The organism is Glutamicibacter sp. NPDC087344 (assembly GCF_044744225.1).
In the GTDB taxonomy this organism is placed as follows: domain Bacteria; phylum Actinomycetota; class Actinomycetes; order Actinomycetales; family Micrococcaceae; genus Glutamicibacter.
The window spans coordinates 1-57,671 of record NZ_JBIUXY010000002.1 but is presented as its reverse complement, the minus strand read 5'-3'; the positions used below and the strand labels follow the sequence as shown (position 1 = coordinate 57,671).

Below are 57,671 nucleotides of genomic sequence, written 5' to 3'. Positions count from 1 at the left end.
CCCAGATCCAGGGCCACCCCGATGGACAAATCGATCCCTCCGGCGCGCACCACAATACTCAGGCCCACGGCCACCAGGGCCAGCAGGGACACCTGCCCGAGCACCCCCAGCAGGTTGCCGGCACTGAGGAAGGCGGGGCTGAGCACCGAAAACACCAGCAGGATCAGGCCCAGGGCCACCGGCGCGATGGCGCGGGACAGCTGGGGCAAACGCACCGTCCGTGCAAGCTGCAAAGTGGTCATCGGTTATTCCTTCCGCGCAGGGTAATACTTGCCAGTACCGCCAGGATCAGCACACCCTTGGCGGCGCCAACCCATTGGCTGGCCACCCCCAGCAGGGTCAGCCCGTTATCCAGCGCGGCCACAAAAACCGCGGCCAGCACGGTGCCCGGCACACTGACCAGCTGGCGGCTGGAGAAGATCATCGACATGTAGGCAACCAGCACAATATCGAGCAGGATCTGCGTGCCGATGCCCGGCACCGCGGCCGACAGCCGGGAGGCCAGCAGCACCCCGGCCACCCCGGCGAGGATCGAACTGGCCAGATAGCTGGTGAAACGGTAGCCGGAGACTCGCAGCCCCGCCACCTTGGCGGCGGTGGCGTTTTGCCCCACCGCGTAGGAGTTCACACCCCAGCTGGTTTTGGCGAAAACCCACCAGCCCAGCGCGCCGATCAGCAGCATCAGCCAGACACTCACCGGCAGGCCCGCCAAGCTTCCGGTCCGCAGGGTGGTGAAAAACTGGTTGTCGATCCCGATTTTCAGGTTCTGGCTGAATACCAGTTCCAGGGAGGCGGCCACACCCATGGTCGCCAGCGTCGCCAGCAGCGGGCGCAGCCCCGCACTCACCGCGGCGCCGTTGATCAGGCCGATCAGCGCGGCCAGCCCCACCCCCAACAGGATGCTCAACCCCGCAGGGGTGCCGTGGGAGAGCGCCAGCGCGGTGACGGTACCGGATAAGCCGGCCACCGCCCCGGTGGACAGGTCGATCCCGCCGTTGAGCACGTCGTCGCCGCCGTTGATGATCACCACCGCCAGGCCCACCCCGGCGATCGCGAACACGGAGGCCTGGGTCAAGATGGTGCTCAGGTTCGCGCCGGTGAGAAAGTGCTCGGAACCCAGGGCGAAGATCAGCAGCACCGCGAGCAGCACCGCGAGCAGCACCGCGTATCCCAGCCAACCGCGGAGCCTCAGGCCCGGACCGGTGGCTTCACTGGTCTCGGGACGGCTGATGGTACTCATGCGTTCACCTCAGTAGTTGGGTCGTTGATTCCGGCGGAGGCCAGCTGGAGGATGGTGTCGCTGCTCGGGTGGTTAAGTTCGGCGATCACTTCGCCGCGGAACAGCACCAGCACGCGGTCCGCTAGCCCCGCCACTTCTTCCAGGTCGACGCTGATCAGCAGGATTCCGGTCCCTTGTTCGACCAGCTCCTGCAGCTGCGTGTAGATGTGCGCCCGGCTGCCGATGTCCACCCCGGAGGTTGGCGAGTCAAGCACCAGCACGTTGGATTCCTTCGCCAGCCAGCGTGCCAGCACGGTTTTCTGCTGGTTGCCGCCGGAGAGCCCGGAGGCCACCGCATCCGGCGACGCCGGGCGGATGTCCAATTTCTCCACCAGGGCCTGCGCCGCCCGCGCTTCGGTCCGTTTGGAGGTGAATCCCAGTGCGCCGCCGAGTTTGCGCAGGCTGGCGGCGGCGATGTTCTCGCTCACGGTGTTGCGCAGGAAGATTCCCTCGCCCCTCCGGTCGGCCGGCACATACCCGCCGCCGTGCGCCACAAACTGCGCGGCCGACTCGATCCGCTGGTTATTCAGTGTCACGCTTCCGGTGTGCTTGCCGGTGATCGCCTGGGCCAGCACCTCGATGCCGGAACCCAGCAACCCGGTCACCGCGAGGATTTCCCCGGGGTGCACGTCGAGGTTGATCGCCGACAGCTGCTGGGGAACCCCCAGGTTTTTCAGGCTCAACACCGCCTCGCCCTGGCGGCGCGCGCCGCGCTGGTGGGTGAACTCGTTCACCTCGTTGCCGATCATCAAGGACACCACATCCGAGATGCTGTCCCCCGCGCTGAAACTTGCCTCGCCCGCGTTGCGCCCGTTGCGCAGCACCGTAATTCGATCGGTGATCTGGCGCAGCTCCTGCAGGTAGTGGGAGATGAAGATGATGCCGACTCCGCGATCGCGCAGGTGGCGCACGGTGTCGAACAGCTGGTGGACCTCGTCGGTGGCCAACGGGGCGGTGGGTTCGTCCAGGATCAGCACCTTCGGCTCGGCCAGCACCGCCCTGGCGATCTGGATCAGCTGCTGTTGGGCGACACTGAGCTCGTCGACAAAGGCGCGGGGGTCAAGCTGTTGCCCGGTGGCTTCCAAGATGTCGGCCCGCGCCTTGGCCGCGGTGGCGGCCGCCGAGCGCCACAGGCTGCGGCCGGTTCCCAGGTACAGCTGTTCGCCAACCGTCAGGCGTCCGGCAAGGTGCCGGTCCTGGTGGATGACGCGGATGCCCAGGGCCTCGGCGTCGGCCGGCCGTCGAATCTGCACCTGGCGCCCGGCGAGCTGGATGCTCCCCGCATCCAGCGAGTACAGGCCGGTGAGGATCTTGATCAGGGTGGATTTGCCCGCGCCGTTCTCCCCGACCAGCCCGAGCACCTCGCCGCGGTGCAGCTCAAGATCCACGTCGTTGAGCACCGGGACCTCGCCGAATGACTTGCCGATGCCGCTCATGCGCAGCAGGGTATTAGATTCCATTGTCGCTGCGCACCTGCTCGACGTTTTCCTTGGTCACAAAAATCGGCTCGGCGTAGCTGGTGCTCGGCACCAGTTCTGCTTGCCCGGCAAGATACCGTGCGATGTTGCTGGCCGAGGTGGCGGCAATCGACTTGGTCGGTTGCGCCACGGTGAACTGGTAGGCGCTGTCCGGGTCCTGGATCAGATCCAGCGCGCCGGGCTCCGCGTCGACCCCGTACAGGCCGATGCCCTCGATATCCAGCGGGTCGATTGCCTGGGCCGCGCCGATCAGCGGCATGTCCCAGCAAGACCAGATGGCGTCCACTTCACCCTCGGGAAGCCGGCGCAGCTGGTCCTGGATCTGGTTTTTGGCATCCTCGATGGTGCCCTCGTACTTGTCCTGCAGCTCCGGGGTGATTTTTTCGATGTTCGGGTAGTCCTTGAGCACCAGGTTCAGGCTCTCGTAACGGATCCGGCACGGGGTCACCCCGGGGAAACCGTTGAAAACCAGGATTTTGCCTTCACCGCCGATGTCCTCCGCCATGGTGCGTGCCAAGGTGGTGCCGATGTTCCAGTTGTCGCTCGTGACGTTGTTTGTGGAGTATTCGGACTGGAAGTCGATGGTGAACAGCGGGATGCCGGCCTCATCGACCTTGGCCAGGGCCGGGGTCAGGGTTTGCGCGTCGCCCAGGATCACCACAATCGCGTCGGGTGCCTGGGTGATCAGGTTTTCGACGTTTGCCAGGTGTTTTTCATCCTTCGCCTCGGCCTGCGTGGCGATGGCCTTTCCACCGAGCTCTTCGATCCGTTGCTGGATCTGCTCGTAAACCACCCGCGAGTAGTCGTGCAGGATGTCCTTGGCGGCGATGCCGATGGTTTTGCCTTCCAGCGAGGGCACGTCGCTCAGTTCCTGCACGGCGACCGGTTCGCCGCGATCCACCGCTGCGACCTGGCGTGGGGGTTCTTTCAGTGAGCAGCCGGTGAGCAGTGTTGCCGTGCTCAAAGCCAAGGCCAGAATTTTGGTGGTCGCCCCCGCGCGCATAAATGATCCCTCTCTACGTTCCGAAAAATCCCGAGGGCGGCATCAATTGCACGGCCTGGGGCTGAATCGGTCCTGGTGATACCCGGCATAACGCTGTCTTCGCCTCGCCAGATGGTGCGTTTTTGATTCAAGCACGCCCGCCGCGAGCCTCGAAGCGGTACGTCACTTGGCGGAACGCACCGCAAGATGACGAAACATTCGGGCGTTCATGACGCAATGCACCGGTGAATGTGACCGTGCGGGGCGTGCGGGCGCGTCGCAAAACGACATGCAGGTTGTGCGGGCACTGCGGCCCTTTAACAGGTTGTGCGTGAAGGCGGCGAAAAGTTCCGGATACAAAAATCACCCGTCCAAGAATCCTCAGACGGGTGATCCGGCAGACCGCCGGGCAAGGTTGGCGTGTCAGCTGCGTTTTTTGGAGAGCAGCAGCAAGATCCAGACCAGGAACGGCGCCCCGGCGATGGAGGTGACCAGGCCCACGGGAAGCAGCACCGGGAAAACGTTCTGCCCCAGCAGATCCGCCAGCAACATCAGCACCGCACCGGTCAGCGCCGCCCGCCCCGGGGTGGGATGAGTGGTGCCGAACATCCGTTGGGCCAGTTGGGGTGCGACGAAGGCGATAAATCCGACCGGGCCGGCCACCGCCACGGTGGCCCCGGCCAGCACCACCGAGGTGCCCAGCAAGATCAGGCTGACCGCTTTCACGTTCAGGCCCAGGGCGGCGGCCACGTCGTCGCCGAGTTCCAGGATATCCAGCCAGCGGGCGGCCAGGATGATCAGGATGGCACCCAGGAGCAGCACCAGCAGGGCCACCGGTTTCAGCAGGTCCCAGGTGGCCAGCGAGAGGCTGCCGGTCAACCACACCATGGCGCTGTTCAGGTCCGGCAGCTCCGCCCGCAAGAGCATCCAGCTCACTCCTGCCCCCAGGCCGGCGTTAACACCCAGGCCCACCAGGACCAGGCGGAAGGAACTGATGCCGCCGCGGTAGGACAAGGAAATCACCAGCGCCCCGGCCAGCACCGCGCCGAGCATGGCGGATAAGGGCAAACGCCAGGGGCCGAGCAGCAAAATGGCGGGGAACAGGCTGGTCCCCACGATGGAGGTGACCGCGCCCAGGCTGGCGCCGGAGGTGACGCCGATGATGTCCGGGCTGGCCAGCACGTTGCGCAGCACCGACTGGGTGATGGCCCCGGCAATCCCGAAGCCGACGCCCACCACCACGGCGCCCAGGGCGCGCGGCCCGCGCAGTTCGCGGACCAGGAACATGGTCCCGGAATCAGCCTGCCCGGTGGCAACCAGCCACCATTGGCGCACATCGGCGCCCAGGCCCAGCGCGTTGAGAAGCAGCAGCAGGCAGGCCGCGGCCAGCAGCACCCAGCACAGCGGCGCCCGCCAGGATATGCGCGGCGGCGCGCTGCGGGTCAGCTCAGAGACTGTCATTGGCCCTCCTCATCCGCGAGCTGCGGGCGATCAGGATAAATAGGGGTGCGCCGATGATCGCCAGCATGATGCCGACACTCAGCTCGCTGGTTTCAAGCACCAGGCGTCCCACGGTGTCGGCAAGCAGCATGATGGCCCCGCCCAGCACCCCGGAGAGCACTACCACCCCGGGCAGGCCGCCGGGGGCGATCCGTTTGGCCAGGTGCGGGGCGGCCAGGCCGAGGAAGGCGATGGCGCCCATGGAGGCGGTGGCCGCGGAGGCGAGCACCACCACGGCGAGCAGGCCGATCAGCCGGTCGCGGATGACGTTGCGGCCAAGGCCGGCGGCCACATCGTCGCCCAAGGCCAGCGCATCCAGGGAGGGGGCGTTCAGCACGGTCAGGATCAATCCGAGCGCCAGCCAGGGGGCCACGTCCCAGAGCACCGAGGCGTCCCGGCCGGACAAGGATCCGACGGTCCAGTAGCGGAAGCGGTCCATGGTGACCTTGTCCAGCAGCACCACGGTGCTGGAGATCGCGTTGAGCACCCCGGTGATGATGGTGCCGGCCAGCACCAGGCTGGTGGCGGCGTTGGCCACCCGGATCCGCGAGGCCAGGCCCAGCACCACCGCACCGGCCAGCAGCCCGCCCAGCAGGCCGAACACGGTGTATTGCGCGGGCAGGGTGAAGTGGAAAACGCTGATCGCGAAGACCACCCCGGTGGCGGCCCCGGCGCTGACCCCCAACAGTCCCGGGTCGGCCAGCGGGTTGCGGGTGTGCGCCTGGCACAGCGCCCCGGCGATCCCCAGCGCGATCCCGCAGACCAGGCCCAGCACGGTGCGCGGCACCCGCAGGTCCATCACCGCGGCGTTGGCCTCTGCGATGTTCTCGCCACGCAGGTAGGCCAGCACCTCGGCGGCCGGCAGCGGTTGCGAACCGTAAAACAAGCTGGCCACGATGGCCCCCAAGAGCACGCAGACGGCAAGAACCGGCAGGCCCTTGCGGGCCCGCCGGTTCACCGCTGGCTCACGCGCAGCGACGGTCATGCTAGTCCTCGTCGTGGTGGTGGTCGTGGTCTGCCTGGCCGCGGCGCCAGTACCCGTCGACGTCCCAGTTGTCGCGGTCAAGACCCAGGTCGTTTTTCAGGTAGCGGCGCAGCGGCTTGATGGACATCGACTCGCCGGCCACCCAGATGAACCCTTCGCCGTCGGGCAGCTGCTGGTTTTTCACCGCTTGCTCCAGCAGGTTGGTGCTTCCGGCCGGCGCGGTGCCGCGGTGCAGCCAGTTCAGTTCCAGTTGCGCCGGGCTGTCGACGGGGATTTCATCGGCCGCGCCGTTGACCTCGATGAAGGCGAAGACCTTCACCTCGGGGCGCAGGCCCGAGACCCAGCGGGCCAGGGCCGGCAGCGCGGTTTCATCCGCGGCCAGCACATACCAGTCGAACACGTCCTTGACCCGGAAGGAGCCGCGCGGGCCAAGCAGGGCCAGCTGTTCGCCGGGCTGCGCGGTGCCCGCCCAACGCCCGGCCACACCGTGTTCGTGCAACACGAAGTCAAGATCCATCCAGCCTTCGGCCGGGTTGGCGTCGCGGATGGTGTAGTCGCGGCTGGTCATCGAGCGGCCGTCGATCCACCGGTCGCCTTCAACCCGCGGAAGCACCGGGTTGCCGTCGGCGTCGCGGTCGAAAAACACCTTCACATGGTCTTCCGCCGCGACGCTGCGCAGCGAGGTGAGGTCCTGGCCGGTCACCCGGATCCGCACCATGCTCGCGCCCAGGGGCGTCACCGATTCAACGGTGACCAATCTGGGAACCAGCGGGTGGGTGTAGGTGGCGTTTTTGCTGTTTTCTTCGTCCGGGGCGATCAGTTCGCCGGAAGCCGGATCGTGTGTGGTGATGATCATGGGATTACAGGCCCTTCAGGGCTTCTTCGATCTGTTCGACAACACGCAGGGCTGCACCGTAGTTGTCCGGGAAGAAGTGGGTCAGGCCGAAGGCGTGCTTGTCCTTGACCGCCGGCAGGGCGCTCCAGGTTGCCTGGCCCTCCAGGGTGTCCAGGGCGTCGGAGGCGCCGTCGGTGTATTCCGGGTAGAAGATCACGGTGGCGTCATCGAGCTGGGAGAGCTGCTCGAAGGAGAGGAACACGCCGTTTTCCGCGGCCTCGTCCTTCACCACGCTTGCCGCCGGGGCGCCGAGGTCGTCAAGCACCTTGCCGATCCAGGAAATCTTGGAGTAGACGGTCACGTCCTCGTAGGCGTCGATTGCCGCGAAGGTGTTGCCCGAGAGCTGATCCGCGTAGTCGGCCTTGACCTGCGCGACCTTGTCTTCATAGGCCTTCTTCTCCGCGAGGGCTTCCTCCCCGTTGCCAAGGACCTCGGCCATGGTCACCGAGGCGTCGCGGGTTCCGGCGGAGCCGTTGGTGCGGATCAGCACGGTCGGGGCGATGGCGTCGAGCTTCTCGAACTCGGCCTTCTTCTCGGAGCTGAGTTCTTCCGACGCGTCGTTGCCGCCGCGGACGAAACCGATCAGCAAATCCGGCTTCAGCTCGACAAGCTGCTCGTAATCCCAGCCGTCCGGGGTCAGGATTGAGGGCAGGTCTGCAACGGCGTCGTAGTCCTTGACGTCGCCGAATGAATCGTCGAATGCGTCCCCGGCGGTAGCCAGCGGGGTCAGGCCGGCCTCAACGGCTGGCACGGTGCCGCCTTCCAGGGCCACCACACGCTGCGGGTCGGCCGGGATGCTGACCTGGCCGAAGGCGGTGTCAACGGTGATGGTGCCGTCGGCGTTCTGCGAGGCCTCGGCGGCGGCGGCGGTTTCGCTGCTGGCGTTGGTGCCGGAAGCGCAACCTGTGGCGAGCAGGGACAGGGACAATGCCGCGGCGGCAAAACGGGCGCGTGCAGTGATTTTCATGTGCGAGTGCTTTCGGATTTGTCGGATGTAGCGAAAACTGTGGTGAGCAAATCACCCCGGTTCACGCTACCATAGGCAAACCTTACCCAAAAACGTAAAGCGTCTCGTTCGTAATCATTGGCATGTATTACGCCGAGCTGCGCTTCATCAGCCCTCGCGCAACGCCTGATACAGGGGGCGCAACACGGTTTCCAGTTTTTTGCCGCCAACCTTGATGCCGGTCTCCGGCAGTTGGTCGAGCAGCAGCGCGGTGCCCAGCGCTTCGGGGCGCGGCGCAGGAGCCGGAACACTGCGATAGAAGTCCTCCAGCGACTCTTCCAGGGGCCGGCCCGCCAAAGCGGCATCGGAACGATCCTCGGATTCCGGTTCGGCCAGCGGGGTTTCCAAGGAACCCAGCAGCCTCTCGCGGCCCCTCCCCCGCCAAGCCAGGATGCCGAAAGGATCCTCGTCGAAGCGTTCGGCCAGCAGGTAAAAGGTCGCGGCCAGGTGTTTGCAGGGCACCGCAGAATCCGGGCAGGAGCAGGACATCGACAGCTGGCGTGGTCCGGCCGGGAAGAGCGAAAGGCCGCAGGCGGAGAACACCTGCTCGATATCTTCCGGCATCTGCCCGTCAAGCAGGCTTGCCACAAACCAGGCATCCTGGTTCAGCGCATCCTGGACCAGCTGCCACTGGGCCTCGGAGAGGACCGCCAGATCGATACGCACCCGGTAGGGATGCGCGCCGGAACCTTGGACCTTGGCGTGGACCGTCCCGGGGGAAATCGCCAAGGAGATCACCTGCCCCTTGCGTGCATAACTGCGCCCGCGTTGCAGCCGGGACCCCATCCCAAACCCGTCGAGGATCGTGATGAACCGCTTGGACCACCAGGTGGCGCCGATGGCGCCGCGCTGGCTGCGGGCCTTCAGCCCATTGGCTACCGCACGCGGGGTGGAGGGAGGGTAGAACCCGCCAAAATTCCTAGGCATCGATGGCCTCCGTGGACAGGGCGAACAGGTCGCGCAGCGAGTCGGTGGACAATTCGGTCAGCCATCCTTCCCCGTCGCCAACCACCAGGTCGGCCAGGGCTTGTTTATCCCGGATCATCTCATCAATCCGTTCCTCCAGGGTGCCGCGGCAGATGAACTTGCGCACCTGCACGGTGCGCTTCTGGCCGATGCGGAAGGCGCGGTCCGTCGCCTGGTTTTCCACCGCCGGGTTCCACCAGCGGTCAAGGTGCATCACGTGGTTCGCCGCGGTGAGGTTCAGCCCGGTCCCGCCGGCCTTCAACGACAGCAGGAAAATCGCCGGGCGCGAGGATTCCTGGAACTGCTGCACCATCTGGGTGCGTTTGGCGCGGCTGGTTCCGCCGTGCAGGTAAAAAATGTCCGCATCAAAACGGGTGGCCAGGTGCGGCAGCAGCATCTGGGCGAATTCGGTGTACTGGGTGAAACACAACACCTTGTCCCCCTCGGCGATAATCTGCTCCAGCAGTTCTTCCAGGCGCGCCACCTTGCCGCTGCGCCCGGCCACGGCGGAGCCGTCATGCAGCAGCTGCGCCGGATGGTTGCACACCTGTTTCAGCTTGGCCATGGCGGCAAGCACCAGACCCCGCCGTTCGATCCCCTCCGCGGCGGCGATCTTGTCCATCATCTCGGTGAGCACCGATTGATACAAGGTGGCCTGCTCCTGGCTGAGGGTGTAGTACTGGTCGATCTCGATCTTCTCGGGCAGGTCGTTGATGACCGTGGGATCGGTTTTCACCCGGCGCAACAGGTAGGGCTCGGTGATCCGGCGCAGCCGCTCGGCGGCCGGCGCCTGCTGGTGCCTCTCGATGGGGATGGAATAGCGGGTGCGGAATTCCTGCGGGCTGCCCAGCAATCCCGGGTTGAGGATATCCATCAGCGAGTACAGTTCGCCGAGCCGGTTTTCCACCGGGGTGCCGGTCAGCGCGACGCGGTGCCGTGCAGGCAAGGATTTCAGCGCCTTCCGCACCAGCGAGGTGCGGTTTTTGACCGCCTGGGCCTCATCAAAAACGATCCGGTTCCAGGTGTGGGCAGCAAACAGCTCGGTGTCCCGGGCCAACGTGGAGTAAGTGGTGATGATCAGGTCGTGACTTGCCAGAACCTGCTCCCAGTCATGGGTGTGGCGGGTGGACCCGTGATGCACATGCAGGCTCAGGTAGGGGGCGAACTTTTTGGCCTCGGCCTCCCAGTTGCCAATCAAGGACATGGGGCAGACCAAAAGCGTCGGCGAATTTTCCCCGTGCATTTCACGACGCACCGATTCAAAGGCGAGCAGCTGCACGGTTTTTCCCAGACCCATGTCATCGGCCAAACAGGCGCCCAGGCCGAGGTCTGCCAGGAAGTTCAGCCAGGACAAGCCACGGCGCTGATAGCCGCGCAGGTTGGCTTGGAAGCGCCGCGGCGGGTCCACCTGGCGGATCTGGCTGGCGGCGCTGCCGTTGAGCAGGGAACCGAGCCAGCCGTCGGCAACCACGGACTCCAGTTCCAGCGGCAGCCCCTGGCCATGCCCGGCGGCCAGTTGCAACAGGTCCCCGGCGGTGCCGCGCTGGCCGCGCTGCCCGGTGAGGAAATCCAAACCACCGCGCAGCTGCTCGGCGTCCAAGGCGATCCACTGCCCGCGCAGGCGCACCAGCGAAGACTTCGCCTTGGCCAGGGACTGCAGCTCGTCAGCGGTAAGCTCCATCTCCCCGATGGCGAGTTTCCATTCGAAGTCGCACAGCTGGTCCAAGCCGAAACGGGCCTGCGTCACGGCGTCGTTGCCGCCGCTGGATTCCGAGGAGCCGGCAAGTTTCAGCTTCATGCTGGCCTGGCGCTGCAACCAGTTGGGCAGCAATACCTCAAAACCTGCGGCGCTCAGCTCCGGGGCCACCGCGGAAAGGAATTCGACCGTCTGGTTCGCATCCAGCCGGATCCCCAGCGGCCGGGCCGCGCGCAGGCCAGCACGGATTGCGGGATAGATACGGGCGGCCTTGCCCAGCGCTGAGAGCAGCACCTCGCGCGGGCGGCCAAGCCAACGCGACAAACCTGAATCATCCGCCCATACCTGCTCGGCGCCAACCAGCAGGCTGTGGTCCTCGGCCGAGCGCAGCATGAAGTCAAGGCGGAATCCGGCCTCGAGGTCTACCGGATTGTTCTGCGTGGCCGGTTCCGAGGCTTCGGACATTTCGGCCAGGCGCAACACCAGATGGGCTTTCGAGCGGTCTGCGGTGGTGTAGTCCTCCCAGTCGGCAAGTTGCCGTTGCAAGGTTTGAACCGCTTGGGACTCGGCTGCAACCAGCGCCGTGGGAGCCGCCAGAGCCTGCACCCAAGCCTGCGCCGCATCCGGCGCGACCGAAGATTTCCCCAACACCGCAAGGTCGTTGGGAAGCTGGGAGCGCACTGTGGCGTCGGTCAGGTAACCCAAGGCGCTGGTGAACAGGTCGCCGGCGTGTTCCGAACCGGGCTCGGCCCGGAAAGATGGCGGCATGGAGGCCAGCAGCTGCGCCGCGGCGCTGCTATCCGGTCCCCGGAGCACCGGTGCCCACCGCGCCTCCGGGATATTCACCCCCGGTGCCGCAGAAATCCAGGAAATCTGGGGAAGCACGCGGGCGCGCAACACCAGCTCCTGGGCGAAAATGGCCAGTTCCCGCAGGTACCGCACGGAGTCGGAAATCTTCACATCCAGCTGCGGCGCCTCATCCTGGTACTCCGGGAATAACAGCGAACGCAGCAGCTCGTCCTCTCCGGGTTCGGCTTCGGGTGCGGCCAACGCGACCAGTTGCGCGACGGAAATCCAGCGCACCGGAACACTCCAGGAATGCAGGGCCGGTTCATAGGATACGGCCCTGCGCGGCTCAAGCCGGATCAGCTCACCGGAGTCCACCGGGGCGCGTTTCACCGACGGCAACCTCAAGATGCCCTGTGCTACCGGACCTGAAAACAACTGCTCCAAGATCTCGCGCTTGGCAGCGAATGGATGAGGCCGGGCCTTCTTGGTTGCCGTGCTGGTGCTGAATACCGGTAGGTCCGAGTCCTCGGCCCATAGCCCGGGTCCATCGGTCAACGACCAGAATGCGTGCAGAACCAACAAGGTGGCGGCCTTTCGGGAGGTGGCTGGCCGAGTATCCGGCCAGTCACCATTTTATTGCAGGGGTTCTGGTTTGGCGGCAACCAGCGCTCGTCCACAAGATGGAGCGACCAACAGGTTTATGCAGGCAGAGCCCTGTTGGTGTATTCAACTGACCATGATGAAGACCTTGCCTGGCAAGTAACGTGCTTAAACGCAGATGCCCCGCTCGAAGCGGGGCTCATACGATGTGTTCAACGAGAATCCTTGTTCCTCGCGGTGTCTCCATTTTTGCGCGAGCACCGCACCACCAATCAACCAACAGTTCTCCGGTAGACCAAGACACACTGACACTCTGACCAAGAAGCCAATCGAACAAGACCAAGAACTCCAAAACGAAGCCATCTCAGGACACTGAAACGAGTTGGCGACTGAATCACCGCAGGGTCTTGCCATCAATCTATCCTGAGGTGCCGTGGGCTACCGGTTAGGCGCAGCGATGCTCCCTAACTAGAATTCCTCCGTGGTAGCAAGAGCCGGATGGCTGTCAGCGGCCAAATAGACACGGCCAGTTCCCCCTAGGACACGACCCAGCTAAACTGCTAGGGCATCATTTCGGTGGCTTGAGAGATTTTCTACGCTCAGTACTCATAGAAGAGTATGGCGCTCCGCATTCAAGAATGGTCGGATTCGAAATATATACTGCAATTGTCAGCGCCAGAGACCCCGGGGGAAATCAATGGTCAGTCGAGTACCTACTGCACGAATTCGTTTTGATAAAGCCTTCTGGGGAACCTCAGGGAAGCTCGTGTTCACCGTGGGGAAAAAAGACTACGTTATCAGGAAATTCAAACAGTCTGAGTATGACTACCTCATAGCGCGTCAGATGGACCAGCCGAAAGTCCTGGCACGGATTAAAGGAAAAAACTATTGGTTTTTCCAAAACAAGTTCTACGCCGACTCTGACGAACTCAAAGCCAGTCAAATCTATGCCGTTCTTGAAGCAGAACGATTGCGGCGGCAACGAAAAGTCGAGAACGCCGTCGCGCTACAGAACCTCAAACACCAGCCATCAGTACGTCGCGGTATACCTGATGATGTCAAGTTGCTGGTGATGCAACGCGATCACGGGCAGTGCTGCCATTGTGGCTCTGTCACGGAACTCCAATACGACCACATCATTCCAGTCTCCCGGGGTGGCAGCAACAACGCGGAGAACTTACAAGTGCTCTGCGGACCATGCAATCGTGCCAAGGGGGCCAACCTAACCGTTCGACGGCTCGATTAGTGTCATGCTGATTCTTTGCGACTAGGACTCGTGAATGAGGCGCATACCGTGATCATGTGAAGTATCGGCAGGACAACAGGAAACCTGGCGACTTGTTTGAACTGGGCATCGAACTCACAGCTTCGCTACTCGAACATGACAAAACTTCCGTAGCGCCTATTGCTCGCGTACGTCGTGCCTCGCGTAGAACTTGGCAGGCCTAAGCAGACACTCTGCGCGCAATGTCTCAGTGTTACGCACGCCCGCGAGACGAACAGTTGTGCAGCAACACCTGTGAGCATGAGTCTGAACACAAGTCACGATCGTCGTTCGATGGCCACGCAATAGAAGATGATATCGCCCCACAGACTGTGGATAGTCTTACGGCGAATAAAACATGAGATCCGAATATTCCCTCTTCTAGTGCTCGTCGCAAGGTGACCAATAGCCACAACGTTGTCCCCGCCGGGCTGCAGCCCGGCGGGGTCAACGTGTTTTGGGGTTCTCAGAAGGCGGTGAAGCCGATGGCCTGAAGCTGTTCGCGCCCTTCAGAGTTGATATCTGACGGCCGCCACGAGGGCACCCACTCCCACGTCAGTTCGAACTTCGAACCACTCTTGGCGAGCACCGCTTCGATGTTGCGCTCCATCACCTCGGTCAGTGGACAGGCCGCGGAGGTCAAGGTCATCGTGATGTGGGCAAGCCCCGCCGGATCAACCTCGACCCGACGCACAAACCCGAGATCCACCACGTTGATTCCCAAATCCGGATCGATCACGTCATAAAGCGCCTCGCGGACGTCCAAAGCGGCCTGCGTATCAGGCTCCACCAGGACCACGCGTTCAGCGGCCGGGACGGCGTGCGCGGTTGGAGCCTCGGAGGCAGCCGATCCCATCAGCCCGCGTGGCCTGAGCGTCAGGCTCACGTCGCTGGCGGGGCTGCTGATCCAGTCGGCAAGACCATGGGCCTTCCGGCGGATCCGCACAATGTCTTCGGCAGCCGCCGCATGGCCGGTGTCCACCACGAGCACGTGGGGATCGAGCCCGGATGCCTCGGCTTGCATCAGCGCCTTGTCCAGGAGCCGAGCCAACCGTTCATAGGTTGCCCCCGGTCCGAAACGCAGCCGCGACCGTGCGTCGATGGCGGACAGTCCCAGCACCTGGGACAGTGCGGTGGTCACCTCGGAGGCGGCCATCCTCAGTTGCTCCTCCTGCACCTGGATCTGCAGGGTTTTCTCCATCGTGCTCATCTCTTCACCTCACTTCGTGCCGGCCTGACCCGCTGCGGGAGCAGGCTCTTGAGCGCGAACCCCTCATCGGCGAGTTGTTCCGCAGTGACCTGATGTTCGACATTGAGCAGTTTTCTCACCTGCAACACATCCTGCGGACGGTTCAGTGTCACCACGGCCTTGATCTGCCCGCCGTCAACGGTGAACACCGAGAACGAACGGCCCTCCGGCGACCCGCGCATCACGCGCTGGCCTCCCTCGGACAGCCCTACCGATTGCAGGTTGTGTTCATACTGGTGGGACCAGAAGTAGTGCTCTTCGCTGAATGGCACCGACTCACCGAGCAGGTTGCGAGCCAGGTTCATCCCCTGGCGCATGGCCGTATCGTGATGCTCGATACGAATCCTGCGCGCATACTTCGGATGGAATTGGGCCGCTACATCCTCTACCGCGTAGACCCCTGCGGCGCTGGTTCGGCCGTACTCGTCGGTGATGATCCCGCCGTCCACCTCGATCCCTGCGTCAGAGGCGATCTCCGTGTTGGGTACCGAACCGACGGCAAGCAGCAGTTCATCGCAGATGATCTTCTCCCCGTCGCTGGTGCTCAGTTCCAACCCGGTGGGTGTCTGCGTCATGGAGGTGACCGTTTCTCCCACCCGGAATTTGACGCCGTTTTCATGGTGGATGGAGAGCATGCTGTGTCCGACTTCCGGGACCGCCCCGCGGCTCAGCGGAATGGAGCCGGGGTGGAACACGGTGACTTGGGCGCCGCGTTTGGCAGCGACCGAGGCCAGCTCGCAACCGACAAATCCCGCACCCAGAACTACCAGGTGAAGCCCGGGAATGATGCGGCCCTTCAGCCGGCTTGCATCAGCGAAGTTCCGCAGCACATGGATTCGATCACCCCCGAAGCCTTCCAGGGTCCGGGCCCTGGCACCGGTGCCCAGCACCAGTGCGTCGTAGGAAAGCGAACGGCCATCGGATAGCTGGACCGTGCGGGCGGCGGTATCCAGCTTGTCCGCCCGAGTTCCCAGCACCAGCTCAACGTTGTTCTGGGTGTACCAGTCTTCCGAATTGATCTGGAAGTCGCTCTGGCCGAACTCCCCGGACAGATACTCCTTCGACAGCGGCGGACGTTCATACGGCAGGTGGGTCTCGTCGGTGACAAGAATGATCTCGCCCTCGAATCCTCCGTTCCGCAACCCGGTGGCGGTGGCCGTTGTGGCCACCCCACCACCTACCAGGACCACGGATTTCATGACACATCTACCGAGATGGTGCCGTCCTCAGCGACCTGGCACGGATAGGCGCTGAGCGAGTGGGTTGAGGGGTTGATGCCCTTGGCGGTGCAGACATCGAATTCCCACAGGTGCTGGGCGCATGTCAGCTTGTTGCCGTCAAGGTCACCGTCATCCAAGGCCCATTCCTGGTGCGGGCAACGGTTTTTGTAGGCCAGGACCTCACCGTCGTGGTTGACCAGGAGGACCGATTTCCCCTTGACCTCAACCGCGGTCATTTCGCCTTCCCACAAGTCATCGAGGGAGGAGACCTCTTGCCACTGCTGCGGGATCGTTTCGCTCATTGTACTCAACCCACTTTCTCTGCCAATTCAAAAATGTCTGCATGGAATGCTTCGCGCGCTGCGCGTGCGCTGGCGACAACGTCGTCTTCGGTTTTGCCCAGCAAGGGGGCAAGACTTGCGGCCGCGGCGTCCGCGATCTGCGACCACCGGTTGATCCATTTGCGCAGCGGAACTTCGTTGGAGGCCCGCTGGGCAATCGCGTATTTGGCCAAGGCACCGCTCCAGCGGTTGCGCCGTGCGCTGTCCGAGCCGAGCAGCCCGGAGAGCAGCCACGACTGCTCATCCCCGCGGCTTCTGCTCACGTCGCCGAATTGCTGCAGCAACACATCATCCAGTGTTGGTCCCAGCACCAGGTTCAGCGAGGTGAATGCTTCACCCCAGTCATAGGCGATCAGCGCCCGTTCGATGGCTTCCCGGGCCGGTTGCCAGGCGGGGTGCTTCTCCCACAGTTCCCGTTCCCGGGTTCCGATTCCGGACTCGGGGTGGGCGATCTGCAAGGCCCGGGTGCGGTAGGCAACGGCTGAGACCCGGCGCAGGAAGTCCGCATTCGCGTATCCGGCGGCACTGGTGACGTAGGAGGTCGGACCGATGAAACCGATGTAGGCTTCAGCCTGCTGGAATCCGTGGACCAGGAACCGCGACGGGGTGAAAAGCTCACCGAGCATGGTGACCTGCTCCGCCGACAGCGTCTGATCTGCCCCGCTGTCACCGTACTTTTCCAACACGCCGTCCAGTTTGGTCTGTTCGCTTGCCTGCAGGTTGACGTAGGAGCGGTAGGCGATCTGATCCGGGTCCCGGAAACCTTCCCAATTATCTGCTTGGAATGGGGAATTCTCCCGGTAGGTCAGAAACCACAGGTTGCCCGGTGAGGACGGGTTCTGTTCAAACACGCTCTTTTTGCCGCTGCGGGTATTCCAGTTTTGCGCGTGGGTGACAACCTCGTATTCGCTGGGCAGCCGGCGCACATCTCCGAAAGCGCTGAAGGTCCGCTGCTTGCGTTGTTTAGGGGCTTGGGTGCTCATCGGTTTGATTCCTTCAACAGTTTTGCGGAAGCTTTGGCTGATTCAGCGCTTTCCCACATGATCGAATCGCTGGTGGTTGAAACTCGCCCGGCGAAAGAGGACAACACCACTTCGAGTGAACGGATCCGGTAGTCGGCTCCGAGATAGTCCTGCAGGGTCGCCTCGGTGAGTACCAGTTTGTTTTCAGCCTGGACTCGGATGTAGGCGCCGCGGTCAATCACCTCGATCTCGGTATCCGGGTTGTCTTCCTCGATGGCCTCAATGATCTTGTCCACTTCATCGCCGATGCGGAGCACGGGGCCGACTGGATTTTTCATGAGATAACCTCCGACATGTCGTATTCGACCGAGACAAAATCCATCGCCGTGATACCGGCTTCCGCAACGGTCATCGAGCGTGGCAGCTTGCGGCCGTTGTGGACTACGATTTTCGGGTGCGGCAGGGCCCTGACCCGTCGTCCTTCTGAATGGTGCGCCACCGCGGCGGCGACCTCATCCATGGTGCTGGCCGTGGTGACCGGCACGAGGATGGAGACGAAATCCGTGGAGAACACCGCGCTCAGCGACACCATTTCCGGGGCCCGGTCTTCAACCCCGAGCTCAATTTTCTCTTCAGACATCTCACTCACCAATCCTGATTAGTCCGCGGGCTTCGCGTCCCTGGTAGTCGCGGGTCCAGGCCGAGTAGTTCGGATCATCACCCATGACCTCCGGGGTCATTCCCATGTATCCCAGAATTCCTTCAACCGTCATCGGCTGGATCTGGCCGTCGAGGAACCGGTCGACGAGTGTCTGGTGGTTGACGTTGTCGCGGTCCTTCCACCAGATCTGCCGGCACCCGAGGCTGCAGAAGTGCAGCTTCTTGCCGTTGTAATCCAGCTTGTGGTCGCGGATGCGCCAGCTGCCGTCACGAGCCTGGGTCGGGTTGCACATCGGCAGGTGGCAGGTCGAGCACAGCCACGGCAGGGTTTCGGGAAGTGTCGCCTGCACGTTGTTGGCGTTGACGTTGTCGATGATGACATCCCACTTGTCCCCGTACACGGCTTCCCAGTTGGGGTATTTCTCCCGCAGCCAGTCGCGTTCGTCCTTGGAGACTCCGGCGGTAGGGTTCCACCACAGCGTCGGACGCCACCACCACATGCCCATGTGCAGGCTGTGGTGCCAGGTGTCCAGGCCGCGCATGAACTCATCCCAGAACCACGGCTTTTTCAGCCCGTAGTCTTCAATGGTGCGGATGAACTGGTCGACAATCCATTCCTCCATGAATTCGCGGTAGGACTGCTTCCGGTGCTCCAGCGGAGTGTAGTAGTCCATGGCCGGCCCGGTCAGCGCGGCGAAGGCGCGGGCGTTGGACCAGAATCCCTTGTCGATGATCCACTGGGCGCGCTGCGGGTCGTGCTCCACCAGGATTTCCAGCGTGGCCACCCCCTGCTGGGAGTGCCGGGCCTCATCGGTTTGGATGGAGGAGATCATGTTGGCGAAGTTGATGTCGCCGGCTTGCATCGCATCTGCAGAGAGCGCAACGAACTGCAGGTTGGTGAAGCCGGTTTCAAAGGTCAACGGCAACATCAGTGCACAGTCGACGGCGTTCGAGGTGGTCATGAAGCCGTCGAACAGGGTGCGCAGGGCGATCGGCACCCAGTCATTGGTGCTGTAGGCCTTTTGGGTCCAGTCGAACTGAGGATCCTTGACGATGAGTTCGTGTCCAAAGAAGGTGGTCAGTGCGTTGTGCCGCAGCTCGTCCAGCTGGCCGTAGACGGCCATGTTTCGCCAGGCCGCGTTCAGGCCGAATCGTGCCATCTTGAGTTCGGCGAGCATTGCGGTGTATTCAACCTGGGCGACACCGCCGAAGTGCATTTTAGTGGATGATTTCCAGCCCTCGTCAAGATGGTCAAAGGTCGAGGTCCGCTGCAGGGCCGCCTTGACCGCAAAGGTCGAGGCTTCCTTTTCACGCTGGGTGTAGACATATTCGGAATAGCTGACCTTGTAGCCTTCTTCCCAGGTAAGCCAGGCTTCGCGGGGTACCTTGCCGGTGCCGGACAGCCAATCAGGGTAAACGGCTTCGTCATCAACATAGGACAGCGTCCAGTCGACGTTGCGGACAAAATCTTGCCATTCTTCGCGCTTGAGCAATGCCATGGTTTTAGCTCCCTTTTCTAGTCGACTTCGAGGTGGCCCAGTTGCCGATTGACACCTGAGTTGTCCCAATAGGCACTAATGCTGTCGATTAATCCGTCGTTGTTCACGTGCATGATGAAGAGGTGCGGTTCAGCGAAATACTGACCTTTTGATTCGATGAATCCCCACGCGGAGTCCTGGGTTCCGGTGATGTCGCAGGAAACTACGACGTTGCCGGTTTCGTTGTTCGCATCGATGTGGAACACGGTGTTGCCCAGATCCGGGAAGGCGTTGATCAGCCCGCTCCAGATGACCCGGCCGATGGTGCGGACCTTTCCATCCCCACGCACAACCCGCTGCTTCGCCCATACTTCGAATGGAATATAGGAAAAATCTGCGTTGTCCGTGCACAGTTCGGTCATGGCGACGACGTCGCGTTGACGGTAAACATCAAAAAACTTGGTGACAACTTCCGCAGGTGTCAGAGCCACCGACGTTGAGTTGGAATCGAGTGAAATCATTGGACTTCTCCTTCTCGTTAGACGATGGCCACTTGGTCTTGCCGTTTGACGGCAAGCCGGCGGTAGAGCTGGTTTTGGCACCAGTAGGCGTCAATGTGGTTGATCTGGCCGTTCTCAAGGGTGAACCGCCATGCGGTGTCGACGTCCAGGTGCTTTTCCTGATTGATCACCCCGAGGAAATCCGCGGCTTGGGTGCCCTCGACCTTGAATTCGGCAACAACCACGCTGCCGTGTTCCAGCTCGATCACGTTTTTGACGGTGAGGAGCAGATCCGGAAAAGCTATGACGATGTCGCTGAGCAGCTCGGTCATCACGTTTTTCGGACCGTCGGTGATGCGAAGCGGGAAAATGGTGATGCTCGCGTTCTCAGACACATTCTGCAGTGCCCCGGCGACATCCTTGTCGCGGAACGCGGTGAGGAAGGATTCGACGATGTGCTGCTGGGTGGGTGACATGATTGGCTCCTTTAGGTGGGTTCAGACAAGGTCGAGTGCCTTGACGACCGCAGCAGCGGTAGCCTCGGTTGAATTGGGATTCTGGCCGGTGATCAGGTTTCGATCCACCACCACGTGAGAAGCCCAGGCATAGGGCGCATCGTCAAAAATTGCGCCGGTGTTCTGCAGCGCGTCGGCCAAGAGCCACGGCATGCCCAGCTGGCCAATCTTGTTCTGGTCTTCCTCGTCATCGGTGTACGAGGTGAGCCGGTAACCTTCAAACAGCCACTGGCCGTCCTCGCGATCCGGGGCCGAGAGCAGCAAGGCCGGGCCGTGGCACAGCGAGGCGATGGTCGCATTTTTCTTGTGAAGGATCTCCAGGAGCCTGCCAACATCCGGGTTGTTGTACAGATCCACCATGGGGCCGTGGCCGCCTGGGGCGAAGATCGCGTCGAATTCCTGCAGTTCCTGCTCGCTGAGCGAAGCCAGCGACACCGGAGCGTTGAACCCCTCGATAGCGTCAAGGGCGGCTTTGCGAGACTGGGCCAGTGCGGCGCTGTCTGCCTCAAGTTCTGCGACTGCTGCGCGCAGCGCCTGTTCGCTCAGGCCTCCGGTGAGCTCTTCAGCAACCATCACCTCAACCAGTTTCCGCTGCTGGCTCCAAGCGATTTTTGCCGCCTTGCTGATCAAGGTGTGGGCTTCCCGCTCGCTGTGACCCGCCTCGGAAAGCAACCGGGCGATCCGGCGTGAGGCCATCAATTCTTGCTCGGTGGTGTGGGACAGGGTGATCCGGATGTCATCTGGATCGTGGTGGAACGTGCGGTACACCGAGGCGAAGTAGTCGCGGTCGGCGTCCGGGTAATGAAAAATCGGTTCAAGCCCGTAGGGGTCGGCCACCGGCAGCTTGCCGTCGGGTGTCAGCACCACGATCTCGGCTCCTGCTTCGACAAACTTTTCATATGACTTCAGTGCTTCCTCTGCCCAATAACCGGTGGGGTGATTGGGGCTGTCGCGCAGGTCTATTTCATGTGCGCTAGAGAGGAGGTAGGCAATTCGAGGCATGAAAGGCTCCCGATACTGTTGGAGGAATAAGGGGGTTGAAGGGATAGCGGCCCGCGCTGCTCACGTTGGGCCGGCTAGTGGACGTCGAATACGCCGGGTGGGTTTCGAATCGGTGCAGATCTGGGTTCCTTAGTGTTGATCCACCCGGAAAGTTTGGGCCGGCCAGGTGCTCTGGGGCGGCAGAGCTGTTCTCGAAACGAGGTTTTGTTTTCGCATTGCCACCCTCCTGACTTGTTGATTTTCTGTTGTGTTTACAGTCTGGTGATTTCATCCGCAGCAAACATGGGTGATATCACCCCCTTACCTACCTGTATTGTGTTTCCCATCACAGGAGGATCATGAACCACACAACAGTGAGCGGCCCGCTGCAGGGGGCGCCAGATCTAACAAGTTTCATTGGCCGACGAGATGAGATCACCGCAACGCGCGGTTTATTAGCCCATGCCCGGCTCCTGACCCTCTTAGGCCCCGGAGGGGTCGGTAAAACGCGGTTGTCCTTGGAATTGGCGGCACGTTCGCGCAAAACATTCCGCGACGGGGCGTGGGTGGTTGAGCTGGCCGCGCTGGAAGACGGGTCGCTGATTGGCTCCCAGATAGCCACGGCATTACGCCTGCCCGACCAATCCAACAGGTCCCCGCTTGAACGCCTGGCTGACTACCTGAGGGATCGGCAGCTGCTGCTGATCATGGACAACTGCGAGCACCTGGTCGAGGATGTTGCCGATGTTGTTGCCCAACTTTTGGAGGTCGCCCCCGGGCTGCGAGTGCTGACCACCAGCCGCGAACCGCTGGAAATTCTTGGCGAACAGATCTACCTGGTGCCGCCGCTGGCCGCTCCCAGCGATTCGGCGGCGGCTCACCAGTCCATTGAGGCATACGACTCGGTGCTGCTGCTGATTGACCGGGCCCGCAGCATCGATCCGGAGTTCCAGCTGACCAGCCACAACCAGTCCGCGATTGCCCAGATCTGCCAGCGTTTGGATGGGATTCCGCTGGCCATCGAACTGGCAGCGTCACGCTTGCGGTCGTTGTCCATCACCGAACTGCTCAAGCGCCTTGATCGCCGGTTCGACTTGCTGACCGGTGGCAACCGGGTAGCGGTCCCCCGGCAAGCGACGCTACGCGCCCTGGTGGATTGGAGTTATGAACTATGTTCCCCGGCAGAACGCCTGCTGTGGGCCCGGTTGACGGTCTTCCCCGGTGGTTTCGATCTTGAAGCGGCCGAGGAAGTGTGCGGTTTCGGGGAGATCAGCCGCGGCGAAGTCCTCGACCTGTTGGATCACCTGATCTCAAAATCACTGGTGGTGGCCGAACGTCCCCGCGGGTCGCTCGCACGCAGCGGGCAACAGCAACGGTACCGGCAGCTTTTCACCTTTCGTGAATACGGTGCAGAGCTCCTTGAAGCCAGCGGCGAAACCGCCGACCTGCGCCGGAGGCAACGTGATCACTACTTGCAACGCGCCGCTGACATGGTCTCCAAGTGGTGCGGCCCGGATCAGGCAGGCAGGCTTGCCGCCGCTCGGCGTGATCATGCGAACCTGCTCTCAGCCCTCGAGTGGTCTGCGACCACCCCGGGAGAAGAATTGGCCGGGGCCACCCTGGCGGCCCTGCTTCGCTACCATTGGCACGCTGGCGGAAACCTCAGCGATGGGCGTCGTTGGATGGATCGCCTGCTGGCACTGACGCAGGAACCCACCGCTGAACGCGGCAATGCGTTGTGGTCAGCCGCCTGGGTTTGCCTGGTCCAGGGAGACCGCGATGGGGCCAAGGTTTATCTTGAAGAGTGCCGTCAGGTGGCCGAACTGAGAAATGACCCGGTTTTGGCGGCCCATGCCGACCATTGGGATGCGCTGCGCCATCTTTTTGGCGGGGATCTGGAACCGGCAATTGACATGTTCGGCTCGGCCATCGCGGTGCACCGCCGGGTGGGCGACACCATGTCTGCGCTCATCGCCGTGTTCCAGCGCGCCTGGGCGCAGGCCTACGCGGGCAGAGCTCATGCCGAGGCAGGGCTGGCGGCTTGTCAGGGCGCGATTGCTGAAAGCGAGGCGCTCGGCGAGCTGTGGACCAAGGCGTATTCGCATTGGGTCTCCGGTTTATGCCAACGCCACCTGGGAGACCTTGACTCCGCCTTGAATTCTCAAATGGCCGGGCTGGAAATTGAACGCGACTTCCTGGACGGCATTTGCACCGCGCTGACCATTGACGATATGGCCTGGACGTTGGCAGCCAAGGGGCAGTTTGAGCAAGCGGGCACCGCCCACCTGGCAGCCCGGTCGGTCTGGCGAGGATTTGGTACCTCAATCGCCGCGTTCGGACCCCACCTGGAGGGTGATTCGCTGCAGACCATCAACCTGGTGCAGCAGGCCCTGGGTGAAAGCCGGGTCGCGCAGATCCATGCGGCGGTCGGTGAACCAAGCGAAGTTGAAGCCATCGAGATTGCGCTGAAAAATGCCTCCGGGGCGACCGAGGTGGCGGCGCCGCTTCACAGCCCGTCGAGCCAGCAGCCCGCACCGCGGATTAACCTGAAAACCCCGGCTGGGGTTTCACTAACCAAACGCGAACAGCAAATTGCCGGCCTGCTCTCCGAAGGAAATACCAACAAGGACATTGCCGGCACCCTGGTCATTTCCCCGCGAACGGTTGACGGGCATGTCGAAAATATCCTGTCCAAGCTGGGCTTCACCTCGCGCACTCAGATCGCCGCGTGGTATGTGGGACAGGGGGAAAAAGCGGCAAACTAGGTGCCGAAGACGCCTGGTTGAGTTGATCTCCCAGCCAAGTGATGCCGCAGGTCTCAAATTTGCCAGTAAGCCTTGGAAAGTTAGTGGTGAACCGGCGCCATCCATTCAGAGCGGTTGTCGGCGAACGCGCGTGGGGAGATCCCATGGCGATCGCGAAATTCATTGATGAAGTGCGAGGCGCTGCCATACCCAACTTCACGCGAAATCTCGGTGATGTTTGAGCCACTGGCCAACAACAGCTCGCGGGCGCGTTTCAGCCTGAGATCCTTGATGAACTGATACGGAGATTGTCCCGTCACTTCGCGGAAAAGGGGTGAGAACGCTGAAGTACTCATATGCGCCTGCACCGCTAATTCACCCACGGTCAAAGGTTCCGCCAGATGTTCTTTGGCATAGGACATGGCCGCCCGAATTGGCTGATGCGTTTGCTCGCCGGCGGCGCGCTTCACCAGAGGAGCATATTGCTCTGCTTGCAGCGCGCGGAAGACAATCTCCCGTAGGTAGGCCGGCGCCAACACCCTTTTTTCGGTTTCTGACTTGAGCGAGCGCAGGAACCTTAGAATCGCGTCCAGAAAATCTCGGCTCAATACTGAATGAGATGTTCCACCGGCCGAAGTGCTCGCAGATGGACTCATCTGGCCAGCCGACCGTTGTTCTTCCATGATCTCAGCCGACACCTGCCGGACCAGATCCGGATCAAGTTGCAGACCAAAAGACAGAAACGGCTCTGCAGGGCTGGCCTCCAGAATAACTGTCCTAAACGGAACGTCACCGGGCACCGCCAGATACGAAAACGGATCATAATACTTCTCGATCCCGTTCATCGTGATGCATTTTCGACCCTGCATGATCACGCAGAGGTGCAGTTCGCTGACTTCTTCCCATATTGGTGCAGCAGGCGCTTCGTAGCGGTAGATGACCAGACCTGGAAAAGCACCCGAGTTGGTACCTACCTCTCGTGCCAATTCCTTGATTTCGGCCACCACATCGGCGGAGCTGACGCGGAAATCCAAAGGTTCCATCGAATCAAACATGTAAGTTCCTGACATGTGCACAGCTGAATATTTTTCGGGAAAAGATCTTCTCACTCACCGGATATCTCCCGGCCAAAGAACGTTGCTGCTCAATATCCGCTATGCGGAACGATTCCGAACACCTTCTCACAGGATTGTAGGAATCCACAATACTGACGATGGAATCTGCAAGTAACTGCTCAGGCATTGTCCTACCTTTGTTAGTACTGGATTCAGAACCTCGGCAGTCAGAAACTGTGCCCCGTTCTTGGTCTCCATGCGTAGCGCTATTACCCGGCTGTCGCGGGCACATACCCTCTGGTTCTCCAACTTTCTCCTCATCATTCCCCAAAGCAGGAAGGCTACCTGAATGAAAATTTTGATTGTACTCACCTCACATGATCAGCTGGGCAACAGCGGGCGTAAAACCGGGTTCTGGTTAGAAGAATTTGTGGCACCCTACTATTTGTTCAAAGAAGCTAAGGCGGAGATCACCCTCGCCTCGCCGAAGGGCGGCCGTCCACCGCTGGATCCGCTCAGCACCCAAAGCGAATACCAAACCGATGAGACTCGTCGTTTTGAAACCGATCAGGAATCGCTGGCCGTGCTGGGGCAATCGGTGCCTCTGTCCACGATTTCCGCCGATGATTACGATGCTGTCTTTTACCCCGGTGGCCACGGAGTGATGTGGGACCTGGCCGAAGACCGGCAGTCAATCAAACTGATCCAGGATTTTGTTCAGGCCCAGAAACCCACCGCCTTGGTATGTCACGCATCTGGCGCGTTGCGCCACGTCAAGACCGCTGACGGACGGCCTCTGGTCGAAGGGCGACAGGTCACTGGATTCTCTAACTCAGAAGAGGAAGGGGCCGGACTCTCCGATGTCGTTCCATTCCTTGTTGAAGACATGCTGAAAACGAACGGCGGAATCTATTCCAGCGGGGATGACTGGAGCTCCCACGTGGTGCAAGACGGATTGCTCATCACGGGCCAAAATCCAGAATCATCCAAGGCGGTTGCCCAGGCACTGTTGCAGACCCTCTCGGTGCAGGCCTAATTCCTGTACTGAGTATCGAGAGCGAGGAGGAAACGTGGATCTTGAGCACGTATCTGTTCTCCAGCGGTGGCCCAGTAAACGCTGAGCAACGTTCCGGGGTCAGCGCTGCCCCATGAGAACCGCCGTGCAACCCATTCCCCTCGAAGATAGGCCGAGGGCCGAACGCTAACACCCAAGAGCGTCCGGCCCTCGGCATTGTGTTTTCGCCAAGTTCGCCGAGGCCAAGTTCAGTGCCTCATCTTGTTTGTCATGTGCACCACGATTGCTTCAGCCACCCGTAGGCTTAAGGTGTGGATTCAGCAGAACACCTCAGTTATCTTTTGGCCCGTCCCGACGAGGTGGCCTCATGGGTAGACACCATGGGCGGTTACGAGCCGGTACTCGGTGCCGAAGCCTCCAAGGCTGAAACGCTCAAGCAACCGGCCGATGCCGCGGCACTCCTTGCTTCCCGTGCCCTATTGCGCCTGTTGCTTTCTCATGAACTGGGCACCGACCCGCGAATCGCACATACCTTGCCGATTACCCGCCACTGCCCGGACTGTGGAATTACGGATCATGGCCAACCGCGCCACCCGCAACGCGCGGTCTCGCTCTCCCGTACCCGTGAACTGGTTTTGGCTGCCGTGGGCCCGGCCAATGCGCTGCTTGGTGTGGATGTGGAACGAGGGCCGGCGCTGAGCGCCCCGGGTGTTTTTCCCGGGTTTGACGATACGGTACTGTCCCCCGGCGAGCGCGTCCTCGTGGCCTCAGAGGCGCACCCCGACTCCCTGCGCCTGAGTATATTTTCCGCCAAGGAGGCACTGCTCAAAGCCACCGGCGAGGGATTGCGTGTTGATCCGAGCAGTTTTGAAGTCGGCGCCGCTCCGCTAGGGGTCTGGGTATCAGTTCCCACACCCGGTGTCGATTCTGGCTCGTTATTCCTGCAACAGATTCAGGCCGGGGATGGGCATGTTGCGACGCTGGCTTGTTCGAAGCCGCTGAAGACCCGCCCTCTTAGCATCTCCGACTTGAACAAATTCTAGGCTCGACCGCTGGGCTCACATCGGAGCGAGCGAAGTACGTTCTCCCCGTCATTCCACCGGCCGCTTCCAGGGTTTCCCCTGTCGCTGACCGCACTAGCGAACAAACGTTTATTGCTGGAAAAACCCATGTGGATTCGCGCAGGGGTAGCCTCTGACCTGTTCTGGCCATCGCCCACGATTGCCTATGAGACCTTGCCTCAAAATTGGCGAGCGACTCAGTTACTCATAGATTTCGAAAGAGACGTTAGGTGAAACTCAACTCGTGAACTCCAGTCTTTCCTGACAGTCGGTGCAGGGAGAAATGCACAGAGGTATGACGAGTGATGCCAGTAACCCGCGGATAGAAGTACCCTGTCAGTGACAGATCTTGCGGGGTTCACACCCTTGCCAAGATGGTGCCATTAGTGGAACCATGGAGGTGTACCGATGATTGACGACATCGTGAAGAAAATGCACTCTAATCCAAATGGGGTCCGGTATTCAGAGCTCGTGAAAGTATGCATTGCATATTTTGGTGAACCTCGAACAAGTGGAAGCCATTGCGTCTTCAAGATGCCGCGGCAAGGCGATCCACGCGTTAATATTCAAAACAAAAATGGCATGGCCAAGCCATACCAGGTGAGGCAAGTGCTCAATGCAATCGAAAAGGCAGAAGAGCGCAAAGGGAACTGAAAATGCCAGCTAGTATGTCATCTGTTGTAGCCCATTACGTGTACAGCGTTGTATGGTCGCCTGAAGACGAAGAGTACGTTGCCAGCGTGGCCGAGTTTCCTTCGCTGTCTTGGATGGACGAGGATCAAGTCGAAGCACTGCTCGGTCTTCGCTCGCTTCTTCGTGAGGTAATCGAGGACATGGAGGCCAACGGCGAAGACGTCCCAAGTCCTATTACTGAGCGCAAGTACAGCGGCAACATCAAACTGCGCGTCTCTCCCGAAAAACACCGTGAGCTAACCATTGCGGCAGCCACTCAAGGCGTATCCCTTAATCGGTATCTCTCAGAGCGTCTAGCGTCAGTTTAACGAAAAAATCATGCAGGCCACTAGGTTTGTGCGAACCCCCTAAAGGTATCGTTCTTGGTACCATCGGACGTTACTGGAGAGGTGAAAGATGACCCAGAGTCAAGACCACAACTTTGATCCGATGATCTACGACGTAATGCGTGAACTGACCACACAGGTTGTCGGCAGGTACTCTACGTGGGAAAGCGAAGCTGCTACAGAGCGCGAAGCTAAACACTGGCGAGCAGAATGGCTACGGGTGCGCAGTGAAGCGCGCGAAGTGAACCCACGCAGCCGAGAAGCAGTCGACAGCAAAACTAACGAACTGCGCCAAACGTTGCGCCAGTTGCCGACCAATGCACCTGCTCTCCCCTGAAGACTGTGGAGTTAGTCGCAGCCACGCTGAGAACTAGATTCGAGTCTCATGTGCGGCCATCCCCCTGCCGGAAGTTCGACGCTGAGTGTTTGGCGCGGGGTTGTCTTATCGCTCATATAACAACTCTTCGATTTTGGTTCGTCCGGCGGATCGTTCGCGGGTGGAATGCGCATCTTGCAGATCGACTGCGATGGCAGCCATGGGCACTTTGCCATTTTCAAGTGGCGGTACGAAGTTGAGCTCTCTAATCAATATGTCACCGGTTGCGTCTTCTCTGAGCCCTAGCCTCCTGGCATTTCGTCGATAAACCCGGCCGTTGCGTAGCCTTCCAGACCAGTAGTTCCAGCAGCCAAGCCGAAGGAGTTAGCAATACGACGATCTTCAAGACTTGTAATGCCTGTGATGCCAAGGACTGTAGATAGCTGGGCTTTTGATGAGACGCTGCCACGGAAACGACGTGGTGTCGCGCGATTGCGCGCAAGCTGGTGGAATTCCTCCGCCGAAATGCGGGAAATCTTCTTGCGCAACCTCCATAACTCGCTTGAAGACAGCCAGGTGACTTTTTGGCCAGAGAGCAAAAACAGGGCAGCCCAAGCGGTTTGATCTGTCCATAAACGGCCCGAGCGCCTACCTGCGTGTTTTGCACGGTACACCGACTCTGTGTCTATCAGGATCGTTCGTCAAGCCACCCCGGCCTGTTCCAAACGCCCAGTTTTCAGCATTTTTCTGACAGCTTCAGTGGTGACGCCCAAGACTGCAGACGCCTCACGTGTCGTCATCGTCTTCATGACACATGGGTACCGATAAGCCAACCATTGTGTCAATAGATCGTTACCTCCAACAAGAAACCCAGGTCCATTCGAGCAATGAAATTCATTTGATTTCCCGGATGAGCTCCTGTGCCGAAAAATCATGCAGGCCGCCAAGTCCCTATTGCCAACTTGTTGCCGATTCTTTAGCTCTAAACTACGTATTCTGGGAGATCCTGCGCATGCGGACTACAGGCACAAACAACAAATGTTGAACCGCGCTGACGCGACCCAACCCGTTTGGTCTGGCAGTCATCCAAACTCGAATCTCTGCATACATAGAGGTCAACTTCAGCAAACCACAAGGCGCCGGGAACGGAAGTGATTCGAGTTCCCGGCGCCTTGTTAGTGGCGAGTTAGGCGTTGTCGCCGGCCGCCGCTTGAATGCTGTCATCAATGGCTTCGGGGCCCTCGGGCTGAATCTGCAGCGCGCGCAGTTCTTTCCCGGAAACCGCGACGGCGACACTGAAGACCAGGGCCATGGCCCCGCCGGCGGCAATTGCCCCACCGGGGCCCAACACCTTGGCCAGCAGCGAGAGCAACGGGCCGCCGAGGGTATCACCCACGGTTCCTTGGGCGCTCCAGACCGCGCTGACCCGGCCCAGGAGCCGGTCCGGGGTTCGGCGGGCAATGATCGTGTACCGGAAGATCTCCGCCAAAACATCTCCCACACCGGTCAGGGCCATGGCCACCAATGCCACCCAGAGGGAATTGCTCAGCCCCAGGGCCAGCACCCCCAGGCTGGAAGCGCACAAAACGAGCAGCAGAATCCGGCCCACCGGGCGGACCCTGGAGGTCCACCCGCTGGACAGCGAGGCCAGCAGCGCGCCCGCGGCCGGGGCCGAGTAGAGCAGCCCGGCGGCTTCCGGTCCCAGGCCCAGCTGCCGTTCGGCGAACTCGGGAATCAGCACATACGGCGAGGCGCACAACAGCTGGATGAACCCCAGCAGCATGATGGGCCCGATGATCCGATCACGGGTGACAAAACCCAGTCCTTCCCGGGTGTCGCCCCAGGCCTGCGTGCAGGTCTGGGTGAAAGCACCAAGCAGTGAGGCCCGGCGGATCTGCTGATCAATCTCGTTTTGTTCCTCCGCCCCCGGCTCCAGTTCGGGAAGCCGGTATAGCAACGCCACACTGGCTAAGCTCGCGGCAATCACCCAGATATACAGCCAGCCTGGGCCAATTACCGCGTAGAGCAGGCCGCCTAAGGCCGGGGTGAGCACCATGCCCAAATCCATGCTGATGGCCATGAGCGCGCTCGCGGCCGGAAGCTGGGATTCTTCGACGGTGCGCGGCACGGCGGCAGACAGTGCGGTGGCACTGATGCCGCCGGCCAACCCGTCCACGGCCGCGGCCACGTGGAAGGCCGCCAGCCACGGGTCGGGCAGGAAGGCGTTCACCGCCAGCAGCGCGAATCCGGCAATGGCCGCGCTGCGGGCCACCAGAATCAGTTTGCGTCGATCCAACCGGTCGGCCAGCAGGCCGCCGGACAAGGCGCCAACAAATCCGGCGATACCCATCACCGTGGCCACCAGCGCGACCTGGATGGAGGAGCCGGTCAACGCATATACCTGCAACGGAATCGCGGTGCTCAGCACCCCGATGCCGGCAATGGATACCAAACGCCCCCAGAAGATCAGGGAGAACGAGCGGCTGCTGCGCAGCGGACCGAGATCAATGCTGTGGCGGCGCAGCCACGTGATCACTGGGCGGATTCCCGCGGGGTGATGTCGCTCCAGTGCTCTTCAACGTATTCGTTGACTTCCCCAAGGGCCGCCGGGCCGAATACCTGGTTCCAGCCTTCGGGAACCTGGGCGAACTCGGGCCAGATGCTGTGCTGATTCAGGTGGTTGACCAGGACTAGGAAGCTGCCGTCGGTGCGATCAAAGGGATTCATGGATACTCCTTGAGATAAAACTTGTGAATAATTCTCTGAAACTAAAAAATGGATCGGATGCGGTCCGGTGTCAGGCCTGCGCGGCCTCGGCCGCCGCCAGGTCCTCGCGCAGCTGCGGGCCGATAACGCCCAGGGCCGCCGGGGTGGTCATTTCGTGGTGCCCGGCCTGAACCAGTTGCGCGGAGAACTTCCCGGCACTGTGCGCGGCCCATCCAGCCGCGCTTCGCTGCGGATCGCTGGCCGACACCCCGTGCCGGGTGATCGTTGCGGTATACAGGCGGGTGTCCGCCTGCACCGGAACATACTTGGCACCGGGCAGCACCCCGACGTTGTAGCCGTAGGAATCCAAGATGGCCTCCAGCTTGTCGCTGGCGAAGTGGCTCCACACTCCCCCGGCTTCGGCCAGGAACTCCAGCACGTCCTCCCGCTGGTACGGGCTGACGAGCCACTGAGGAAGTTCACGCAGCGCCCCGGCCAGCAGGAAGTTCAACGCATCCTGTTCCAGGCCCGCGGCGTCATCCGGGGCCGGACCCTGCACGGGTTCCACGGTGAGAGCGTCGGCATCCAGCAGCGACAGGGTGAGCACCTGCTCCCCGGCGGCTTCCAGTTCCCCGGCGACCATGTGGGCCAGGTGCGCCCCGAAGGACCAACCCAGCAGGTGGTAGGGGCCGTGCGGGTGCAGGGATCGAATCTGTTCAACCATCAGATCACGCAGCGCAATCATGTCCCGCGGTCCCTGGCCGGTCAGCCGCGGGGACTGCAACGCGATGATTTCCCGGCCTCGGCCAAGGTGTCCGGCCAGGGCCGCGTAGCTCCAGCCCAGCCCGCCGGCCGGGTGGAAGCAGAACAGCGGGGCACCGGTGCCGCGGGTCAGCGGCAGCACCACGTCAAAGGAGGAATCGCTGCCTGCGGAGAGTTTGGCGGCGAGCAGCTCAACGGTGGGGGCCGCGGCCAGGGTGCCGACGGTCAGCGAGGTCTCAAAACGTGAGCGCAGCAAGGAGATGGCGCGCATGGCCTTCAGCGAGTCCCCGCCCAGCAGGTAAAAATCGTCTTCGGCGTGCACGCTATCCACCCCGAGGACCGCGGTGAACACCTCGGCCACGGCGGTTTCGGCGCTGCCGGCCGGAGCGCGCCCGACGCTCGGTGCCGGCAGCGGCAGCGCTGCCACATCCAGTTTGGTGTTCGGGGTCAGCGGCAGCTTCTGGATCAGCACCAGGTGGGTGGGGACCATGTAGTCCGGCAGTTCGCGGCGGGCGCGGGCGCGCACCGCGTCGATCAACCGTGCCTTGGCATCCTCATCCTCCGTGGCGGAAGCCGGAACCACATAGGCGATCAGGGCGAGGTTTCCCTGCGGCATGCGGCGGGCCAGGACGGCGGCCGAACCAACCCGCGGATCGGCGGCGATCACCGCCTGCACCTCCCCGGGTTCAATGCGGTAACCGCGGATCTTGACCTGCGAGTCGGAGCGTCCGTGGAACAGCAGCTGCCCGGTGGAATCCAGGGAGACAATATCCCCGGTGCGGTACATCAGGCTGCCCGGCGCCCCAAAGGGGTTGGCCACAAACCGCGAGGCGGTGAGCGCGGGACGTGCCACATAGCCGTTGGCCAGCCCGTCCCCGGCCAGGTACAGCTCTCCCGGGGCGCCATCGGCCACCGGACGCAGCGCACTGTCCAGCACGTAGGCGTTGGTGTTTTCAATGGGCCCGCCGACCACCGGGACCTGGCTGCCATCGGTGCCGGCGCCCAGCGCGTTGATGGTGTATTCGGTGGGGCCGTAGAGGTTGTAGCCCTCGCAGGTGCCATCTGCGCGCAACGCATCCCAGACCTCGGCACCGACCGCTTCGCCGCCGAGCAGCACCAGCGCCGGGTGGTGCTCGCCGACCGCCAGCAGGCCTTCGGCCAGCAGCGCGCTGGCCACCGACGGGGTCACGTTGATGACGTCGACCGATTCGGCGCGCAGGTAATCCACCATCTGCGCGGCATCGCGGCGCAGCGTCTCATCCAGCACGTGCACGGTATGCCCCTCGATGAGCCAGAACAGCTCTTCCCAGGACATGTCGAAGGCGAAGGACACGGTGTGCGCGATGACCAGCGGCCGCTCGCCCACCCGGGCGATGGCCGGGTCGAAAATTTCACGCTGGTGGTTTGCCAACATGTTCACCAGTCCGCGGTGCGGTACCGAAACTCCCTTGGGTTCCCCCGTGGAGCCGGAGGTGAACATCAGATAGGCGGTGTCCGCGTGGGAATACTGCGGGTGCAGAGTGTGCGCATCCGCCCCGGCGTGGCCGGTGGCCGCGGCCTCATCGAGCACCAGCACCCGGGCGCCGGATGAGCCCAGCACCTGCGCGTCGCGGGCCGATCCCGGTTCAAGCAGGACCGCGTCCGCCCCGGCGGTGGTGAACATCTTGGCCGCCCGGGCATCCGGGTAGGCCGCATCCAACGGGATGTAGGCCGCGCCGGCGGCCATGACCCCGAAAATCGCCGCCACCGTGCGGTTTCCGCGCGGCAGCCCCAATCCGATGGTGGAACCCGGGCCCAGGCCTTGGGCCTGAAGCCAGCTGGCAATCGATGAGATTTCACGCCACAGCTGCGCATAGGTGAGGGTGTTCTCCCCGTCGATGAGCGCCGGGCGGTCCGGGTAGCTGGCGGCGGTGCGCTGCAGCAGCGACACCAGCGAGTCCGTGCCCAGTTCACGCCAGGTGCCGGTCAGCGCCTGGGTGCTGAGCGCAGAAGCCTGGGTGGTGATGGCGGCCAAGGCGGTGCCCAGCGGCGCGTGGGCATGCGCGGCGAGCGCGGCGAGGATGGAGAAGACCGAGTCAAGCAGCGCGCCGGCCGCCGCGGCGGAGAACTGCTCCCCCTGGTAGGCCAGGATCAGCCGGTAGGTGTCCCCCGGATGCACGATGAAGGTCAGCGGGTAGTGGGTGGCATCGCCGCCCTCGATTTCCAGCAGCCCGGTCTGCGCGCTGAGCGTTTCAAGGGCGTCGTCGTCTTCCGGGGTGTTGCGCATGACGTAGAGGGTGTCGAACAGGGTGCCGATTCCGGCGTCCTGCTGGATGGTGGACAACCCCACAAATTGGGCCTGCAGGCTTTCACCCTGGCGGGTCTGCACGGCACGCAGCAGCTGTGCCACACTGGTGTGCGGGTCGATTTCGGTAATCACCGGCACGGTATTCAAAAACAGGCCGATCATTTCATCCACCCCGGCCAGTTCCGGCGGGCGCCCGGAAACGGTGGACCCGAAGACCACGGTATCCTGCCCGGTCAGCTGGCGCAGCGCCAGCGACCAGGCCAGCGAGTAGACGGTGTTGATGGAGACCCGGGCGGTGCGGGCCAGGGTGATCAGCTGCTCGGTTAGTCCTTCGGGCAAATCCTGCTCCACCACCTCGGGCAGCACCGCGGCGCTTTGGGCGGCGGCCGGTGCCACCAGGGTGCCGCCGGTGAGTCCGGCCAACTGGTCGCGCCAGATCCCGCGGGCGGCTTGGGCGTCCTGGGCCGCTAGCCACTGCAGGTAGTTGCGGAACTGGGCAGGCGCGGCGAGTGTCGAATCGACTCCCCCGGCACGGTAGTGGCGCAGCAGTTCGGTGACCAGCAGCGCATCGGACCAGCCGTCAATGAGGATGTGGTGGTTGGTGACTACCAGCGCCCCGCCGTCGGCGCCCAGGTCCGCGTAGGCGAACCGGATCAGCGGCGGGCGGCTCATCTCGAACTTCTGCTGGCGTTCATCCACCTGCAGGTGCTCGAGCTCGGTCTTAGCCTGCTCCGAGCCGGAGAAGTCCAGGGCACGCCACGGCAACGGCACCGACGCCGGGATGAACTGCACCGGGGTGTCGAACTGCTCGTGGGCGAAACCCGCACGCAGGATCGGGTGGCGTTCAAGCAGGCTGGCGCAGGCGGTGCGCAGCGCGGCCACATCCACCGGTGCGGCGAAACGGTAGGTCGACTGCATGGTGTAGACGTCCAGTGCTTCCGGATCGGCCAGTGCGTGGAACAGCAGGCCGTTCTGCAAAGGGGCCAGTGGCAGGACGTCGATGATTTCCGGCTCGGCGTTCTGGGCCTCGGCGGTAGTTGGTGTGGTCACTAGTTTCCCCTCAACAGGTTGGTCAGCGAGGCCATCGAGGCCCCATCCAGGGTGATCATGGGTTGCGCGGCGGGTGCCGCGTGAGGTGGCTTGGCTGGTTCGGCGGCAGGTTCTTCCAGCGCTTGGGCCACGGCGGCCAATTCTGTGGCCACCGGGTTGGCGAAGACCTGGGAGATCGCCACCTTGTAGCCGGCCTGGCGTAGCGCGGTGAGCAGCGACATGGCGGCCATGGAATCTCCGCCGGCGGCGAAGAAGTTGGTTTGCGCCTCGGCGTGCGGCAGGGATAGGACCTGTGCGAAGGCGCGGGTCACCGCGTCCAGCGCCGCCGTATCCGCGGCGCCCTCGGCGCTGCTGGTTCTCAGCTGCGCCTGGGTCTGCGCCAGGCTTTCACGCACCGGGGCCAAACGCTGTTCCACAACGCCGCGCAGCACCGGCAGTGCGGTGCCCAGGGCCAGGCATTCAAGGGCTACCACCAGGGCGGAGAGCACCTGGCGGGCCGAGGTTTCCGGGATCTCTGCCCCGTATTCAAGTTCGAGCTCCAGGCTCTCACCCACCGAGACGCTGACGGACAGCGGATATTCGGTGGCGTCCTGGGCTTCGATCTGGCCCAGCCGCGGGGCGCCGGGCGGGGTGCTGGCGTCGGTCTGCGGGTAGTTTTCAACCACCAGCAGGGTATCGAACAGGGTCCCCACTCCCAGCGCCCCGGTGATCCGCGCCAGCGGAACCCCGGCCGATTCAACAATTCTCACACCGGCGGTGTGCGCCGCGCGCAGCAGCGCCCGCGGATCCTTTTGATCCAGGTCCACCGCCACCGGCAGGGTGTCGATGAACATGCCCGGAAGGGTTTCCATGCCCGGCACGTGAATGGCGCGCCCGGAACTGACGGTGCCGTAGACCGGGTGATCGGTCTCAAGCAGCCCGCCGAGCACCAGCGCCCAGGCGGCATTGACCGCGTCGGCTACCGTGGCCGAGGCCTTGCGGGCCCGTTTGGCCAGCGCGGTGTGCAGGTGCGCCCCAAGTTCGTGGCCGATCACCGTGGGAAGTGCGGTGTTCTGGGTGTCGCGGTGGCGCAGCACATGCCCCGGGCGGTCCCCGGAGAGGGACTGGCGCCACTGCTCGACCTGGGCCGTGTCGTCACGGGAGGCCAAGGCCCGGGCAAAAACGTCATAGGCGCCCTGGGCCGGGTGGACCTCGCGCACGGCCGGTTCCCCGGCGGCGGCCCGGGCATAGTGCTCCAGGAGTTCATCCACCAGCGGCGGGATGGACCAGCCGTCAAGCAGCAGGTGGTGGTTGGCCACAATCAGCTGGCTGTGCGGCTCGCCGGTGAGCGGGTGCGGCCCGAAATCAATCAGTTCCAGGCGCAGCAGCGGTCCGGACTCAAGGTCGAACGCCCGAGCCATATGCTCCGCGCGGGCCTGATCGGCCAGCTCGGTGCGGGCCGCCAGCTCCAAACCGGGGCAAGAACGCACAGCGACCTGCGGGGCCAATGAGGCCAGCGGAACATACACCGGGGCGGCGCCTTCCGGCCAGTACACGGTTGAACGCAGCTGCGGGTGGCTGGCGGTCAGCGCCGCCGCGGCCTGGCGCAGTGTGGCCGGGTCAACCTCTCCGAACAGTTCAAGCCCGGCCAAGGAGAGGTAGGTATCGCTCGGGGCGGAGGCGGCGTGCACCGCCATGGCCTGCTGCACCCCGGTCAGCGGCCAGATGCCCTGGGCGGTCGGGCGTTCGGCCAGCAACCGGGACAGTTCCGCCTCGCCCAAGCCCACCACGTCATGCAGGGCTCCGGTGGCCTGCGGCCGCACCGCGGCCAACTGCTGCAGGGCTTCACGGGTTGCTTCCGGCAGGCTCGCACCGGCGGTGTTCGCCGCCGCCAGCTGCCAGCGCAGCACCAGGTGCGGGCCGTCGGCGGCGTCGGTGACATAGGCGTTCAGTTCCACCGGGTGGGTGGCCGGCAACTCGTGGTGCAGACCCAGCGCGCTTTCCAGGGCGGCGGCATCCGCGGCCGGCTGCCAGGGGCCTTCGGCGAGGGTATCGCGCCCAAGGTAGTTCATCAGCAGCTGCGCCGGCGCCTGGGCTTCGGCTGCCGCCAGCGGCGAGTCGGCGCCCAGGTAACGCAGCAAACCGTAGCTGGCGGTATCCGCCGGCAGGCTCGCACCGGCGCTGCGGGCCGCGAGCAACCAGGCTTCGGGCTGCGCGCCGGCGGTGCCGGACAGGCGCAGCGGCCAGGTCGCGGTGAACCAGCCAACGGTTGACCCGACCTGAACGGTGTCGCGGGCATCGGCAAATCGGGTGCCGGCCGGGCGGCCGTGGCCTTCGGCTTCCAGCACCACACCGGCCGTTTCCGGCAGGGTTCCGGCCACCGCGGCATACAGCACGGTGTCCATCCCGCAGCCTTCACCCAGGGCAAGCAATCCGGCGGTAGTGGCGGCATCCAGGGTGTGCACCACCTCGGTGGTCGCGGCCAGGGTGCCCAATGACCCGGCATCGGTGTACCGCAGGTTCCCGGCAGGTTCCAGCACCTTCAGCCAGCGTCCGGCCAGGTTCTGATCCGCGGCCAGGGTTCCGGCGGCCGAATGCACCGCGGCGGACCAGGCGCGCAAGCTCGGCTCGGCCGGCGGCAGCTGTTCGCCGGCCACCAGCAGACGCAGGTCCTCGGTCAGCAGGCGCCAGGAGTAGATATCCACCGCCACGTGATGGATCGCCAGCGCCAGCAGGCCGTACCCGGTGGCCGCCGGGCGATACACCGCGGTGCAGATCTTCCCGGTTTGTTCATCCAGCCCCAGGCAGGCGGTGCGCAGGACCTGGGTGAATTCATCCTCGGAGGTGTTTTCAGCCACCGTCGCCAGCTGGAAATCACCGGTGGGCTGCACCTGCGCCCCGCTGCGGTCAACCTTCAGGCGCAGCGCCGGATGGCGTTCGGCCAGGGTCGCCAATGCCTGGCGCAGCCGTGCCGGCTCCAGCCCGGCCGGCACGTTCAGCACCCGCAGCTGCTGGAACCCGCGGCCGTTGGCCCCGGTGCGTTCCAGCAGGCCGGTGTACCATCCCAGCGCCGCGGTAGGCTGCATCGGGCCGTTGGCTTCCGGCTGGGCAAAACCGCGCTCCACGGCGTCGGTGGCTGCGGCGGCCAGGGCCGCGGCGGTGGGGTTGCGGTAGATCTCGCCCAGCGAAATCACCAAACCGCGCGCCCGCAACGCGCCGATCAACGCGATCACGGACATCGAATCCGCGCCCAGCGCAAAAATGTCCCGGGCCGGATCCACGGAAGTTAATGAGAGCACCTGCGCGATGGCCTGCGCCACCAAGTCGATGCGTTCGTGCTCCGCGCCGGACACGGTCCTTTCAGCGGCACCGCTGTCAACGCGGTCACCGGCAGTGGCTTGCCGCGCGGAATCACCGGGAGCGGTGGCTGCCGTGGCGGCCAACTGCTGAGCCAACCCCTGCACCCCGAGCTGTTGCGGCTGCGGCTGGATTCCCTGGGCCAGGGAGGCCAACGCCACCCGCACCGCGCTGGCCAACAGCGCGGCGGTCAGCGGATCGCCGCCAGCCAGTTCGATTTCCAAGGACAATTCCTGCCCCGGGGTCAGGCTCAGGCAGACCGGGTAGTTGGTCCCGTCTTCCCCGCCCAACGCGGTCACCTCAAGCTCACCGGAGGCATTCTCTTCACGCCGTGGATAGTTCTCCACCACCAGCAGGGTGTCAAAAGGTTCGGCCCCGAGCACCGACTTGATCCGCCCCATGCCCAGGTGGGCGGCGCGGGCCAGCTCGGTATTCTGCCGTCGCGCCTGAGCCAGCAGCTGGACCGCGTCGGCCCCCGCCCGAGGGCGCAACCGCACCGGTGCAGTGGTGATCAGCATGCCCACCATGGACTCGATGCCGGGCACCGGAGCATCGCGGCCCGAACGGGTCGCCCCCAGCGCCACATCGGTGGTCCCGGTCACGGCCGTCAGCACGCTGGCCCAGGCGGCCTGGGCGGCATCGGCCAGGGTATAACCCTTTTCACGCAACAGGCTGGTCAGCCGTTGGGTGCTCGACGCCTCAAGGTACGCGGTGGCCTGGACAATCCCCTGCGCGGGTCGGGTCAAGGCGGCCAGGGAACTCGGTGCGCCGAACCCGGCGAACTCGGCGGCCCAGGATTCCTCCAGCGCCGCGGACTCGGATTCCAAGGACGCCAACCAGTGCAGGTACCCGGTCATGCTCTGCGCTTGAGGCAACTGCTCGCCACGCAACAGGGACTCAAGTTCCTCGGTGAGCAGACCGGTCGACCAGCCGTCCACCAGCAGGTGGTGCATGACCAGCACCAGCTCCCAGCTGGTTTCACTGGTGCGCAGCAACCTCCCGTGGGCCAACGGGCCGGTGGCCAGGTCCATCGGGGCGGCCCGCAGCGCCGCTTCTTCGGCACGTACCGCCCCCGGCACATCAAGCTCGGCGCGCAAATCCACGGTGGACAGCTGCCAGCGGGCTGAATCCAAAATGGCAAGACGCGGCGCTGGCAGATCATGCTGGAACACGATCCCCCGCAGCTGCGGGTGGCGCTCGGCCAGGGTATCCAAGGCGCGGGCCACCGCCGCGGCCTGAGGCAGAACCTGCGCCCCGGAAATCCGCCACCGGGTGGTGGTCTGGTAGGTTGCATCGGCCTCGCGCTCGTGGTGCAGCACCATACCCAGCTGGGTGGGGGTCAGCTCCCACACATCCACCGCGGTGGCACCCACCTGCGCGGCTTGGGCGGCCAACGCGGCAAGCCGCGGCGCACCCAACGACTCCAACCGGGAGCCGGCATCCGAACCGTCGGCGGGGCGCGCGGACACCGGCTGCAGCTCCTGCGCCATCTGCGCAAGGGAGCCGGCAGCCAGCAGCCGCGCCACCGAGGTGGAGTACCCGGCACGGTGCAGGGCCGCAACCAGCTGGATCGCGGCGATCGAGTCCCCGCCCAAACTCATCAAGCGTTCACCGGCGGCCGGTGGCTCCGGCAGCGACAGCACCTGGGTCACCGCCTGCAGCACGGCCTGAAGTTCAGCGCTGGGAGCCAGTTCAACGCTGGGAGCCAGTTCAACGCTGGGAGCCAGTTCAACGCTGGGAGCCCCCGACGCGGAATCAGCGGCGGAACCCGCAACCGGCACCCCGGCCGCACCAAAATTCGGGGCCGGCAGGGCACGCGTATCAAGTTTGCCGCTGCCGGTCACCGGCAGCGCCTCAAGCAACACCACCGCCGCCGGAACCATGGCGCGCGGCAGCCCGGCGGCACAGGCCGCCGCCAGTTCGGCGGCAAGCTGCGGATCATTCACCGCCTGCGGATCCGCGGGCACCACCCAGGCGGCCAGCCGTTCGCCAAGGCGCGGGTCGGTGACCTTGCGCACCGCGGCCCGTCGCACCGAATCCCGGGACGTCAAAAACGACTCGATTTCTCCCGGTTCAATACGCACCCCGTGCAGGGAAATCTGTTCATCGGTCCGCCCCAGCAGCACCAGCTGCCCATTCTCGCCCCAGCTGGCGGCATCGCCGGTCCGGTAGAGGCGCTCGCCGGGGGCGAAGGGGTGGGCCACAAAACGCGACGCGGTCAGCGCGCTGCGTGAGAGGTAGCCGTCGGCCAGCTGCGGGCCGGACAGGTACAGCTCGCCCACGGTGCCCGGGGCCACCCGGCGCAGCATCGAGTCCAGGACCAGCGCACCGGTGGCACCCACCGGGCGGCCCACCACGGGTCTCTGCGAGTCGGCTACCGAGGCGGCCAACGCATCCACGGTGGCCTCGGTGGGGCCGTACAGGTTGTAGACCGTGGAGCCGGATTCGGCGGCCATCTGCCCCATGCGGGTCCACAGGTCCGCCGGGAACCCTTCGCCGCCGGCCACGCAGATTTCCGGCAGGGTGCTCAGCGCACCGCTTGAAATCACCGCATTCCACAGGGTGGGGGTGAAATCCAGGTAGCCGATGCGTTCCGCGGCGACGTAATCCGCCAGCGCGAACGGGTCCAGGTATTCGTCTTCGCGCAGCACGTGCAGGGTATGCCCGGCGAACAGCGCAAGGAACGCATCCCAGTGCGCGTCGAAGTGGAAGGCGGAGGTGTGCGCCACCTGCAGGGTGCGCCCGGCCGGATACAGCTCACGCTGCTGGCGCGCGAAAAGCTGGGCCAGCGCGCGGTGCGGGACGGCAACCCCCTTGGGTTCCCCGGTGGAGCCGGAGGTGAACACGATCCCCGCGGTGCTCGCGGCCTGCGGCGCCGCGGCGGCCGGGGCCGGCGAGTTTTCCGTACCGGTATCCGCTTGGATGGCGCGAAGCCCCCGGGCATCCCAGATCAGTGCGGGGCCGGCCAACTGAAGTGCGCGCTGCACCCGGGCGTCGGGCCACGCGTTATCCAGCACCATCAGGGTGATGCCGCTGCGCAGGGCGGCCAGGTGGGCCACCACCATCTCAACGGTGCGCGGCAAACGCACGGCGAGGATCGGTTTCCCGGTGCTGCGCGCGAGCAGCGCGGAAAGCTCCGTGGCGGTGTGCTGCGCCAACCGGTCAAGTTCGGTGTAGCTGTAGCGGGTGCCGCCAATGACCAGGGCGGTTGCCTGCGGTGTGGCGGCTGCCTGACGGGCAAAAAGTTCTGGGAGCAGCGGCTGCTGCCCATCGTAGTGCTGCCCGGAGTTCTCGAAGTCCAGCACCCGGCGGGCGTCCATCAATTCCAGTGCCGCAACCGAGGCGGCTTGCTCCCCGTCGGCCAGCGCGGTCAGTGCCTGCACCAGCGCCTCGATCAGGGTATCGGCCACCTGATCCGGCAGGCGGGAGTCGTGTTCCAGTTCGATCTGCCACCGCGCACCGGCGCGCACGTGCACGTTCACCGGGTAGTGGCTTGAGTCGGTGGTTGCCGTGAGGCTGGCATCCAGCCCCGGGATCTGGAAATCGGTGCGGGAGCTGGGCTCGAAACTGAGCAGCGACCACGCCAATTCGCCCTGGGCGTCCAGTGCGCGCTCGATGCCCGGGACCCCCAGGTGCTGGTGCTCCAGCGACCGGTTCCACCACTGCTGGTGGGCGACCGCCACCTGCAGCGGGTTCTGGTTCGGGTGGTAGTCCCCGGCGGTGAGCACCGTCTCGGTGAGCATGCCGCACACGCTTTGGGCATCCGGGCGGTTGGGGTCGCGCAGCGCCACCGGAACCGCAAAAACGTTGCCGGGTGTCCCGGCCACAAAATCCGCGGCCAACGCCCACGCGGTGCGCAGCGCGGCGGCCGGGGTCAGCGCGTTGGCGCGGGTCACCGCCCCCAGCGCGCTGACCGTCGCTTCGGGAAGCCGGCGTTGCACGGTGCGCCGCTTGCCGCCGGCCGGGGTGTCCACCAGGAATTGCGGGCGCGGGCCGGTCTGCGCATGCTCAAGCGACTGGGCGAAAAAATCGCTCGCCGTTTCACGCGGGGCCGCCGCGATCCAGCCCAGGTGCGCGGCGTAGTCTCCGCTGGCGGCCGGCAGGTCTGCCGGGACCGCGGTGCCGCGCAGCGAGGCGACCTCGCGCAAGAATTGGCCCAGCAGCAGCGGCATGGACCAGCCGTCGAGCACGGTATGGTGCGCGGTGATGATCAGGCGGTGTGCGTCGCCTCCCGTGCTGGCGAAAGCAACCCTCAGCAGCGGCGGGTCGGCCAAATCGAAACCTTCGGCCAGGTCCTGGGCCGCGAGCAGCCCGGCGTCGTTTCCGCTGCGGAACACCCGGTCAAGGAGTTCTTTCTCAAAGGCCTCCACAAAACTGACCGGGTCCCCGGACTCGTCGAGCAGGAAACCGGCCCGCAGGTTCTCCACCCGGCGCAGCAGGTTCAGGGTGGCCGCGCGGGCTTCGGCCGCTTCCAGGGCACCGGCAAGCTGGATCGCGCTCTGGCCGATGTAGGGGTCTGCCGTATCCGGCTGCAGCATCAGGGTATGGGCTACCAGGCCGCGCTGCAGCGCGGTGGTGGGCCACCAGGAAATTTCGGCGCCAGCGGTGTCTTCTAGTCCGGAGTTTTCGGGCATGGCGGTATCGGGCCGGGTCAGCTCGGTCATGGGGGGTCCTTAGGGCTGCAGGGGGAAAGCAGGGCAAAGAGGTTAGCGCCGCGGGCGGCGGCGGGTGAGCATGGAGGCAAGCCGGGTGCGGGCCGCCTCGTCGAGCTGCACCAGCTGCGGGGTATCCACCGGTGCGGGGGCGGGTTCGTCGCTGAGCACGCTGGCGGTGTGCGCGATTGACGCGATGGTGCGCTGGGAGAACACCAGCCCCACCGAGCTGCTGTAGCCGGCCTGGCGCAGCGCGGAAACCAGGGCGATCGCGGTGATCGAGTCCCCGCCCTCGGCGAAAAAGTCCGAGTCCGCTCCCAGGGTGTCGGCCTCTTGGCCCAGCGCCTGGGCCATGGCGGCGGCCACGGCGTGCTGCACGGCGCTTCCCAGCGCGCTGGGCGCCACGGTGGCGGCGGCCGGTTCCGGAAGCTGCTTCTCATCAAGTTTTCCGGTGCTGCCCAAGGGCAGCTGGGGGATCGTGCCCAGTGCGTGCGGGATCATCTGCGGGGGCAGCACCTGCGCCAGGTCGGCGCGCCAGCGTTGCGGGTCCCCGGCCAGCGCGGCGCCGGCGGCACCTGCCACCACCACCCAGGCCAGCAGCCGCTGGCCGCGGGCGCGCACCACCGCATGGCCGATGCCGGGCAGGGCGGATAACGCGGTTTCCACCTCGCCGACGTCGATGCGGTAGCCGCGGATTTTCACCTGGCCGTCATCGCGCCCCAGGAAACGCAGCAGCCCGTCGTGGCCGCGCACCGCCCGGTCCCCGGTGCGGTACATCCGGCTCCCGTCGCCCGCCGGGTCCGCCACAAAGCGTGAGGCGGTGACCGCGCTCTGGCCCAGGTAGCCGGTGGCTTCCTGGGGACCGGCGAGGTACAGCTCCCCGGGCAGCCCGGGCGGCAGCGGACGCAAGGCGGCGTCCAGCACCATGGCCTTCAGCCCGTTCAGCGGGCGGCCGACCACCACGTCGGCGCTGTCCGTGACGTCGGCAACCAGCGCGTCCACGGTGAATTCGGTGGGGCCGTAGAGGTTTTCGACCACCAGGTGCTTCAGCTCGCGCAGTTTCTCCCAGAGCACCTGGCTGCAGCCCTCGCCGCCGACGGACAGGCGGCGCACACTGGTGCCCGGGGCGAACACCCCGGTCTCAAGCAGCGGGGCGGCCAGCGACGGGGTCATGTCCATCCACGTCATCCGGTGTTCGCGCACCTTAGCGGCGAGCGCCTGCGGGTCACGGGCCACCTCGTGGGTGATCAGGTGCAGGTGGTGGCCCAGGGCCACGCCGATCAGCGTGCACCAGGCACCGTCGAAGTGCAGCGGCAGCGACTGGGCGATCTTTTCCCCGCTGGCGCCCAGGAATCCGGCGTGCCGGTGGTAGCTGGCCCAAGAGGCGAATGCCTCGCGGGAGACCACCACCGCCTTGGGTTCCCCGGTGGATCCGGAGGTGTGCAGCAGGTAGCTGGGGGTGGTGCGCGCCACCGGCGCCAGCGGCACCGGGCTGGTGGCGGCTGGCAGCCGCTGAAGGTCCAGCACCTGGTGTTCGGGCCAGGCATCCGGCGCGGTGGACAACACCACCGGCCGGTGAGCGGACACGGCGGCCAGCCGGGCGGCGATCCGCTGGTTGCGTTGCGCCGGGGCGTTGGGGTCCAGGGGCACGCTGGTGGCTCCGGCCTTGGCGATCCCCAGGATCGCGGCCACGTAGTTGATGCCGCGGGGCAGGTCGATCAGCACATAGGCACCCGGGGCCGGGTTCCCCGCCAGCAGGGCCGCGGCGATCGCATCGGCCCGGGCGGCCAGCGCCCGGTAGCTGAGGGTGATCCCTTCGCAGGTGATCGCGGCGGCCTCCGGGGCCGCCGCCACGCTGGCGGCAAAAAGTTCTTCCAGCACCGGCGGGTTCTCCTGTGCCGCCGGGGCGCCGGCCAGCGGCGCACGCGAGTGCGCCGGGGCAAGCTCCAGGGCCGCGTGCCGGGTCTGCTCATCGGCGGTGGCGAGCTGCTCGAACAGCAGCCCGTAGCTTTCAAGCAGCGCCGCGCCATCCGCGGCGGCCAGGGTTCCGGCCGGTGCGGTGAGCACCGCGGTGAGGGTTCCGGCGGCCGCATCCGGCAGCAGGTTCAGGCAGATGTCATCCACCGGCCCCTCGCACAGTGCGTGCAGCGCCACGGTGCCGCCGGGCACCGCGAACGGCACGTCGAAGGCCTTGATGTTGATTTCGGTGCCGGTCAGCGTGGTGTCCGACCCGACCAGGCGCAGATCTCGCATGAGCTGTTCGGAACGGTACCGCCCGTGCCGCGATAGCTCGGCGCGGGCGCCGGCCACGGACTGAAGCAGCTGGCCCACGGTGCTTTCGGGGCGCAGCGTGAGCGCCAACGGCAACACGTTGATGGTCGGGACCGGACACAACGCGGCGGCGCCGGTGCGGTTCATGGCTGGCAGGCCGAGGATCACCTCGGTGGAGCCGGTCAGCCGGGCGGCCAGCAGGCCGTGGGCGGCAATCGCCGCATCGGCCCAGGTCGCTGAGGTTCCGGTCACCCGAGTGGAAAATCGGCCCAGCGACAGCGGGCGTCCGGCCAGCCGCAGCCGGGTGCGTTGCGTCGTATCCGGACGCTGCCCGGCGGCCCCCAGCAGCGAGGCCAGCCGGGTGGGACGGTAGTCCTGGGCCTCAAGCCGCCCGTGCCAGTAGGCGCGGTCGCGCTGATGCGCGGCGGAACCCTGGTAGGCGGCCTCGGCCTCAAGCACCTGTTGCGGCTCGGTGAACGGGTTCCGGCTTACCTCAACACCGGTGAGAAGGGCGGTGTAGTGTTCGGTGACGCGGCGGGCGAGCAGGGTGATGCCGTACCCGTCGGTGAGGATATGGTGGGCGGCCAGCACCCACACGGCCAGCGGCTGCTCATCGTGATCCAGCGAGCTGAACAGCAGCTGCTCGCGCAGCAGTTCACCCTCAAGGGTGATCCGCGGCAGGTAGCCGGTGCGCAGCTGCTGCGCCAGCTCGCGGTCGTCGACCGCCTGGCGCGCCGCTCCCGGCAGCACCCCGGGGGCGCTGGCCGGCCTCTGGCCGGGAACCAGGACCAGCGCCTGGGGATCGAATCGGCATCCCAGCCAGGGGACCTCGGCCAGGGTGCGCTGAACCGCGCCAGCAAGGGCCGCGGCTGAAATCTCGCCGCGGAAAACCACGGCGTCGCCGACGGCGAAGTCGGCGGTGTCGGGGGCGGCAAGTTCGGCGTGGACCATACCCAGTTGGGCATCGGTCAGCGCCAGGGTGCGCACGGTGTCGGGGGCCAGGCTCATATTCGGTCCTTCAGGGGGCTGCGGGGTGTTGACGTGCCGGTATTAACGAAGGGTGCCCAGCACGGTGGCGACCAAGGTTTCAACGTTCTGGCTGGCGGCCAGCCGGGGGAAATCCACCCCGGCTCCGGCCGCACGCCAGGTTTCGACCAGGTTCATCAGGCGGATCGAATCAAGACCCAGGTCGGCCAGGGCATCACCGGGTTCAATTTCTTCAAGCGGCAACCCGGTGCTGGCGGCCACCTCGGCAAGGATCGCGGCTTCGGTGAGGTGCGATTCGTTCAGCTCGGCGCTCATGCGTGGGCCTTTCGGGTTTCGGTTGGCTGGGCGCCGGTATGCCCGGCAGCCAGGATCGAGTGCAGGATTTCGCCGGCGCGCACCGCCACATTTGAGAGCAGGGTGGCGGAAATGCCGTGCTGGTGTTCGGTCTGCCCCACCAGGAACAATTTGGCGTCGTCCGGCAGGACGGTGTGGGCGCTGTAGTCGCGGCGGGCGGTGGGCCGGCCCTGCTCGTCGCGCACCAGCATGCCGGCGTGGCTGCCCAGCAAGGTGGTGGGGTCCAAGGAGCGGTAGCCGGTGGCGAAGATGGCCACGTCGGCGTCCAGCTGCCCGGGGCCATCCCCCAGCCCCTCGGCGACCTCAAGCTGCACCCCGGGGGTCTCATAGTTTTCCTTCACCGAGGTGATGCGGGCGGCCCGGTGCCAGTTCAGCCGCTGGGTATCCAACCACTTATCCCGGTATTCCAGGTCGTAGAGCGCGGCGATGGTGTTCGGGTTGACCACCGAGTTGTTGGTGTTGCGGTGGGCATCGGTCAGTGCCTGGCGCACCTGCGGGTCGGCGTCGTACTGCTCGTCCACGGCCAGCGGATCGAAAATCCGGTTGGCGTAGGCGGAGGCGTCGGAAGGGATCAACCCGAAGCGTGAAATCACGGAGTGGATCTGGGCTTGCGGGCAGCGGTGGTACATCTGCTCGATCACTTCTGCGGCGCTCTGCCCGCCGCCGATGACCGCCACGGAGCGGACCGCCGCGGTATCCAGACTCGCCACCCGCTCCAGGAATTCGGCGCTGTGCCAGACCCGGGCGCCGGAGCGCACCCCGGCGGGGAAGACCGGCTGCAGGCCGCCGGCCAGCACCACGTGGCGGGCCGCCACGGTGCGCACCCCGGTCTCATCGGCAATGTCCACCTCGTAGCCGGTGATCCGCCCGCCGCTGGTGCGCGGGACCACCCGCACGACCTCGCTGGAGTACTGCACGTAGTCGGCCAGCTGTTCGGCCACCCAGCGCAGGTAGGCGACAAATTCGATGCGCAGCGGCGCCATGGACCCGCGGTTGAAGAAGTCGGCCAGGCGCCCCTGGGTGTGCAGGAAGTTCATGAAGGTCAGCGCGCTGGTGGGGTTGCGGAAGCTGGCCAGGTCCTTGGCGAAGGCCACCTGCATGCTCGCGTCCTCGAACAACAGGTTCTTGTGCCACCCCGGCTCGCTGGCGCGGTCCAGGAACAGCGTGTGAAGTTTTTGCCCGTGCCCGGCGGCCTTGTTGTGTTCGTCGATGGCGATGGCCAACGCCATGTTGCTGGGGCCGAAACCCAGGCCGATGACGTCATAGGCTTGTTCGACGATTCCCTCGGTGTGGCTCATGGGGGTTCTCCTTATGCTTCGGTGGCGCCGGGGCGCAGCGTGTTGCGGCTGATCTTGCCGATATGGGTGGTTGGCAGTTCATCAACCACGGTGATCACGTCCGGGATGTGGTGTTCGGCCAGGTGTTCGGTGCGCATCCAGGCGCGCAGGGTTTTGGCGCGGGTGGGGGTCGAGTGATCCCGCGGGACCACGTAGGCGTGGGTGCGTTCACCCAGCACCTCGTCCGGCACCCCGATCACCGACACGTCGTGCACCGCCGGGTGGCGCAGCAGCACCGCTTCGATCTGTTCCGGGCTGACCTTTTCGCCGCCGCGGTTGATCACGTCCTTGGTGCGTCCCACCACGGTGAGGTATCCGCGGGAATCACGCACCACAATGTCCCCGGAGCCGTAAAAACCTTCCGGGGTGAAGCTGGCGGCGTTGGCCTGCGGGTTGTTGTAGTACCCGCGGAAGGTATAGGGGCCGCGCACCCACAGGTTTCCCGGGGTGCCGTCGGGGACCGGGTTTCCCTGCTCGTCCAGCACCAGCACCTCATCGGCGTCGCTCATCGGCTTGCCCTGGGTGGAAACGATGGTTTCCAGCTCGTCGTCCAGGCCGGTGTAGCACACCAGCCCTTCGGCCATCCCGAACACCTGTTGCAGGGTGCAGCCAAGTTCCGGGTGGACCCGTTCGGCCACCACGCGGGCCAATTTGGCCCCGCCCACCTGGAGCAGCTGCCAGCTGGAGAGGTCGTGGCGGTGCTTCTGGGCGGAGTTCAGCCACGCCAGCGCCAGCGGCGGAACGGCCGCCACCGCGGTGACCCGGTGCGCGGCGATCAACGAAAAAACTCGTTCCGGGCTGCCATCCAGCGCGCACACCACGGTGCCGCCGGTGGCGAACACACCCATGTATCCCGGGGAGCTGGCCGCGAAGTTGTGGGCCAGCGGAATCCCGGAAAGGAACACCGTCTCATCATCCAGGGCGCAGATCTGCGCCGAGCGTTCAAAGGAATAGGCGTAGTCGCGGTGGGTTTTGGGGATCAGTTTGGGTTTGCCGGTGGTGCCTCCGGAGAGCTGCAAAAAGGCCGCGGCATGGGCCGGGCGCGGGCAGCCGGTGCGGGAGACTTCCCACCCGGAACCCAGCAGGTCCAGGCCCTGTTCGTAGAGGTCTTCGGCATACACCACACGCAAGGAGGGAACCCGGTTCTCCAGTTCCACGGCAAATTGTCGCGGGTCTATCCCGGGGATCTGCCGGCTGGTCACCAGCAGCGCCGCGTCGCTGGAGACGGCCAGGTGCTCCAGTTCGCTGGCCCGGTGCGAATGCACGGAGAACACCGGAATGGCGCCCAGGGAGATGACCGAATACACGGCGTCGAAAAACTCAAGCACGTTGGGCACGTGGATGATCACGCGGTCCCCGGCGGCAATGCCGCGCGCGGCCAAGGTAGCCTGCGACACGTCGATGCGGCTGACCAGTTCAACGTAGCTCACGGTGCGTTCCCCGTCGATCACGGCCGGGTGATCTGCCCGGCGCGCGGCGGTGTCTCGCAAGATCCCGTCCAGCGTGCGATCCGACCAGTACCCTTGGGCCAGGTAGCGTTCGGCGAAGTCGGCCGGGTAGGGGGTCACCCCATCCAGCATGGGGTCATCGATGGTGGTTGGCTGCTTCATACTCGACTTTCTGCGGTGTCAACGCCCAGGGCGCAGAGCATGGTGCGGAACTTGGCCGCGGTTTCGCTGTGTTCGTCAAATGGGTCGGATTCGGCAACAATTCCCGCTCCGGCATGCAGCGTGGCGCGGTTGGTGTTCAGCATGGCGCTGCGCAGCAGCAGGGCCCACTCGCCTTCCCCGTCCTGGTTCATCCAGCCGACCAAACCGCCGTAGAATCCGCGGGAAACCGGTTCCAGTTCCTTGATCAGATGCTGGGCCACTGTGGTTGGCGAACCGCAGATCGCCGGGGTCGGGTGGATCGCCAGCGCCGCGTCCAAAGCGCCCAGGCCTTGGTTGAGTTCCGCGCGGATCAAGGTGCCAAGGTGCCACATTTGGCCGGTGGGCAGCAGATCCGGACGGGAGGGCACCAGCAGGTTGCTGGCCACCGAGCCAAGGGCTTGGGCGATGTGCTCCACCACAAATTTGTGCTCAGCCAGGTTTTTCGGTGAGTCGGAGAGCGCGGCGGCCATTGACTGGTCCTCGAGCGGGTCCCCCATACGCGGAACCGATCCAGCCAACGGGTGGCTGGTCAGTTGCCCGTTGCGCACCCCGGCAATCAATTCCGGGCTGTTGCCGACAATGCTCCCGCCATTTTCCGGCAGGTCGACCACGAAGCTGTGACCGGCGGGGTTCTGCTGGTACAACGTATGCCAGACCGCTTCGGGATCCCAGTGCTGGGCGGCGAAGACTTCAAGGGTGCGGGCCAGGACTACCTTGTCCACGCTGCCGGAGGTGATGCGGTCAATGGCGGCCCCCACGGCACAAATGAAGTTTGTGTTGTATTCGCCAATCACCTCGGTGACCTGTGGTTCCGGGTAGCTCAGGTGTGCCATTTCGCGCATCGAGAGTTCTTGGACATCCTGCGGGACAAACAGGTAGGGGTCTTCGGAACGGTCGAATGGCACCACACCGGCCAGGATGCTGCCCGGAGCTTGGTTGGCCAACAGCTGGCGCGCGGCCGGTCCGAGACCCAGGTTCTTGACCTGCTGGGGATCCAGGGTGGTGGCAACGCCGCGGCCAATCAGGGCTCGGCCATACGAGGCGAACCTGAAACGTATGTCCTGGCTCGTCTCGGCCGGCAGGCTGTCGGCACGATGGTTTGTATGATGACTTTCCAGAAGCTGGGAGTTCATGGTCAGGCGTCCTCAGGGATAGAGAATTCGGGGGTATGCAGCTGCGAGCAGGCTTTCAGATGGTTGCTCCACCGTCGGCGGTCAATTCGACCCCGGTCAGGTGTTTGGCTTTGGGAGACAACAGGAATTCAACTGAATCGGCGATGTCTTCCGGATCGGCAATCCGCCCCAACGGGATGCCGTTCCGGAAACGTTCTGGGTCTCCGGCAACTGATTTTTTGATCATCTCGGCTTCGCCGTTCATGGAGGCGAGCATCGCGGTTCGGGTGGAACCGGGGCTGAGAACATTGGCGCGGATGCCGTGTGCGGCAAGTTCCAACGAAAAACAGCGGGTGAGCATCGTCGAGGCGGCCTTGGAGGCGCAATATCCGCCGAGCCCGTAGCGCGGGGTCCGTCCGGCGTTCGAGCTGACCGTCACGATGCCGCGGGTGTTCTGCGGATCTTCGGACTGCTGGTTGATCATCAGGCGCGCAACCAATTGGGTGATGCGGAAAACCGAACGCGAGTTCACCGACTGCATCTGTTCCCACTGCTCGAGCTGCAGGTCCAGCAGCTTCCCGGGGTGCAGGATTCCGGCAACATTCACCAGTCCGGTGAGTTTGCTCCCCGCGGAAATTCGCGCTTGGATTTCCGATTCCAGGTCGGCAAGCCCCGCCTCGGTGGTGAGATCGGCAGTGAGTACGTTTTCTCCGGAAAGGTCCGTGGCACACACCTCGTAACCCGAGGCTCGCAGCTTGGCGGCTACGGCGCTTCCGATACCGCCGGCGGCGCCGGTGAGAACCACCAATGGTTTGTCGGTCACCGGGTTCACCGGGCGACGGCCAGCTGCGAGTGAATCTGATCCATGATCGAGGCCGAGGTGGCTACACAAGCGCAGCGTCCATACCCGTAGTTGATCGCCATTTGGTGTTCTTCAAGGGAAAAATCGGCTTGGGCATCTGCCACGAAGAACGGCTGGATGTCACGCATGAATGCATCCAACGCAGTGGTCAGGCATCCGATGTGCGCGTAGACGCCGGTGATCAGCAGCTGATCTCGGCCGGCTTCACGCATCCATTCTTGGAGGTTTGTCCGAGCGAAGGCGCTGTAGCGCCATTTGGTCAAAACCAGGTCTTCGGGGCGTGGGGCAAGTTCTTCAATGACTTCTTCCCGACCGTCGTCGCTCAGTCCTTCGCCCCAAAAATCGGTGAGAAGCGCCCGGTCAGCTGAAGTCTGGTTCGGTGGCTGCGCGGTGTACACCACGGGGATCCCGACCTTATCGGCCATCTCGCGCAAGGCGCTGATGTTCCTGAGCGCCACCCGAATCTGGGATTGCTCATCATCCTGCGCAAAGGCGTCGATGAAGTAGCGCTGCATGTCATGAATCAGCAGTACCGAACGCCGCGCATCAGCCTTCCAAGCTACACGAGGTTCCGGCAGCTCTTGCTGCGGCAATCGATATCCAGGAATCGAGGGAAGTCCCACTACATCACCTTTCATGTAAGTACTTCGGGTGCGGCCTGAACAGCCACGATCCGCTACGTTACATGAGGCTTACCTAATTAAGCAATGAGCATGTACTCTAAGGCGGCCAAGTGTGGTGCACTTCATTGTCGCCACATCACGTCTTGTGCATCCGGTTCGAAAAATATTCTTGTTTTGTGTATTTTAAATACATCAAAATAGTTTCCATAAAAAGTGCATACTACTCGCGTTTTCCAGACGCTCCCGCAGGGCAGGTTAAGCGCTTCGCATATCGCAAAGCTTGCGTAACCTAATTGACGCTTCAGACATTTTCTATTGCAAGTCGGACAGCCAGATTCCCAGCTAACGCCAAGGCGTGATTGAAGAATTTCGCGCAGATTCGGGGTTGGTCAGGAGGCCGATGCTATTGAATTCCGGGTGACGTTCGAACCTTATCGAGCCGCTTGCGCATAGTGCACAGTGCCAAACGACAACATTGCCTTAGATTCTCTCCGAAGCCAGCTGGATGCCGTTGACTCCGGATGCTCCCCAGAAGTTCTTGCCGCGTATGACCGCAGATGACTACGAAACCTGTCCACACACCAGACAATGAGGGCAACCATCAAAGGCAAGCAACTGATCCGCGAGCCGACGAACAGTTGGGAGTACATCCAGCGGTTCACCAAGTCACCGATTACTCAGCCAGGCCCGAAGAACGGACATCACACCCGGCCCACCCCAGTTCACCTCGGCCTCATGCAGACCCCGATGAGCAGCAGTACAATCGAGTCAGCAGGCGACGAGGAAGGTGAATCTCATGGACAATAATTCGGCGCCAGAGAAGAAAAACGAGCCTCCTCGGGTCCAATACAAATATCCTAATGACGCCGCGATTATGGCTGAGGTCAGGCGTCGCCAAGCAGCCCTGATCGTGAAACTCGATAAGAGACTCGGCCGGGAAACTCCCGAGCATATCGTCGAGCTCGCAACCAAGACCGACTAGGCATCACACGCCGAGCGATTCCGGACTCAAGAATAGGCCCCGGGTTCAATGCACATGATTTCGTTAGCAGTTCGAACAGTTTGATTGCGGTTGTTTGTCCGCAAGATCGCAGACTCGCCGGCAACATTTCCATCTACTATTCGCTGGCGCCGTGACCATGCGGACGAGGCCTCAGCATTGGTGTTCCAGCACAGGCTCTGGCGGCTACGCGTTTTCGCGTTGTTTCTCGATCTGCGTCGTGACCGAAAGCAAATCCGGTGCGAAGGCGTACAGTTTTCCGCCATCTTGGTGGACCCACCAGCGCCCGCACAGCTGTGTGGTCGCTTGATGAGCATCCTGCGGCCACCAGTCCGCCTCGAGAGTTGGCGACGTGGCCACATCGCTAACTTCCCACCCCCTGCTGCGCTGATCAGTGGCGTAGGCAGCGGACAGTTCCTTGGCGGTAGGTGCGCCCGTAGAACTCAGTGGTGTGCATTGCTCGGTGGGCAGTGCACCGGAGTAGTTCATCACCATCAATCGTTCGCTGCCTGTGGTGCGCTGTTCGAGTTTCACCTCGGTGCCGCCGGCGGGGACCCAGTTAGGCAACAACCCCTCGGCGACTCCCTGTTCCGAGGTGCTGGCGGACTTCGACGCAGACTTGTCGTAGTTGTCCTGGGTCAGCTCGGTTACATTGCATCCAGTGAGCATCAGGGCAAAGGGAACGGTCAGGGCGGCGGCGGTGAAGAACTTTTTCTTGGGCATGCTTCCAGCCTAGAAAATGTTGCCTGCCTGCACCTCGGAGCACGGTTCGAACTCCCGCCAGCGCAGTCTAGGCCTGCGGTATGAAGCGCCCGCGGCCGCCCTGGGACCAGCGGATCAGTGAAGGTAGGTTCGCGCCACACTAAATGCGGTCTGTTCAAGCAGGCTCAACGCCTCGGAAGACAGCTGCGATAACTCAGCCGGCCCGCGAGCAATTGAATATGCTGCCAGGATTCCGGCTTCAGCCAGAGTTTGGTCGCCCAGACTCAGGGAACCGGCAATCACAATCACATCTCCCCCGGCCGCCTGCAGCACCCCGGAGACCACCTTGCCCTGCAAGGATTGTGAATCCAGCCGTCCCTCGCCGGTGATGACCAGATCTGCGGTGCCCATGATGCGGTGAGCATCCAACACCCTGGCTACCAGTTCCCATCCGGGAACCAGATCCACGGTGAAGTAGCTGCCCAGGCTGACCGCCAAACCGCCGGCGGCACCCATGCCTTCCTCGGCGCGCAGTCCACGCCCGGTCGCCGCTTCAAGCACGTCAGCCAAGCGGGTCAGGCTTTGGTCCAGGGTCTTGACGTCCTGCGCAGATGCGCCCTTTTGCGGACCGAAGATGGCGGCGGCACCATTGTCCCCCAACAGCGGGTTGGTGACATCGCATGCGATCTGCCAGCTGACTTCCGCGGCTCGCGGGTCCAGCCCGCTGGTGTCGATGCGGTCAAGGGCGCTCAGCGGACCGCCGCCGGCAGGCAGCTGCTGCCCCTCGGCATCCAAAAACTTGGCACCCAAGGCAGAAAGCAGGCCCGTACCGCCATCGGTAGTGGCCGAACCACCCAAACACAAAATGATCTCTTGCGCCCCCAGGTCCAGCGCTTTGAGGACCAATGCGCCAAGTCCATAGGTGGTGGCGGACAGTGGCTGACGTGGCGCATCGGCAACCTGGGGTAGTCCAGCGGCCTCTGCAGCTTCCACCACGGCAATTTTTCCATCTGCGGAAAGCCCCAACCGAGAAGTAACCGGCCGGTTCAAAGCGTCGGTGGTGAGAACAGGTATTGCTTCGGTCCCCCACGCGTCGATCAAGGCTTCAAGGGTTCCCTCCCCGCCATCGGCAAAAGGCACCGCGGTCACCGAAACCTCACGTTTCAGGCTGCGCGCCCCGGCAACGAATCCGGCGCTGATTGCGTCAGCGACCTCGCTGGCGCGGGCGCTGCCCTTGAATGAATCCGGCACCACTGCGATGTGTAGCGCAGCGGTTGGTGTTGAGTTCTGTGTCGCGGTCATAGATTCAAGCCTAGGGAGCATTCGACTCAAATACTATAGGCAATATTCCATAATTAGGTGATTGTTGAATCTAGAATATGTGCAATTCACCCAGTCTGATTCGAGAGTAAACGGAGTTCAGCAGGGATAACAGCTCACTGGGAACACGTGGATCACTCCCGGTCACCTGCAGGATCCGCTCCAACCGCTGAATCATGGTGTTTCGGTGAATCGCCAGGCGGTCGATGGCCTCGGCCTGCGTCGCGCTGGAAGCCAGCACCAGCAAGGTTCGTGCGTGCTCGTCGCTGATCAGGGCGGTACGCCGAGCCAGTGCACGGCAGTACGCCTCAGGCACCCTGGCGGTGGCCAGCGCCAGCTCTTCATTCCACAACCCGCTTTGCTCGGCGCGCGGGATCAGAGTCGGAAAGCCGCTGAGGGTACTGAGATTCTCGGCATCAACCAACAGATCCTCGGCTGTTGCACGGGCGGCGCCGCACACGGCGCGCAGTGCCGGTGGAACCTGCAGCGGACCGGTGGCCAAGACCCACCGCACTTGATTGATGTTCAGCGTCGCATGACGCGAATCGGGTTCTGGGAGGTTCTCCCCTGCAAACAAACTCAGCGACCAAGGTGGCGCGAAACCAAGTTTTTTCAGTTGCACCGCAACAGCATCACCCGTCGCCGTCCCCGCCACCAAACTGGAAAGCAGCTCGCTGATCTGCGTGGTTCGCACCGCGCTGCGAACATGCTCTTCCTGCTGGCTCAACAGCAACTGCACGGTCAGTGAAATCAACTGCGCCAGCGGCGCAACCTCGTTGGGTGCACCCGTCACGCCCACGACCCCCTGCAACGTACCGTCAAGGTACAGCGGCACGTTCACTCCAGGTTGTTGTCCGGATGCGGAGTCGGCCCGACTGGTGAAGATCGTCCGATTCTCACCCAGGGCTTTGAGCGCATCCGGATGCGGATTCCCTAGGCGCTTCGGATCTGAAGATGCAATGATCACTCCGCGCTCATCCATGATGTTCAGCGGATAGTCGATGCGCGGGGCAATGGTCTGGACAACGCGCAGCGCCACCGTGTGGGTAAGTTTTCCGGTTGCCTTCTGCGCCATGATTGGTAGTCTACCGACCATCTGACCACACGTCTTTTGGCTACGTGGAGCTGGAACCAAGCTTGCACACAGAGTTGAGGGGTAATGTCGTAGACACCTCCTTGAGGTGCGAGTGATGATCGTAAACTCCCGTCGGCTTTAGCCAACGGGAGTTTTCACTTTCCGGGCACTTCGCCGACACCGCTCGACAAAGGAATTCTGCGCACCGGCAAATCGAGCCACTCAAGTTACTTCAATACTTCAGGCTGGGCACCGAAAACACCTCGTTCACTCAGAGAAATAGGCTAACTCGTTGGCGACGCCGCACGGCCTGAGAATGGGACGCAGGCGAATACGGAGAGCTCACTCATCGAAGGTCCTAAACGAAAGCCGGATACCGAGCTGATCCAAAGTGTCAAAAGTTTTGGGGCTCAGGCTGCGCGTTTTCCCAGTCTCTAGTTCGCTCACGTACCGTTGGGTAAGCCCGAGCTCGGCGGCCATTTCAGTCTGATTGAGCCCCAGATTTCGTCTCCGTGCAGCCACGGCTCTCCCAAGATCGGCCATCTCTCTGATTTCCCCGTGCACTCTCGCACCTCTCATCCGATATTCGGATACAACAAATCCTATTACCTTTTTCGGATACTACGTCAAATATCCGGAAGACGTAATGCCTCTTGGCGTGCACCCCGCATCGCATATGATCCCGCAAACAGTGACATCGGTACGGCCGGCGTCCTCGACGAGAGAACTACTTGGCCCGCGGATCAAGGCCACTGCAACCATGAGGGCAACTGGCAGGCTCTTTTCCGGTGATGCACCCAGGCTCCTCAAGCCTCCCGCGTTACATCTCCCTATGATCAAAATGCATGGCCACTCTCCAGACCGCGCCTAATTCAGACATAGGAATCGTCAGTACAGTGAAAGTACCTCAAAAGGTGGGAGTGATGATCGAGAAGCCGTTCTCTAGAACCTATGCAAACAGGTTTCAAGTAGCCTGATGCTGTCTAGTTCCTGCTTCATCGAGACCGCTTACCGACACCAAACCATCAAG

Annotated in this window: 45 protein-coding genes (1 of these 45 running past the window's edge); 8 read left to right on the top strand and 37 right to left on the bottom strand. The window is 63.6% G+C overall.

The genetic code is table 11. The annotated features are described in order from the left end of the window. The 10 genes from ACIOWL_RS03280 to ACIOWL_RS03235 form a co-directional block, all read right to left on the bottom strand. Window positions 1-242, bottom strand: the 5' end (the start) of a protein-coding gene (locus tag ACIOWL_RS03280; protein WP_400381663.1) for an ABC transporter permease. 745 nt of this gene lie to the left of the window's left edge; the window shows 242 of its 987 coding nt (coding positions 1-242); its start codon is at window positions 240-242; its stop codon lies off the left edge, out of view. Continuing rightward, window positions 239-1,240, bottom strand: coding sequence for an ABC transporter permease (locus tag ACIOWL_RS03275; RefSeq protein ID WP_400381661.1), 1,002 nt, complete (start codon window positions 1,238-1,240; stop codon window positions 239-241). The genes ACIOWL_RS03280 and ACIOWL_RS03275 overlap by 4 nt, the downstream gene beginning before the upstream one ends. After that, complete coding sequence (locus ACIOWL_RS03270) at window positions 1,237-2,739, bottom strand: sugar ABC transporter ATP-binding protein (protein ID WP_400381659.1); 1,503 nt, start codon at window positions 2,737-2,739, stop codon at window positions 1,237-1,239. The genes ACIOWL_RS03275 and ACIOWL_RS03270 overlap by 4 nt, the downstream gene beginning before the upstream one ends. After that, window positions 2,729-3,760 carry a substrate-binding domain-containing protein gene (locus ACIOWL_RS03265; protein WP_400381656.1) on the bottom strand — a complete coding sequence of 344 codons (1,032 nt, stop codon included), beginning with the start codon at window positions 3,758-3,760 and terminating at the stop codon, window positions 2,729-2,731. Before ACIOWL_RS03265 ends, ACIOWL_RS03270 begins: the two co-directional genes overlap by 11 nt. Window positions 3,761-4,162: 402 nt before the next feature. Continuing rightward, complete coding sequence (locus tag ACIOWL_RS03260) at window positions 4,163-5,200, bottom strand: FecCD family ABC transporter permease (RefSeq protein ID WP_400381654.1); 1,038 nt, start codon at window positions 5,198-5,200, stop codon at window positions 4,163-4,165. Further along, window positions 5,187-6,224, bottom strand: a complete 1,038-nt coding sequence (locus tag ACIOWL_RS03255) for a FecCD family ABC transporter permease (RefSeq protein ID WP_400381651.1) — start codon at window positions 6,222-6,224, stop codon at window positions 5,187-5,189. Before ACIOWL_RS03255 ends, ACIOWL_RS03260 begins: the two co-directional genes overlap by 14 nt. 1 nt (window position 6,225) lies before the next feature. After that, entirely contained in the window at window positions 6,226-7,080 is an 855-nt protein-coding gene (locus ACIOWL_RS03250) for a siderophore-interacting protein (protein ID WP_400381648.1), read from the bottom strand. Between the two features lie 4 nt (window positions 7,081-7,084). Continuing rightward, window positions 7,085-8,086 (bottom strand): ABC transporter substrate-binding protein, encoded by a 1,002-nt coding sequence (locus tag ACIOWL_RS03245; protein WP_400381646.1) that lies wholly within the window; start codon window positions 8,084-8,086, stop codon window positions 7,085-7,087. 147 nt (window positions 8,087-8,233) lie between these two features. Next, window positions 8,234-9,052 carry an SWIM zinc finger family protein gene (locus tag ACIOWL_RS03240; protein ID WP_400381643.1) on the bottom strand — a complete coding sequence of 273 codons (819 nt, stop codon included), beginning with the start codon at window positions 9,050-9,052 and terminating at the stop codon, window positions 8,234-8,236. Next, window positions 9,045-12,158, bottom strand: a complete 3,114-nt coding sequence (locus ACIOWL_RS03235) for a DEAD/DEAH box helicase (protein WP_400381641.1) — start codon at window positions 12,156-12,158, stop codon at window positions 9,045-9,047. Before ACIOWL_RS03235 ends, ACIOWL_RS03240 begins: the two co-directional genes overlap by 8 nt. A 715-nt stretch (window positions 12,159-12,873) precedes the next feature. On the opposite strand from ACIOWL_RS03235, the gene ACIOWL_RS03230 reads away from it, so the two are divergent. After that, window positions 12,874-13,422: an HNH endonuclease gene (locus ACIOWL_RS03230; RefSeq protein ID WP_400381638.1), complete on the top strand. Its 549-nt coding sequence runs from the start codon at window positions 12,874-12,876 to the stop codon at window positions 13,420-13,422. Window positions 13,423-13,906: 484 nt separating this feature from the next. Here ACIOWL_RS03230 and ACIOWL_RS03225 read toward each other — a convergent pair whose 3' ends face one another. The 10 genes from ACIOWL_RS03225 to ACIOWL_RS03180 are packed head-to-tail and all read right to left on the bottom strand — an operon-like array spanning window position 13,907 to window position 21,367. Then, entirely contained in the window at window positions 13,907-14,650 is a 744-nt protein-coding gene (locus ACIOWL_RS03225) for an iron-sulfur cluster assembly protein (protein ID WP_400381635.1), read from the bottom strand. Continuing rightward, complete coding sequence (locus ACIOWL_RS03220; protein ID WP_400381632.1) at window positions 14,647-15,888, bottom strand: NAD(P)/FAD-dependent oxidoreductase; 1,242 nt, start codon at window positions 15,886-15,888, stop codon at window positions 14,647-14,649. The genes ACIOWL_RS03225 and ACIOWL_RS03220 overlap by 4 nt, the downstream gene beginning before the upstream one ends. After that, entirely contained in the window at window positions 15,885-16,211 is a 327-nt protein-coding gene (locus ACIOWL_RS03215; protein ID WP_400381629.1) for a Rieske 2Fe-2S domain-containing protein, read from the bottom strand. The genes ACIOWL_RS03220 and ACIOWL_RS03215 overlap by 4 nt, the downstream gene beginning before the upstream one ends. A gap of 5 nt (window positions 16,212-16,216) precedes the next feature. Next, window positions 16,217-17,233 carry a hypothetical protein gene (locus ACIOWL_RS03210; RefSeq protein ID WP_400381627.1) on the bottom strand — a complete coding sequence of 339 codons (1,017 nt, stop codon included), beginning with the start codon at window positions 17,231-17,233 and terminating at the stop codon, window positions 16,217-16,219. Further along, window positions 17,230-17,550: an MmoB/DmpM family protein gene (locus ACIOWL_RS03205; RefSeq protein ID WP_400381624.1), complete on the bottom strand. Its 321-nt coding sequence runs from the start codon at window positions 17,548-17,550 to the stop codon at window positions 17,230-17,232. Before ACIOWL_RS03205 ends, ACIOWL_RS03210 begins: the two co-directional genes overlap by 4 nt. Continuing rightward, window positions 17,547-17,852, bottom strand: coding sequence for a toluene-4-monooxygenase system B family protein (locus ACIOWL_RS03200; RefSeq protein ID WP_400381622.1), 306 nt, complete (start codon window positions 17,850-17,852; stop codon window positions 17,547-17,549). Before ACIOWL_RS03200 ends, ACIOWL_RS03205 begins: the two co-directional genes overlap by 4 nt. A 1-nt stretch (window position 17,853) precedes the next feature. Continuing rightward, complete coding sequence (locus ACIOWL_RS03195; RefSeq protein ID WP_400381620.1) at window positions 17,854-19,371, bottom strand: toluene monooxygenase; 1,518 nt, start codon at window positions 19,369-19,371, stop codon at window positions 17,854-17,856. A 17-nt stretch (window positions 19,372-19,388) separates the two neighbouring features. Continuing rightward, entirely contained in the window at window positions 19,389-19,871 is a 483-nt protein-coding gene (locus tag ACIOWL_RS03190; RefSeq protein WP_400381618.1) for a nuclear transport factor 2 family protein, read from the bottom strand. A gap of 17 nt (window positions 19,872-19,888) precedes the next feature. After that, window positions 19,889-20,326 (bottom strand): nuclear transport factor 2 family protein, encoded by a 438-nt coding sequence (locus ACIOWL_RS03185; RefSeq protein WP_400381616.1) that lies wholly within the window; start codon window positions 20,324-20,326, stop codon window positions 19,889-19,891. 21 nt (window positions 20,327-20,347) lie between these two features. Next, window positions 20,348-21,367 carry a DJ-1/PfpI family protein gene (locus tag ACIOWL_RS03180; protein ID WP_400381614.1) on the bottom strand — a complete coding sequence of 340 codons (1,020 nt, stop codon included), beginning with the start codon at window positions 21,365-21,367 and terminating at the stop codon, window positions 20,348-20,350. Window positions 21,368-21,705: 338 nt separating this feature from the next. Here ACIOWL_RS03180 and ACIOWL_RS03175 point away from each other — a divergent pair, with 338 nt between their 5' ends. Continuing rightward, window positions 21,706-24,111 carry a LuxR C-terminal-related transcriptional regulator gene (locus ACIOWL_RS03175; RefSeq protein ID WP_400381612.1) on the top strand — a complete coding sequence of 802 codons (2,406 nt, stop codon included), beginning with the start codon at window positions 21,706-21,708 and terminating at the stop codon, window positions 24,109-24,111. Between the two features lie 80 nt (window positions 24,112-24,191). On the opposite strand, the gene ACIOWL_RS03170 is transcribed toward ACIOWL_RS03175, so the two are convergent. Continuing rightward, window positions 24,192-25,145, bottom strand: coding sequence for an AraC family transcriptional regulator N-terminal domain-containing protein (locus ACIOWL_RS03170; protein WP_400381609.1), 954 nt, complete (start codon window positions 25,143-25,145; stop codon window positions 24,192-24,194). 349 nt (window positions 25,146-25,494) lie between these two features. Between ACIOWL_RS03170 and ACIOWL_RS03165 the strand changes: the two genes are divergently transcribed. From ACIOWL_RS03165 to ACIOWL_RS03145, 5 genes are all read left to right on the top strand, one after another. Further along, entirely contained in the window at window positions 25,495-26,181 is a 687-nt protein-coding gene (locus ACIOWL_RS03165) for a type 1 glutamine amidotransferase domain-containing protein (RefSeq protein WP_400381606.1), read from the top strand. Between the two features lie 290 nt (window positions 26,182-26,471). Then, complete coding sequence (locus tag ACIOWL_RS03160; RefSeq protein ID WP_400381604.1) at window positions 26,472-27,203, top strand: 4'-phosphopantetheinyl transferase family protein; 732 nt, start codon at window positions 26,472-26,474, stop codon at window positions 27,201-27,203. 426 nt (window positions 27,204-27,629) lie between these two features. Then, on the top strand, window positions 27,630-27,875 hold the full coding sequence (locus ACIOWL_RS03155; RefSeq protein ID WP_400381603.1) for a toxin HicA: 246 nt from the start codon (window positions 27,630-27,632) through the stop codon (window positions 27,873-27,875). Window positions 27,876-27,889: 14 nt separating this feature from the next. Next, window positions 27,890-28,222, top strand: coding sequence for a type II toxin-antitoxin system HicB family antitoxin (locus tag ACIOWL_RS03150; protein ID WP_400381601.1), 333 nt, complete (start codon window positions 27,890-27,892; stop codon window positions 28,220-28,222). Window positions 28,223-28,310: 88 nt separating this feature from the next. Continuing rightward, entirely contained in the window at window positions 28,311-28,577 is a 267-nt protein-coding gene (locus ACIOWL_RS03145; protein ID WP_400381598.1) for a hypothetical protein, read from the top strand. A 281-nt stretch (window positions 28,578-28,858) separates the two neighbouring features. Here the strand turns inward: ACIOWL_RS03145 and ACIOWL_RS03140 are convergent, their stop codons facing one another. The 12 genes from ACIOWL_RS03140 to ACIOWL_RS03085 all read right to left on the bottom strand — a co-directional run bounded on the left by ACIOWL_RS03140 (window position 28,859) and on the right by ACIOWL_RS03085 (window position 52,559). Then, entirely contained in the window at window positions 28,859-29,104 is a 246-nt protein-coding gene (locus tag ACIOWL_RS03140) for a hypothetical protein (protein WP_400381596.1), read from the bottom strand. Between the two features lie 638 nt (window positions 29,105-29,742). After that, window positions 29,743-31,092 (bottom strand): enterobactin transporter EntS, encoded by a 1,350-nt coding sequence (entS, locus tag ACIOWL_RS03135; protein ID WP_400381593.1) that lies wholly within the window; start codon window positions 31,090-31,092, stop codon window positions 29,743-29,745. Continuing rightward, window positions 31,089-31,283 (bottom strand): MbtH family protein, encoded by a 195-nt coding sequence (locus tag ACIOWL_RS03130; protein ID WP_400381591.1) that lies wholly within the window; start codon window positions 31,281-31,283, stop codon window positions 31,089-31,091. The genes entS and ACIOWL_RS03130 overlap by 4 nt, the downstream gene beginning before the upstream one ends. A gap of 70 nt (window positions 31,284-31,353) precedes the next feature. Then, window positions 31,354-35,361, bottom strand: a complete 4,008-nt coding sequence (locus tag ACIOWL_RS03125; protein ID WP_400381588.1) for an amino acid adenylation domain-containing protein — start codon at window positions 35,359-35,361, stop codon at window positions 31,354-31,356. Beyond that, window positions 35,361-43,361, bottom strand: coding sequence for a condensation domain-containing protein (locus ACIOWL_RS03120; RefSeq protein WP_400381586.1), 8,001 nt, complete (start codon window positions 43,359-43,361; stop codon window positions 35,361-35,363). Before ACIOWL_RS03120 ends, ACIOWL_RS03125 begins: the two co-directional genes overlap by 1 nt. Before the next feature lie 42 nt (window positions 43,362-43,403). After that, window positions 43,404-46,628, bottom strand: a complete 3,225-nt coding sequence (locus ACIOWL_RS03115; RefSeq protein ID WP_400381583.1) for an AMP-binding protein — start codon at window positions 46,626-46,628, stop codon at window positions 43,404-43,406. A gap of 42 nt (window positions 46,629-46,670) precedes the next feature. Then, window positions 46,671-46,922, bottom strand: coding sequence for a phosphopantetheine-binding protein (locus ACIOWL_RS03110; RefSeq protein WP_400381580.1), 252 nt, complete (start codon window positions 46,920-46,922; stop codon window positions 46,671-46,673). Continuing rightward, complete coding sequence (locus tag ACIOWL_RS03105) at window positions 46,919-48,259, bottom strand: lysine N(6)-hydroxylase/L-ornithine N(5)-oxygenase family protein (RefSeq protein ID WP_400381578.1); 1,341 nt, start codon at window positions 48,257-48,259, stop codon at window positions 46,919-46,921. Before ACIOWL_RS03105 ends, ACIOWL_RS03110 begins: the two co-directional genes overlap by 4 nt. Window positions 48,260-48,270: 11 nt before the next feature. Further along, a complete protein-coding gene (locus tag ACIOWL_RS03100) occupies window positions 48,271-49,908 on the bottom strand; it encodes a (2,3-dihydroxybenzoyl)adenylate synthase (protein WP_400381575.1) in 1,638 nt (545 codons plus the stop codon). Next, a complete protein-coding gene (locus ACIOWL_RS03095; RefSeq protein ID WP_400381572.1) occupies window positions 49,905-51,080 on the bottom strand; it encodes an isochorismate synthase MenF in 1,176 nt (391 codons plus the stop codon). The genes ACIOWL_RS03100 and ACIOWL_RS03095 overlap by 4 nt, the downstream gene beginning before the upstream one ends. Before the next feature lie 55 nt (window positions 51,081-51,135). Continuing rightward, the gene (locus ACIOWL_RS03090) at window positions 51,136-51,882 is read right to left on the bottom strand and encodes an SDR family oxidoreductase (RefSeq protein WP_400381570.1); all 747 of its coding nucleotides are present in this window, start codon (window positions 51,880-51,882) and stop codon (window positions 51,136-51,138) included. 5 nt (window positions 51,883-51,887) lie between these two features. After that, window positions 51,888-52,559 (bottom strand): isochorismatase family protein, encoded by a 672-nt coding sequence (locus ACIOWL_RS03085; protein WP_400381567.1) that lies wholly within the window; start codon window positions 52,557-52,559, stop codon window positions 51,888-51,890. 781 nt (window positions 52,560-53,340) lie between these two features. Here ACIOWL_RS03085 and ACIOWL_RS03080 point away from each other — a divergent pair. Continuing rightward, window positions 53,341-53,526: a hypothetical protein gene (locus ACIOWL_RS03080; protein ID WP_400381564.1), complete on the top strand. Its 186-nt coding sequence runs from the start codon at window positions 53,341-53,343 to the stop codon at window positions 53,524-53,526. A gap of 204 nt (window positions 53,527-53,730) precedes the next feature. Here the strand turns inward: ACIOWL_RS03080 and ACIOWL_RS03075 are convergent, their stop codons facing one another. From ACIOWL_RS03075 to ACIOWL_RS03060, 4 genes are all read right to left on the bottom strand, one after another. Beyond that, entirely contained in the window at window positions 53,731-54,267 is a 537-nt protein-coding gene (locus ACIOWL_RS03075) for a hypothetical protein (RefSeq protein ID WP_400381561.1), read from the bottom strand. Window positions 54,268-54,381: 114 nt separating this feature from the next. Next, window positions 54,382-55,548: a glycerate kinase gene (locus ACIOWL_RS03070; RefSeq protein ID WP_400381558.1), complete on the bottom strand. Its 1,167-nt coding sequence runs from the start codon at window positions 55,546-55,548 to the stop codon at window positions 54,382-54,384. Window positions 55,549-55,618: 70 nt separating this feature from the next. Beyond that, on the bottom strand, window positions 55,619-56,641 hold the full coding sequence (locus tag ACIOWL_RS03065; RefSeq protein ID WP_400381555.1) for a sugar diacid recognition domain-containing protein: 1,023 nt from the start codon (window positions 56,639-56,641) through the stop codon (window positions 55,619-55,621). 342 nt (window positions 56,642-56,983) lie between these two features. Then, on the bottom strand, window positions 56,984-57,184 hold the full coding sequence (locus tag ACIOWL_RS03060) for a helix-turn-helix domain-containing protein (protein WP_400381552.1): 201 nt from the start codon (window positions 57,182-57,184) through the stop codon (window positions 56,984-56,986). Window positions 57,185-57,671 lie beyond the last annotated feature (487 nt).

Excerpts from the sequence above, each read along its gene's own strand:
- ACIOWL_RS03275 (WP_400381661.1), bottom strand. The coding sequence starts at position 1,240 with ATGAGTACCATCAGCCGTCCCGAGACCAGTGAAGCCACCGGTCCGGGC.
- ACIOWL_RS03270 (WP_400381659.1), bottom strand. The coding sequence starts at position 2,739 with ATGGAATCTAATACCCTGCTGCGCATGAGCGGCATCGGCAAGTCATTC.
- ACIOWL_RS03265 (WP_400381656.1), bottom strand. The coding sequence starts at position 3,760 with ATGCGCGCGGGGGCGACCACCAAAATTCTGGCCTTGGCTTTGAGCACG.
- ACIOWL_RS03260 (WP_400381654.1), bottom strand. The coding sequence starts at position 5,200 with ATGACAGTCTCTGAGCTGACCCGCAGCGCGCCGCCGCGCATATCCTGG.
- ACIOWL_RS03255 (WP_400381651.1), bottom strand. The coding sequence starts at position 6,224 with ATGACCGTCGCTGCGCGTGAGCCAGCGGTGAACCGGCGGGCCCGCAAG.
- ACIOWL_RS03250 (WP_400381648.1), bottom strand. The coding sequence starts at position 7,080 with ATGATCATCACCACACACGATCCGGCTTCCGGCGAACTGATCGCCCCG.
- ACIOWL_RS03245 (WP_400381646.1), bottom strand. The coding sequence starts at position 8,086 with ATGAAAATCACTGCACGCGCCCGTTTTGCCGCCGCGGCATTGTCCCTG.
- ACIOWL_RS03240 (WP_400381643.1), bottom strand. The coding sequence starts at position 9,052 with ATGCCTAGGAATTTTGGCGGGTTCTACCCTCCCTCCACCCCGCGTGCG.
- ACIOWL_RS03230 (WP_400381638.1), top strand. The coding sequence starts at position 12,874 with ATGGTCAGTCGAGTACCTACTGCACGAATTCGTTTTGATAAAGCCTTC.
- ACIOWL_RS03225 (WP_400381635.1), bottom strand. The coding sequence starts at position 14,650 with ATGAGCACGATGGAGAAAACCCTGCAGATCCAGGTGCAGGAGGAGCAA.
- ACIOWL_RS03220 (WP_400381632.1), bottom strand. The coding sequence starts at position 15,888 with ATGAAATCCGTGGTCCTGGTAGGTGGTGGGGTGGCCACAACGGCCACC.
- ACIOWL_RS03215 (WP_400381629.1), bottom strand. The coding sequence starts at position 16,211 with ATGAGCGAAACGATCCCGCAGCAGTGGCAAGAGGTCTCCTCCCTCGAT.
- ACIOWL_RS03210 (WP_400381627.1), bottom strand. The coding sequence starts at position 17,233 with ATGAGCACCCAAGCCCCTAAACAACGCAAGCAGCGGACCTTCAGCGCT.
- ACIOWL_RS03205 (WP_400381624.1), bottom strand. The coding sequence starts at position 17,550 with ATGAAAAATCCAGTCGGCCCCGTGCTCCGCATCGGCGATGAAGTGGAC.
- ACIOWL_RS03200 (WP_400381622.1), bottom strand. The coding sequence starts at position 17,852 with ATGTCTGAAGAGAAAATTGAGCTCGGGGTTGAAGACCGGGCCCCGGAA.
- ACIOWL_RS03195 (WP_400381620.1), bottom strand. The coding sequence starts at position 19,371 with ATGGCATTGCTCAAGCGCGAAGAATGGCAAGATTTTGTCCGCAACGTC.
- ACIOWL_RS03190 (WP_400381618.1), bottom strand. The coding sequence starts at position 19,871 with ATGATTTCACTCGATTCCAACTCAACGTCGGTGGCTCTGACACCTGCG.
- ACIOWL_RS03185 (WP_400381616.1), bottom strand. The coding sequence starts at position 20,326 with ATGTCACCCACCCAGCAGCACATCGTCGAATCCTTCCTCACCGCGTTC.
- ACIOWL_RS03180 (WP_400381614.1), bottom strand. The coding sequence starts at position 21,367 with ATGCCTCGAATTGCCTACCTCCTCTCTAGCGCACATGAAATAGACCTG.
- ACIOWL_RS03175 (WP_400381612.1), top strand. The coding sequence starts at position 21,706 with ATGAACCACACAACAGTGAGCGGCCCGCTGCAGGGGGCGCCAGATCTA.
- ACIOWL_RS03170 (WP_400381609.1), bottom strand. The coding sequence starts at position 25,145 with ATGTTTGATTCGATGGAACCTTTGGATTTCCGCGTCAGCTCCGCCGAT.
- ACIOWL_RS03165 (WP_400381606.1), top strand. The coding sequence starts at position 25,495 with ATGAAAATTTTGATTGTACTCACCTCACATGATCAGCTGGGCAACAGC.
- ACIOWL_RS03155 (WP_400381603.1), top strand. The coding sequence starts at position 27,630 with ATGATTGACGACATCGTGAAGAAAATGCACTCTAATCCAAATGGGGTC.
- ACIOWL_RS03150 (WP_400381601.1), top strand. The coding sequence starts at position 27,890 with ATGTCATCTGTTGTAGCCCATTACGTGTACAGCGTTGTATGGTCGCCT.
- ACIOWL_RS03145 (WP_400381598.1), top strand. The coding sequence starts at position 28,311 with ATGACCCAGAGTCAAGACCACAACTTTGATCCGATGATCTACGACGTA.
- ACIOWL_RS03130 (WP_400381591.1), bottom strand. The coding sequence starts at position 31,283 with ATGAATCCCTTTGATCGCACCGACGGCAGCTTCCTAGTCCTGGTCAAC.
- ACIOWL_RS03120 (WP_400381586.1), bottom strand. The coding sequence starts at position 43,361 with ATGACCGAGCTGACCCGGCCCGATACCGCCATGCCCGAAAACTCCGGA.
- ACIOWL_RS03115 (WP_400381583.1), bottom strand. The coding sequence starts at position 46,628 with ATGAGCCTGGCCCCCGACACCGTGCGCACCCTGGCGCTGACCGATGCC.
- ACIOWL_RS03110 (WP_400381580.1), bottom strand. The coding sequence starts at position 46,922 with ATGAGCGCCGAGCTGAACGAATCGCACCTCACCGAAGCCGCGATCCTT.
- ACIOWL_RS03105 (WP_400381578.1), bottom strand. The coding sequence starts at position 48,259 with ATGAGCCACACCGAGGGAATCGTCGAACAAGCCTATGACGTCATCGGC.
- ACIOWL_RS03100 (WP_400381575.1), bottom strand. The coding sequence starts at position 49,908 with ATGAAGCAGCCAACCACCATCGATGACCCCATGCTGGATGGGGTGACC.
- ACIOWL_RS03095 (WP_400381572.1), bottom strand. The coding sequence starts at position 51,080 with ATGAACTCCCAGCTTCTGGAAAGTCATCATACAAACCATCGTGCCGAC.
- ACIOWL_RS03085 (WP_400381567.1), bottom strand. The coding sequence starts at position 52,559 with ATGAAAGGTGATGTAGTGGGACTTCCCTCGATTCCTGGATATCGATTG.
- ACIOWL_RS03080 (WP_400381564.1), top strand. The coding sequence starts at position 53,341 with ATGGACAATAATTCGGCGCCAGAGAAGAAAAACGAGCCTCCTCGGGTC.
- ACIOWL_RS03075 (WP_400381561.1), bottom strand. The coding sequence starts at position 54,267 with ATGCCCAAGAAAAAGTTCTTCACCGCCGCCGCCCTGACCGTTCCCTTT.
- ACIOWL_RS03070 (WP_400381558.1), bottom strand. The coding sequence starts at position 55,548 with ATGACCGCGACACAGAACTCAACACCAACCGCTGCGCTACACATCGCA.
- ACIOWL_RS03065 (WP_400381555.1), bottom strand. The coding sequence starts at position 56,641 with ATGGCGCAGAAGGCAACCGGAAAACTTACCCACACGGTGGCGCTGCGC.
- ACIOWL_RS03060 (WP_400381552.1), bottom strand. The coding sequence starts at position 57,184 with ATGGCCGATCTTGGGAGAGCCGTGGCTGCACGGAGACGAAATCTGGGG.